Here is a 57,671-nt window from a genome sequence, read left to right on the forward strand (position 1 = left end):
CGAGCGCAGATACGGCTGCGTCGTCGACGTCATTTCATAGCCCTTCGGCACGCCGATGATCAGGTCGCACCGATAGCGCTCGCTGCCGTCCTCCTTCTCGCGCAGCGTGTGGCGCACGAAGCCCATGCGCTGCGGAAAGTACGTGTATTCGAGCTTGTAGCCGAAGTCGCTCGCCATCTGGGCCGCGATGCGGTTCTCGTAGCCCTCGCCCTTGTCGTTCGACAACGGCATGTTGTTCGGGTCCGCGCACACCCTGAGCACGCCGTCCGCGCCGTCGTTGTTCGGCAGCGCGGGGCCGTCCGCCCGGACCGCGGCGCTCGCGAGCGCCGCGCCGCACAACGCGGCCGCGATCACGCTGACATGCACGGACATGCTTCTCTTATCACGCATCGTGAGCCTCCGGAAGAATGACGACACGGCGTTATTTGGCGTCGATGGCCTTCAGATCGCCCGGCTTGATCTGTCCATCGGAGCGCCCTTTCAGGTACGCGTAGAGGTTTTCCCAGTTCTTCTGCATCATCTGGCTCGTGCTGAAATCGGGCATGCCCTTGTCCACCCGGCCGCCGAACACCGTGCGATGAAACTCGGTCTTGTCCAGCGTCTTGAACGCGTCGATCAGCGACGGCCCGACCATGCCCTGCTGCTGCGCGCCGTGGCAGCGTTCGCAAGCGAGCGCGCGCCACGTCTTCCAGCCAAGCAGCGTATTACTGTCCACCTTGGTGCCGTCAACCACCTTGTACGCGACCTGCGCAATCGAAGGATTGTTCTGCGCGTATCCGACGGGCAGCACGACGAGCGCTGCGGGCAACACCGTGAGCAACAGGATAGATCGGCCTTTCATGCACATGTCTCCATCTGGGAATAAGCCGCGCCCCGATGCGTTTCATCGACGCATCCACCAACGGGCGCGATCTGGGGGTGATTCAATGCTTGCGCGAGGCTGACGGGGCGGCCGTGCCTGTTCAAGCCGCCCCGCTGGTTCAGCCTTTCATTTCAGCCGTTCGTTCAGCTCTTCTCGCCAGGAATCGCGAACACGAACAGCGTGCCGCCGAGCGCGGTGTACTTCGCGAGATCTTTGTAGCCGCCGACCGCACCCAGACCTTCGGTCGGCTTCTCCAGACCTGCCGCCATGCCGATGCCGGCCCAGCCGCCGATGCCCGAATACACGCCGACGTACTGCTTGCCCTGATACTCATACGTGAAGACGTTGCCGATGATTCCCGACGGCGTCTTGAAGCGCCACAGTTCCTTGCCGTCCTTGATGCGCACCGCCTTCAGGTAGCCTTCCAGCGTGCCGTAGAACGCGATGCCGCCCGCGGTCGCCAGCACACCCGACCACACCGAGAACCTCTCCGGCTTCGAGTAGACGATCTTGCCCTTGCTCGCATCCCACGCGATGAAGTTGCCCATCGCGTTGCCCTCGTTCGGGCCCGGATACATCGACAGCGTGGCGCCGACATACGGCTGTCCCGACACGTAGTCGACATCGAACGGCTCGTAGTCCATACAGACGTGGTTGGTCGGCACGAGGAACAGGTGCGAGTTCGGATCGTATGCCGCCGGTTGCTGGTCCTTCGAACCGAGTGCCGCCGGGCAGATGCCCTTCACGTTGTGATCGGAGCCGGCCGCCTGCGTCGAGTACGCCGCATTGCGGATCGGCAGGCCGCTTTTCAGATCGACACGGTCGGCCCAGTTCACCGCCGGGTCGTACTTCTGCGCGACCAGCAGCTGTCCGGTGACGCGATTGAGCGTATAGCCGAAGCCGTTCCGGTCGAAGTGCACGATCGCGGGCACCTGCTTGCCGTTGATCGTCAGATCGGACAGGATCATTTCGTTGACGCCGTCATAGTCCCATTCGTCGTGCGGCGTCATCTGGTAGACCCATTTGGCCATGCCGGTATTCAGGTCGCGCGCGAAGATCGACATCGACCATTTGTTGTCGCCCGGACGTTGCGTCGGGTTCCATGTGCCCGGATTGCCGGTACCGTAGTACACAAGGTTGAGTTTCGGATCCCACGCATACCAGCCCCACGTGGTGCCGCCGCCGAGCTTCCACTGATCGCCCTTCCATGACTTCAGCGACGAATCCGCGCCCACCGGCACCATCTGGCCGTTGGAATACGTCATCGTCTTTTGCGGGTCGAGCAGCATATCGTTGTCGGGGCCCGTGCTGTACGCGGTCCAGGCCGGTTTGCCGGTCTTGATGTCGTACGCGATCAGACGCCCGCGCACGCCGAACTCGCCGCCCGAGATCCCGGTCAGCACCTTGTCGCCGAATACGTGCGGCGCGTTGGTGTTGGTTTCGCCGGCTTTCGGATTGCCGTTCTGCGCGGTCCACACCACGTCGCCCGTCTTCGCGTTCAGCGCGACGAGCTTGGTGTCGGCCTGCTGCAGGAAGATCTTGCCGTCGCCGTACGCGAGACCGCGATTGACGGTGTCGCAGCACATCACGGAGACGACCTGCTCGTCCTGTTTCGGCTGATACTGCCAGAGGAACGTCTGATCCTTCAGGTTGACCGCAATGACCTTGTTCGGAAACGGGGAGTGGACATACATCGTGTCGCCGATCACGAGCGGCGCGCCTTCATGGCCGCGTAGCACGCCGGTCGACATGGTCCATGCGACCTGAAGTTTGCCGACGTTGTTCTCGTTGATCTGCTTGAGCGGGCTGTAGCGGTGATTCGCATAATCGCCCGCCTGGGCCGCCCAGTTGGCTGGATTTTTCATCAGCCCGTCGAGCTGCGAATCGGCCTGCGCAGCCAGAGAGCCAAAGGCTGCGGATGCGAGGATCGCGAGCCCAAGAACTACAGTGCGTAAGTTCATGTCTCCTCCAGAATTGTCCTGCTGTTCAACTCACGAATGACCCACGCTACCTCATCGCATCGTGCGCGCCTTCTCGAGTGCAGGTAACGATTAACGCGCTATCCCGATTCGATGTCGGGCTTCGCGACGCATGAACGGCCGACGCATATTCCATGCCGGAATAGCGGCAACGTTTGCCGCTATTGGCTGCGCTGGCCCGGCGACTCGGCACGCGCGAGGTGTCGCGGCACTCGGGCGTTGCACGCCGATGCTTGCATGGCGGTAAGCTGAAGGGCCTGCATCACGCGATGCGGCACATACTGTGTCACTTGCGTGATACGAATCGTGTCCTTTGCGAATCACACGCCGCGGCACGGGCCTGTCACTTGCAACGATGCTTCGTTCGGCGATCGATTCGCGCATTCGAGGAGCAACAGCCATGGCAAACACCGAGCACGTCTATACCGACGAAGAGATCCAGCAGCGCCTCGTCGGTCCGCTGCAGCACTGGTATCTGGAAGATGGCTGGCTGCGGCGCAAATACCGCACCGAGGGCTGGAAGGGAACGCTGATGGTGGTCAACACCGTCGGCCACCTCGCGGAAGCCGCCTGGCACCACCCCGATCTGACGGTCTCGTACGCCTTCGTGACCGTGAAGCTGAAGACGCACAGCGCCAAGGGCATCACCGACAAGGACTTCGCGCTCGCGACGAAGATCGAATCGGTGGTCCACTGGCAGCCCGGCCTCGAGGACGGCCCGCTCGAAGGCACGCCCGCCGACGATCAGCGCTTCCGCTATATCAAGTACGACGCACCCAAACCCGCGCAAGGCAGTTGACACGCGTTCCTGTCGCCGGATGAAACAGCGCGTGACACAGTGCGCCTTCGGCGTCACACAGCGTCCATGCGGCGGCGAAACCGCGTGGGGCGCGGCGTGCCGTTGAGAGGTTCCAGTGGGCCGAACCCGCGGCGGCGGCCGTTGCGCGTGCCTGGTACGGCTTTCGCTTGACGTCGCCGGGCGCACTATCGCTGGAACCCGCGACGCGTTGCGGACGCCCCGCGGCCGAACCCGGTCTTGCGCACCCGCAAGGACACCTGAGGACACTCGAGATGCCGCTTCAGCTCCGCCGCCTGCCGCCACGCGCCCCCATCACGATCGATGCGCCCGCGCGGCTGCATCTGGGCTTTCTCGATCCGAACGCGTCGCTCGGGCGTGCGTTCGGCAGCCTGGGGCTCGTCATCGATACGCACGGCACGCGGATCGAAGCGCGGCTCGCCGAACGCGAGCAGATCGGCGGCGTGGTCAGCGAGGCCGAGCGCGAGCGCATCGCGCTGAGTCTCGCGCGGCTGCAGGCTGCCTATGGACCGGCGACACTCGCGATCGACGTGCTGGAGGCACCGCGCGCGCACACCGGCCTCGGCTCCGGCACGCAGCTGGCGCTGGCGGTCGGCACCGCGTTCGCGCGCCTCGTCGGCCAGCCGGCGAGGAGCGCCGAGCTCGCCAGTCTGCTCGGGCGCGGCGCCCGCTCCGGCATCGGCATACTCGGCTTCGAGTGCGGCGGCCTGCTGCTCGATGGCGGCCCGCCCGGCGATCTGCGCCAGAGCATGCCGCCGCTGCTGTCGCGCCAGCCGTTTCCGCAGCCGTGGCGCGTGCTGCTCGTCAGCGACAACAGCCGCGAGGGCTTGCACGGTACCGAGGAACGCAGCGCGCTCGCATCGCTCGCACCGTTTCCGCGGCGGCTCGCCGCGCATCTGTGCCATCTGGTGCTGATGCAGATCCTGCCCGGCGCCGCCGAACATAACTTCGCGCCGTTCGCGCACGGCCTCACCGAGCTGCAGCAGACCATCGGCGAATATTTCGCGAGCGCGCAAGGCGGCGTGTTCGCGAGTGCCGACGTCGAGCGCGTACTGCGCGCGGTCGCCGCCGAACGCACCGCCGGCATCGGCCAGACCTCGTGGGGCCCGACTGGCTTCGCGGTGCTCGCGAGCGCGCGCGAGGCCGACCGCGCGCTCGCGACCGCGCGCGCCGTCGCGAGCGCGCTGCCGCATATCGAATGCAGCGTCGTCGCGGGCCGCAACAGCGGCGCGGCGATCAGCGGCGCCGAGGCGCGCGCGCCGCATATCGACGCCGCATGATGCGCTGCACCGCTCAGGCCGCCGCTTACCGCCGCTTACATAAGGCGCTGCCACGCGCGGCGCGGCCTTGCCTTGCGCCGTCCCCGAGATTGCCACTAAAACGAGCCCCGCCATGTCAGAAACCCTTGAAAGGCCCTACATCCTGCACATGTTCACGGCCACGCCGCAGATGAGTCCGTTCGACGTCAACATGGCCGCCGACGCCGGCTATCAGGTCATCGTGCCGTATTGCAACGTCGAAGCGGGCATGGTCGCGAATCTGACGCAGGACGCGATCTTCTCGCGCGGCCCGAAAGGGGTGTCGCGCACCGGCATCTTCATCGGCGGACGGGACGTGATGCAGGCCGCCGACATGCTCGACACCGCGCGCCGCGCGATGGTCCCGCCGTTCGAGGTCTCGGTGTTCGCCGATCCGAGCGGTTCGTACACGACCGCGGCCGCGCTCGTCGCGCTGGTCGAGCGGCATCTGGGCAAACAGCACGGCGTGGAGCTGGGCGGCAAGCGCGTGCTGATTCTCGGCGGAACGGGCGCGGTCGGGCGCATCGCGGCGGCGATCGCCGCGTCGCGCGGCGCCGACGTGACGATCGCGAGCCACCACGACCGCAATCGCGCGCTCGGGGCCTCGGCCGAAGTCAACGAGCGCTTCGGCATCTTCACGAACGGCATCAGCGCCACGACGCCCGCCGAACTGCGCGGCGCGCTCGCCGACGCGGAAATCGTGCTCGCCACCGCCGTAGCGGGGGCGCAAGTGGTCGGCAGGGACGACCTCGTGCATGCGAAGCGCCTGCTCGTCGCCGCCGACGTCAACGCGGTGCCGCCCGAAGGGATCGCCGGCGTGAATGTGATGAACGACGGCAAGCCGATCGACGGCGTGCCGAACGCGGGCGCGGTCGGCATCGGCGCGCTGGCGATCGGCAACGTCAAATATCAGGTCGAGCATCGCCTCTTCGTGCGCATGCGCACGGGTGGTAAGCCGGTCTACCTGGGCTTCCCGGAAGCCTACGACGAGGCCCGCGCGGTCGCGGCCGGTCTCGGCTGAGCGCGGTCGTCATGAAGTCGCACCGCCCGCTCATGCATGCGCCGTTGGTCGCGGTCGTCGGGCAGTCCGCGCGCTTGCTCGCGCAGTCCGCGGCGCGCGCCGGCCTGCATGTCGCCGCGCTCGATGTCTTCGGCGACCGCGACACGCGCGAGGCCGCCGAGCTATGGTTCGACATCGGCCGTGGTGATGGCGCGCTCGGGATCGACCGGGCGCGGCTCGTCGATGCGCTTGCGCGTGTCGCGCGCTTGCCGGGTTTGCTTGGCTGGATCGGCGGCAGCGGGCTCGAACCTTTGATGCCTCAGTTGTGCCGCGAATCCGGCTTGCCGCGCTTTCTCGGCAACGCTGCCGAGGCGATCGCGGCCGTGCGCGAGCCGCGGCGTTTTTTCGCGCTGCTCGACGCGTTGCGGATTGCGCATCCGGCTGTGTCGTTCGAGCGGCCCGCGACGGCCGAGGGCTGGCTGTTCAAGCAGGCGGATGGTTGTGGCGGTACGCATATCGAGGCGGCCGACCCGTTCCATTTAACGACCGACTCCGCGCACGGCTACTTCCAGCGCATTGGCCAAGGCCGCTCGCTGTCGGCGCTTTTCATCGGCGCGCACGACAGCGCGCATCTGATCGGTTTCGCCGAGCAATTCACCTGCGCGATCGGCGATCTGCGCTTCGTGCATGCGGGCTCGATCGGGCCGATCGACTTGCCGCCAGCGTTCATCGCGCGCGTGCAGCAAGCGCTCGAGGCGCTGTGCGCAAACACCGGCCTCGTCGGCATCAACAGCTGCGACTTCCTGTCGGACGGCGCCTCGTTCGACGTGCTCGAAATCAACCCGCGCCCTTCGTCGACGATGGCGCTCTACGAAACCGCGTCGCCCGATGCATGGCCGGCCGGCCTGCTCGCCTGCCACCTCGACGCGTGCCGCCACGGCCGCGCGCCGTCGGCCGCGAGCCTCGCGCTCGCCCGCGCGCCGCGCTGGCGTGCCGGTCAGCGCGTGCTGTTCGCGCAGCGGCCGTTCAGCGTCCCGGCCGCGTTCTCGGACGCCTGCCTGCGCGATCCGCAATGCCGCGACGTACCGATGCCGGGCACCCGCATCGACGCAGGGCAGCCGGTCTGCACGCTGCAAGTGCGAGCGGCATCGGTGGACGCGGTGCTCACCGCGCTCGACGCGCAGCACGAACGCGTCGTCCAACGAATCGAAACCTGCGATGAACCCGACCATGCCTGCCTCCACGCCCACAGCTGAGACTTCCGCGCCCGCCGCGTTGCCGAGCGTGAACGCGCTTTCAGAGCGCCTCGTAGCACGGCTCGTCGATCAGGCGGCACAGCTCGGCGTCGCACTGACGCGCACGCGCGATGGCACCGTGATCGCGGACGCCGGCGTCGACGCGCGCGGCGGCCTCGACGCCGGCGTGCTGATCGCGCGCATCTGCATGGGCGGTCTCGGCCGCGTCGCGGTACGCGCGAACTTCGACGCCGCGCCGCTGTGGCCGACGATGCTCGAAGTCAGCACATCGTCGCCGGTGCTCGCCTGTCTCGGCAGCCAGTACGCGGGCTGGAGCCTGTCGGCGACCAGGGAGCAGACCGGCGGCAAGAAATTCTTTTCGCTCGGCTCGGGGCCCGCGCGCGCGCTCGCGGTCAAGGAGCCGCTATTCGACGAACTCGGCTATCGCGACCGCCACGAGCGCGGCGCGCTGGTGCTCGAAGTGGACCGCCTGCCGCCGCAGGTCGTGATCGACAAGGTGCTGCACGATTGCGGCCTCGCGCCCGAACACCTGACGCTGATCGTCACGCCGACACACTCTGTCGCGGGAACAGTACAGGTCGTCGCCCGCGTGGTCGAAGTTGCGCTGCACAAGGTGCATGTGCTCGGCGTACCGCTCGATGAGATCGTCGCGGGGACGGGCTCGGCGCCGCTGCCGCCGCCCGCGCCCGACGGCATTCAGGCGATGGGCCGCACCAACGACGCGATCCTGTACGGCGGCCGCGTGCACCTGAGCGTCCAGCACGACGAGATCGCGCAACGTCTCGCCGACACCCTCCCCTCCGCCCAATTCGCGCGACTACGGCCGGCCGTTCGCGGACGTCTTCACGGCCGTGAACTTCGACTTCTATCAGATCGATCCCGCGCTGTTCGCGCCCGCCGAGGTGTGGGTCAGCAGCCTCGAAAGCGGCGCGACCTATCATGGCGGCCGGCTCGACGGCGGCCTGCTGCGCAAACAGTGGGGCGGCGAGTCCGTCGCGCGATGATGATCACATCAGGCGTGCGCATCGCGATCATGACCGACGAAACCGGCTGGCACACCGGCCGGCTGAAAAAGGCGTTCCGCGCGCGCGGCGCCGAGGCGCGTTGCGTCGATCTCGCGGATTGCCGCATCGACACCACGTGGCTGCCGCACGGCCTCGCGATCCCGGGCTTCGGCCGCACGCTGCCGGACGCGGTGTTCGTACGCGGCATCGCCGGCGGCAGCTTCGAGCAGGTGACGCTGCGGCTCGGCATCCTGCACGCGCTGCGTGAATCGGGCGTGCCGGTGTACAACGACGCGCGCGCGATCGAGCGCAGCGTCGACAAGTCGATGACGAGCTTCCTGCTGCATCGCGCGGGCGTGCCGACACCGGCCACCTGGGCCGGCGAATCCGCCGCGTTCGCGCAACGCGTATTGATGCGCGAAGCGGCCGCCGGCCGTCAGGTCGTGCTCAAGCCGCTGTTCGGCTCGCAAGGCCACGGGCTCAAACGGCTCGGCGCGCGCGGCGGACTGCTCGCGCCATTGCCCTCGCTCGCCCGTTATCGGCAGGTCGCTTATCTGCAGCGCTTCGTCGCGAGCGACCGGCCGGGTTTCGACTGGCGCGTGCTCGTGATCGGCGGCAAGGCGGTTGCGGCGATGCGGCGCAGCGGCGGCAAAGGCTGGATTCACAACGTCGCGCAAGGCGCGCGCTGCGAGCCCGCCGAGCTGACGATCCCGCTCGCACAGACGGCAGTGCGCGCAACCGCCGCGCTCGGGCTCGACTACGCGGGCGTGGACCTGATCCCGAATGCCGACGACGCCGCGCTGCCCCTCGTGCTCGAAGTCAACGGCGTGGCCGCGTGGCGCGGTTTGCAGTCGGTCGTGCCGCTCGATGTCGCGGCGGCGCTCGTCGACGATCTGCTCGATCGCAGGCTGGCCGAGCAAGCCGCTAGCGCCGGGTTGCCCGAGCAGCCTCCGCAGCGCCGGGCTTGAGCGCGATGCCCGACACTCATGCGATTCCCGTCGAGCACGCGCGCGCGGCCTTCCTCGAAGCCTGCGCGCTCGACGTCACCACGCCGAAACCCGGCAACGTCAGCACCCAAAGCCCCGGCCACGGCATGCACGCGGCCCAGTTCCTCGCCAGCGCGGACGCGTCGCTCGACGCGCTATTCGCGCGCGGCGAGCGCGTCGGACAGCGCATTCTCGACGCGGTCACGCGCACGCGCGCGGCCGTCGGCTGCAATACGAATCTCGGCATCGTGCTGCTGGTCGCGCCGCTCGCCGCGGCCCTCGACGAAACCGGCGAAGCGCCGGTGTCGGCGCAAGCGTGGCGCGCGGCCGTCGGCGACGTGCTGAGCCGGCTCGACGTCGAAGACGCTCGGCTTGCTTACCGCGCGATCGCGCTCGCCAATCCCGGCGGCCTCGGCGACGCGCCCGAGCAATCGGTCCACGCACCGCCGACGATCGGCCTGCGCGACGCGATGCGGCTTGCCAGCGAGCGCGACAGCATCGCGCGGCAGTACGCGAACGGTTTCGCCGACCTGTTCGACACCGGCCTCGCCGCCTACTTCGAAGCCTCGAGACCAACGCCCGAACCCGCGCCCGCCGATCCAGGCGAAATCGCGATGCTCAACGTGTTTCTCGCGTTCCTCGGCGGCTGGCCCGACTCTCACATTGTGCGCAAGCACGGCCGCGCGCTGGCGCAGAGTGTCACGCTCGTGGCACGCGAACAGCGCGCGCGCTGGCGCCAGGCGCGATCCGCCGCGCGCCGCTCGGCAAGCGATCCGCAACTCGACGCCTGGGATGCCGAATTGAAGGCCGGCGCGATCAATCCCGGCACCAGCGCGGACCTCGCGGTGGCCACACTGTTTCTTGCGCGCTGCGTCGAAGGGCGCGGTTAACCCTGAATCGTCTGGACTGAAGAAGACCCGAACAGCCGCGTCAGCAGGCCCTTAGCGACAACTGGCACGGAACCTGTTAGTTAGTACCGCCGTGCATTCCCGCACCGCTCTCGCGATGCTGATCCGGACGATCGCGGGCGGCGCCTCGTCAGCAGGTCCATACCTACTCTTTTGGAGGAACAGAATGGCCAAGATCAACCGCGTCATGATCGGTGAGTCGCTCGTCGGCGACGGCAACGAGGTCGCGCACATCGACTTGCTGATCGGACCGCGAGGTTCGGCTGCGGAAACCGCGTTCTGCAACGCCCTCACCAACAACAAGGACGGCTTCACGTCGCTGCTCGCCGTCGTCGCGCCCAATCTCATCACGAAGCCCAATACGATCCTGTTCAACAAGGTGACGATCAAAGGCGCCAAGCAGGCCGTGCAGATGTTCGGCCCGGCGCAGCACGCGGTCGCGCTCGCGGTGGCCGACAGTGTCGAGGACGGCACGATCCCGCAGGAAGAAGCCGACGATCTGTTCCTCTGCGTCGGCGTGTTCATTCACTGGCAGGCCGAGGACGACAAGAAGATCCAGCAGTTCAACTATCAGGCGACGCGCGAGGCCATCAAGCGCGCGGTCAGCGGCGACCCGAGCGCGGCTGAAGTGATGGCGAAGAAGAGCAGCGTCGCGCATCCGTTCGCGCCGAACTGACGGCGCATGCAAGCGCAGGAGACGCGGCGCCGTTGCCGGCCCCGCCTCCTCGCGCATCCCGTCGCCTCGCGGCCGCAAGGCACGCATCTCGCGCAGCGGTTCGCGAAGCAGGCTCAATGCTTTCGCAGAGGCATTCAATGACCAACAGATGTCGCGCGCTTCTCGCCTTTACCTCGCTCCTGCTCGCCGCGCCGCTCGCGTGGGCGGGCGGCTACAACTATCCGACCGAGGGTCGCGTCGAATACGTGCTCAGTTGCATGGACGATAACGGCCACGAGTTCGCGAACGTCTACAAGTGCTCGTGCGTGATCGACAAGATGGCCGCGTCGTTGCCGTACGACGAATTCGTCGACCAGTCGACCTTCTCGAAGTACGCGACGCTAGGCGGCGAAGGCGGCGCGGAATTCCGCGTCGACCACGCCAAGGCGCAAACCAAGCGCTTCCGCGCGCTGCAAACCAGCGCATATCAGGCGTGCGGACTCGGTCCGCAGAAGACGTCGACCGTGGCGAAATGACCACGACCTGAAACGCGCCGGGCGTTCTGCGCGTCCCGCTCGGCGCGTCCGGCTCGGCGCCCCCGGCTGGGCGCTCCCCTCAACTCGGCACCAGCCCCTCGCCCAGCGACGCGTACCGCGCGAGACCCACGGCCGCCGCCGAGCCATCGCCGCGACGCCGCTCGATCTGCACGCCGACGGCCGCGAGGTCGGCGAACTTGGCCGGCTTCGCGAGCGACACGCGCACCCAGTGCGCGCCGAAGTCGGCGATCAGCAGTTGCGCGATCGTCTCGGCAAGCGCCTCCAGCAGCCGCACGCGATGCGACGCGAACAGCTCGAGCAACGCCCCGCGCACGGCCGCGTAGTTGACCGTATCTTCGATCCGGTCCGTCGTGCAGGCGCGGATCGCTGGCACGCCGATAGCCAGGTTCACACGCACCGGTTGCGCAACATGCAACTCACTGCTATCGATACCGATGACCGTCTGGCCGATGAAATTCTCGATGAATACGATGTCCAGGCGCTCGGGCAACGCGCCGACTTGCGGGCCGGGATTGGCGCCGAGGCTGGAAAATGCGGCAAGGCGAATAGTATCGAAACGATCCATGATTTGATCTCCGCCGCGGCGCGGCCCAGGATTGAACAGCCAGTGATGACGAGCGAAACGATGCAACAGTAGAACAGTAGAACAGTAGAACTGAACGACGCGCGGCACACTCTGTGCCGAAGCCGCGACAGGCATGCAACCTGCAACCCGTTTAACGCGTCACGCATCGAGAAAAGCAAATTCCGGGCACAGTGAGGTAAACCCAGTGTGACTTTCTGTTGAACCAATCCTGCATCGGGCGTACAGTTTTCAACACCCGCCTCGTAGTAGGGCCGGTCGGGAGGGCGCAGGCGAACCGAGATTGCGCCGCGCCAGGGGCAGGCAGGCTTGATAAAGCGGCATTCGCGGCGTGCGAAGCAGTCACGCTTGCGAAATGACGCAACGGAGGCAAATCCCATGTCGTTGCTCGCTGACAGCAGTACTCACGTCCGGGAAGTTCTGAACGTGGTCAACCATCAGTTGACCACGCGCCCGACAAGCGAACCCGTAGCTCAGTCGTGGACGCGCTGCATCAACGAATTCCAGCTGGACCCCGCGCGTTTCGTGCCGCCGCCGGTGCTCACCGAGTACGAACTCAGCGCGCGCCGTGAGGCGCTCGGCGATCTGATCGCGTGTTCGAAGCTCGAGATGACGACGCTCTATCAGCAACTCGCCGATCCCGAGCTCGCGGTCGTGCTCGTCGATTCTGGCGGCGTGATCGTGCATCAGGTGTCGTCCGTGCCGTTCGCCGAGGCGGTCGCCGTCGACGGCTTTCGCGTCGGCGCGCTGTGGAGCGAACGCGAAGCCGGCACCAACGGCATGGGCACCTGCCTCGCGGAGCGCGACTGCATCGCCGTCTGTCAGCACGAGCATTTCTATCCGCGCTATACGTCGCTGACGTGCTCGGCCGCGCCGATCTTCGACGACGGCGGCGAAATCGCCGGCGTGCTCGACGTCACGAGCCGCTCGAAGCTGCTGCAGCAGCACTCGCTGGTGCTGGTCGGCATGTCGCGTCAGATGATCGAAAACCGTCTGCTCGATGCGCGCTACCGGCACGCCAACATGATCCATTTCCACAGCCGCCCGGAATTCGTCGGCACGCTGCACGGCGGCAAGCTCGCGGTCGGCGACGACAGCACCGTGCTCGCCGCGAATCGCAGCGCGCTGTTCCAGCTGGGCTTCCGTTCGCTGAGCGAGCTGCGCGGCCGGCGCATCGAGGAAGCATTCAACGCGTCGCTCGAAGACATGATCGCGCGCAGCATTCGCGGCTCGTTCCATCCGGTCACCGTCTACAGCGCAAACGCGACGAACCGCTTTTTCCTCGTCGCGCAGACGCCGCAAAACGCCACAGGGCGCGTGACGCGCGTGCTCGTCCCCGACTCCGCCATGCGCGCCAACGCCGCCGAAAAACACGAGAAACATCCGCCGGTGCCGAAGCTCGACGAGATCGCGCACCTCGAATTCGGCGACCCGCGCATGGCCTCGCAGATCCAGTTGGCCGCGCGCGTGATCCAGCGCAAGATTCCGATCGTGCTGCGCGGCCAGACCGGCACCGGCAAGGAAGTCTTCGCGCAGGCCTTGCATAGCATCAGCCCGCACGCCGCCGGTCTGTTCGTGCCGGTCAACTGCGCGTCGCTGCCGGAGAACCTGATCGAGAGCGAGCTGTTCGGCTATCGCGCGGGCGCGTTTACCGGCGCGCAGCGCGAAGGACGGCGCGGCAAGATCGTGCAGGCCAACGGCGGCACGCTGTTTCTCGACGAGATCGGCGACATGCCGCTCGTGTTGCAGGCACGCCTGCTGCGCGTGATCGAGGAACACGAGGTCACGCCGCTCGGCGCCGAGACCACCGTCAAGGTCAATTTCCAGCTGATCAGCGCGAGCCACCGCAATCTGCTCGAACTCGTGCAAAGCGGGCAATTCCGCGAGGATCTGTACTACCGGCTCAAGGGCGTCGAGCTGAATCTGCCGGCGCTGCGCGAGCGCGTCGACAAGCTGCCGCTGATCCATCATCTGCTCGCGAACGAAACCGACGATCCGCCCGATCTGACGCCAGAAGCCGAACACGCGCTGCTCACCTACGCGTGGCCCGGCAACATCCGTCAGCTGCGTCACGTGTTGCAGATGGCCATCGCGCTGTCCGACGGCGAGCCGATCCGCTGCGAGCATCTGCCGCCCGAGGTCACGCAACGCACGTCGGCGGTCGACCTGCCGATCGCGCTGCGCCTCGCGAACGCGGACATGGACGGGCATCTCGCCGACGAAGCGGACATTTCTTCGCTGAACGCGATCCAGCTGAACGAGCGCGAAACGGTGCTGTCGCTGCTCGACGAGCACCGCTGGAACGTCAGCAACGTCGCGAAGGCGCTCGGCATCAGCCGCAATACGCTGTATCGCAAGATGCGCCGGCTGCACATCCGGCTGTCGCATGAAGGCTCGCCGACCGACGGCATGCCGTTCGATCTCGACGCATGACCGGGTCGTCCCTCAAGTCCCCTAGCGAGTCTGCTCGCAAGGGCACCCGCGATCTCGCCGACTTCAAGCCGGATGCGCACTTCGCGTGGTGCGTGACCGGCTCCGGTCATATGCTCGAAGAATCGATCGCGCTCGCGCGGCGCTTGCCGCGCGTCGATCTCTTTCTGTCCGCGGCGGCCGAGGAAGTGCTGCCGCTCTATGGCTGGTCGCTCGACAAGCTGCGCGAACACTTTCGCGTACTGCGCGACAACAGCGCGAGCGGCGTGCCGGTCGGCATGCTGTATCACGGCGTGTATCACACGGTCGTGATCGCACCCGCCACCAGCAACACGGTCGCCAAATGTGCTTACGGCATCTCGGATACGCTGCCGACCAATATGTATGCGCAGGCCGGCAAGCAATGCATCCCCGGCATCGTCTTTGCGTGCGACACCGAACCGAGCGTGATCACGCATAGCCCGGACGAATGGGTCGAACTGCGGCCACGGGCGATCGAACTCGACAACGTCGAGCGTCTGGCGCGCTTCGAATACACGACGCTCGCGCGCTCGCTCGACGAACTCGAAGCGGCGCTCACCCAACGCCTCGCGACCCTCGACCTCGCATGGACCACCTCCTCTTCCTGACCGGCCGGCTTGCCGAACCGAGCCTGCGGCGCGTGCTCGACGGCATGGCGCCGACGCCGTTCAGTTGGGAGGTGCGCGAAATCGGCCTGCAAGTGGCCGGGTTGATGACCGCAGACCTGATCCAGCGCCGCGTGAGCGCGCCGCTCGCCGCGCAGCGCGTGATCGTGCCGGGCCGCTGCCGTGGCGATCTCGACGCGCTGGGCGCGCACTACGGCGTACCGTTCGAACGCGGTCCCGAGGAGGTCAAGGACTTGCCGCAATTTTTCGGCCGCAAGGCGAAGCCGTTCGATCTGAGCCGCTACGACACGGAGATTTTCGCGGAGATCGTCGATGCGCCGCGCCTCGACCTCGACGGCATCGCGGCAAGGGCGCGCGAGTATGCGGCCCAAGGCGCGGACGTGATCGACATCGGCTGTCTGCCGGACACGCCGTTTCCGCTTCTCGAAGACGCGGTGCGGCGGCTGAAGGCCGAAGGCTATCGCGTCAGCGTCGATTCGATGCGCAACGACGAACTGCTGCGCGGCGGCCGCGCGGGCGCCGACTATCTGATGAGCCTGAACCTCGACACGCTATGGATCGCCGACGAAGTGCCGTCGACGCCGATCCTCGTCGCGCGCGAACCGGCCGACCCCGCTTCGCTCGACGCCGCGATCGACGCGCTGTCCGCGCGCGGCCGCGCGTTTCTCGCCGATCCGATTCTCGATCCGATTCCGTTCGGGCTGGCCGCGTCGATTGCGCGCTATGTGCGTTTGCGCGAGCGCTATCCCGACATCGCGATCATGATGGGCATCGGCAACGTGACCGAACTGACCGAGGCCGACACGAGCGGCATCAACGCGGTGCTGCTCGGCATGGCGGCTGAATTGCGCGTTGGCGCGGTGCTGGCGACGTCGGTGAGCCAGCATGCGCGGCGCGCGTTGCGCGAAGCCGATGTCGCGCGCCGCGTGATGCATGCCGCGCGCGATGCGCAGGTGCTGCCCAAGGGCATCAGCACCGAACTCGCGACGGTCCATGCGAAACGGCCGTTTCCGTACAGCGCCGAAGAAATCGACGAATTCGCGCGCGGCGTGCGCGACCCGAATTTCCGCGTGCAGATCAGCGCCGACGGCATTCACGTGTACAACCGCGACGGCCATCGTCGCGGCGACGATCCGTTCGCGCTGTACCCGCAGTTGAACCTCGAAACAGACGGCGGCCACGCGTTCTATATGGGCGTGCAGCTTGCGCGCGCCGAGATTGCATGGCGGCTCGGCAAGCGCTTCGATCAGGACCAGCCGCTCGACTGGGGCTGCGCGGTCGACCGGCCTGAAGAAGATCTCAGCGCATGGTGCGCGCCGGGCGAGACGCTGAAAAAGCGCTGAAACAGCAGCGCCATCACTGCATGGCGGCCACCCCCGCGGGTTCGTCGACAGTAGCCAGTTCGCCGCGCATGCCGCGGATCGCCTGCGCGCGATCGCCCGCACCGAACACGGCCGACCCGGCAACGAACACGTCCGCGCCCGCCGTGGCGACACGCGCGATGTTCGACGCCTTCACGCCGCCGTCCACTTCGATCAGCAAGGGCCGCCCGGTGCGCTGCATCGTCGTGTCGACGCGCTCGCGCAGCAGCCGCAGCTTGTCGAGCGTTTCGGCGATGAATGCCTGGCCGCCGAAGCCCGGATTCACCGACATCACCAGCACGACGTCGAGCATCTCCAGCACGTGATCGAGCGCCGCGAGCGGCGTCGCCGGATTCAGCGCCAGCCCCGCGCGCGCACCGTGCGAGCGGATCAGATCGATGGTCCGATGCACGTGCAGCGTCGCCTCCGGATGAAAACTGATCAGGTTCGCGCCGGCCTCGGCAAACGCCGACACCAGCGGATCGACGGGCGCGGTCATCAGATGCACGTCGAACGGCAGAGTCGTGTACGGCCGGATCGCCGAGCACACGAGTGGGCCGACCGTCAGGTTCGGCACGTAGTGGTTGTCCATCACGTCCAGATGAATCCAGTCCGCGCCGGCCGCCGTCACGTCGCGAATCTCGTCGGCGAGCCGGGCAAAATCCGCCGACAACAGCGACGGCGCAATCAGGAATTCGCGCATTGCATTCTCCGTGGCAGTGGCGTTAGTGGTAGCGGCTCGCCATCGTGTCGAGCGGCAGCGGCTTGATGCGCGCCGCCTGACCCGCGCAACCGAACGCCTCGAATCGCTCGACGCAGATCGCGCTCGCCGCGGCGGTGGCGGCCTTCAATGCCGCGCGCGGATCGAACTCCGCGCGCGCATTGGCGAGCGACTTGCGCATCGCGCCGCTCATCGCGAGACGGATGTCGGTGTCGATGTTGACCTTACGCACGCCCTGGGCGATGCCGCGGCGGATTTCGTCGACGGGCACGCCGTAGGTGGTCGGAATCTCGCCGCCATATTCGCGGATCACCGCGAGCCATTCCTGCGGCACCGACGACGAACCGTGCATCACCAGATGCGTGTTCGGAATGCGCGCATGGATATCGGCGATCCGGTCGATCGCGAGGATGTCGCCGGTCGGCTCGCGGCTGAACTTGTACGCGCCGTGCGACGTGCCGATCGCGATCGCGAGCGCATCGACGCCGGTCGCGTCGATGAAGCGCCGCGCTTCGTCCGGATCGGTCAGCAGGTGCTCGCGTGTGAGCTTGCCTTGTGCGCCGACGCCGTCCTCTTCGCCTGCCGTGCCGGTTTCGAGCGAACCGAGACAGCCGAGTTCGCCTTCCACCGACACGCCGACCGCATGCGCGGCGTCCACCACGCGTCGGCTCACCTCGACGTTGTAGTCGTACGCGGCGGGGGTTTTCTGATCGGGCAGCAGCGAGCCGTCCATCATCACCGACGTGAAGCCCGAGCGGATCGCCTGCTGACACACCGCGGGGCTCGCGCCGTGATCCTGATGCAGCACGAGCGGAATGTCCGGGTGCGCTTCGAGCGCGGCGAGCACCAGATGGCGCAGATACGGCTCGCCGGCGTACTTGCGCGCACCGGCCGACGCCTGCAGGATCACCGGGCTAGCGGTGGCCTCGGCCGCGCGCATGATCGCGTGAATTTGCTCCATGTTGTTGACGTTGAACGCGGGCACGCCGTAGTCGTGTTCGGCCGCGTGATCCAGCAGTTGCCGCAGGGTGATGAAGGCCATTGCGTGCTCCTCGATATGAAATGAAATCTTGGCGAGCGGCGGGCTCAACGCGCGCGGTCCGCGACGCGCCGCGCTTCGTCGAGCGCGAGCATGCGCAGCGCGTCGGCCATCGAGCGCGTGGCGGGTGCGTCAAGCGGTTGCGCGACTGCACTCATCGAATCTCTCCTTGCGAAATGAACCTCGATATCCGTCTGGTACCGCTCAGGCGCGCGAGCGTCGGTCGATCAGTTGCAGGATCATCGGCGTGAAGATCAGCTGCATCGCGAGTCCCATCTTGCCGCCCGGCACGACGATCACGTTCGGGCGCGACATGAACGAGTCGTGCAGCATCGTCAGCAGATACTGGAAATCGATACCCTTCGGCCGCGCGAAGCGGATCACGACGAAGCTCTCGTCCGGTTGCGGAATCTCGCGGGCGGTAAACGGATTCGACGTGTCCACGGTCGGCACGCGCTGGAAGTTCACATGCGTGCGCGAGAACTGCGGGCAGATGTAGTTCACGTAGTCGGGCATGCGCCGCAGGATCGTGTCAACCACCGCTTCGTGCGTGTAGCCGCGCATCGTCTGATCGCGGTGCAGCTTCTGGATCCATTCGAGGTTGATGATCGGCACGACGCCGATCAGCAGATCCGCATGCCGCGCGATATCGACCTTGTCGGTCACCGCCGCGCCATGCAGCCCTTCGTAGAACATCAGGTCGGTATTGGGTGCGACCTCCTCCCACAGCGTGAAGGTGCCGCCGTCCTGCTTGTACAGTTGCGCTTCGCCCGCGTCGTGCACGTAGTGGCGAAACTGCCCGCTGCCGTTTTCGCCGTAGCGCGTGAACAGCGTTTCGAGTTCTTCGAGCAGATTCGCTTCCGGCCCGAAGTGGCTGAAATTCGGCACACCGTCGCGTTCGCGCTCCTGCATCGCCGCGCGCATGCCGTTGCGGTCGTAGCGATGGAACGCGTCGCCTTCGACGATCTGCGCATTGATGTGCTCGCGTCTGAAGATATGCGTGAAACTCTTCATGACGGTGGTGGTGCCGGCGCCGCTCGAGCCGGTCACCGCGATGATCGGATGTTTGACTGACATGCGTTTGTCTCCGGATGACTGTGTTCTGTGCGCTGAGTGCGCCGTCAGTCGCTGATCACGCCGTGAAATCCGGCAGGAACAACGAGCGCGTGCCGAACAGCGGCGACGTGAACGGCTTGTCCTCGCCGCGGTCGTATTCGCCGTGATAGCGCGCAATACGCTCGACCTCGTTCTTCGAGCCGAGAATCACCGGCACGCGGCCATGCAGCGCGCGCGGCGCGACGTCGAGAATGCGTTCCCGGCCGGTGATCGCGAGGCCGCCCGCCTGCTCGACCAGGAAGCTCATCGGGTTCGCTTCGTAGAGCAGGCGCAGGCGTCCTTCCATTGCCGGCGTTTTCGAGTCGCGCGGATACATGAACACGCCGCCGCGCATCAGGATGCGATGCACCTCCGCGACCATCGACGCGATCCAGCGCATGTTGAAGTCGCGCGCGCGGCAACCGCTGCGGCCGTCCTTGCACTCCTGCACGTAGCGGCGCACGGGCGGCTCCCAGAAGCGCTCGTTCGATGCGTTGATCGCGAACTCGCCGGTTTCCTGCGGAATCCGGATGTTCGAATGCGTGAGCACGAAGTTGCCGATGTCGCGCTCCAGTGTGAAGCCATGCGTGCCATTGCCGACCGACAGCACCAGCATCGTCGACGGTCCATACACGGCATAGCCAGCCGCGACCTGTTCGCAGCCCGGCCGCAGGAACGCGGCTTCGCTGGTTGCATCCTCTGCCGGGTCGCGCGTGCGCAGCACCGAGAAGATCGAGCCGACCACGCCGTTGATGTCGATATTCGACGAGCCGTCGAGCGGATCGAACGCGAGCAGATACTCGCCGCGCGGATAGTCCAGCGGAATCGCGTAGACGTGCTCCATTTCCTCGGACACCATCGCGGCCAGCAAGCCGTCCCACTCGCATTGCTGCACGAAGATCTCGTTGCTCGAGACGTCGAGCTTCTTCTGTTGCTCGCCGTGCGTGTTGAGCGTTTGCGCGGAACCGTAGTTGCCGCCTAGCGCGCCCTTGGTCAGCATCGCCGAGATCGACTTGATGGCCGCCGCTACGTCGATGAGCAGCGCGGAGAGTCCTGCAGTGTCGCGCGTGTCGTCCGTACACGGCGGGCGATCGAGCGTGTCGATCAGGAACTTCGAAAGTGTCGTGCGTCCATCCTGCATGGCGTTCTCCGTCGATGGTGTCGTGATTCAGCCCGGCGGCGCCGTGACGGCGCGCGCGGTGGAAGGCGAATGCGAGGACTGCGGCGGCGCGTCGAACACGCGGCTCGCGCGCACGTCGGCGGCATCGATCAGCGTCAGCGTGGCGGCGTCGATCGGCTCGCCGCCTTGCAAGGCGCTCGCGAACAGGCGGTTCGCCTGGCGCAGCCGCGCGCGGTCGAGCGCGTTGCGCACCGAGCGCGCGTTGGCGAAATTCGGCTGGCGGATGCGGCGCGCCAGATAGTCGGCGAACGCGCGGCGCGACGCGGCATCGAAGCGGTAATGCATGGCGCCGAGCATCCGCTCGGCGATTTCGAGCAACTCCGTTTCCTCGTAATCGGGAAACGTAATGTGATGCGCGATGCGCGAGCGGAAACCCGGATTGCTCTCGAAGAACACTTCCATTCGCGACGCGTAGCCGGCCAGAATCACGACCAGGTCGCTACGCTGGTTCTCCATCGTCTGCAACAGGATTTCGATCGCTTCCTGCCCGTAGTCGCGCTCGTTCTCCGGGCGATACAGGTAATACGCTTCGTCGATGAACAGCACGCCGCCCATCGCGCGCTTGAGCACGTCGCGCGTTTTCGGCGCGGTGTGGCCGATGTACTGGCCGACCAGATCGTCGCGTGTGACCGACACCAGATGATTGCGGCGAATGTAGCCGAGCCGGTGCAACACTTCCGCCATGCGCAGCGCAACCGTCGTCTTGCCGGTGCCGGGGTTGCCGGAGAAGCACATATGCAAGGTCGGCGCGCCGCCCGCGAGACCCAGCGAAGCCCGCGCGCGCTCGACCAGCAGATGCGCGGCGACCTCGCGAATGCGCGTTTTCACGGGCGCGAGCCCGACCAGATCGCGATCGAGTTCGCCGAGCACGTCGCCGATCCCGGAGTCGCGGTACAGCGCCGCGAGGTCGATGTGGGGCGCGGCGGCGTCGCTGTGCGCGGTGGACGCGGGCAGTGCGTCCACGGTGGCGGCGTCTGTCATGGTTCCTCCTCGCTGCGGGTCGTCGTGTGCGTTGTTGCGCGATCAGCGGCGTCAGCCCGCCGCGCCGTAACGCTCGCCCGCTGGCCGGTCGCCCGCGTAGCCCGTCATGCTGTAGCGCTGCGTGCGCCCCTGCGTGTCCTGCCGCAACAGCCGGAAGCCCGGCTCCACGTCCGGCCGGTTGACGATGAACGACAGGCGCATCGTCTCGAAGGTGCGCACCGAGTCGAACGCGTTGACCTTGATGTAGTGCTGCGGCCGCGCCTCGCGGCAAGCCCTGACCTCCTGCAACACGCCGGCTGCGTCGTGCAGGTCGAACATCGGCAGACCCCACATTTCCCAGTAGGTGTTGCGCGGATGCGGGTCGTCGGTGAATTCGACCGAACAGGCCCAGCCCTCGCGCAGCGCGTAGTCGATCTGCAGGCCGATTTCCTCGTCGGTCAGCTCGGGCAGAAAAGAAAACGTTCCCTGAGTAATACGCATGACGAACCTCGTGGATGGATGTCGCGTTCGGAACGGCGTCAACGGTGCCCCGCGCGGTGCCGTTGCACCGCGTTGCGGATGCGCTCGTGAGGCGCTCGCGGGAAAAGCTCGGCGTGGCTAGGCCGCCGTCGGCGTGGCGGCGAAATCGGGCGTATCGGTCGATGCGTAGTTGAAGCTCACGTCGCGCCACGTATCGAGCGCCTGCTTGAGCGGCGTGCACCAGCGCGCGGCGGCTTCGAGCACGTCGGGCCCTTCGCGCAGAATGTCGCGGCCCTCGTTGCGCGCCTTCACCATCGCTTCGAGTGCGACGCGGTTCGCGGTCGCGCCGGCCTGGATGCCGGCCGGATGGCCGATCGTGCCGCCGCCGAACTGCAGGATCGCGTCGTCGCCGAACAGCTCGAGCAGCTGATGCATCTGCCCCGCGTGAATCCCGCCCGAGGCGACCGGCATCACCTTGCGCACGCCGGCCCACGGCTGGTCGAAGAAAATGCCGCGCGACAGATCGACCGCGTTGTGCGCGTCGCGGCACACGTTGTAGTAGCCCTGCACCGACAGCGGATCGCCTTCGAGCTTGCCGACCGCGGTGCCCGCATGCGCATGATCGACTCCCGCCATGCGCAGCCATTTGGCGATCACGCGAAACGAGATGCCGTGGTTGCGTTGCCGCGTGTAGGTGCCATGCCCCGCGCGATGCAGATGCAGGATCATGTCGTGCCTGCGGGCCCAGCGCGACATCGACTGGATCGCGGTCCAGCCGATCACGAGGTCGATCATCACGATGCACGAGCCGAGCTCCTTCGCGAATTCGGCGCGCTCGTACATGTCCTCCATCGTGCCGGCCGTCACGTTCAAGTAGTGCCCTTTGAGCTCGCCAGTCTCCGCCTGGGCGCGGTTCACCGCCTCCATCGCGAACAGGAAGCGGTCGCGCCAGTGCATGAACGCCTGCGAGTTGATGTTCTCGTCGTCCTTCAGAAAATCGAGGCCGCCGCGCAGGCCTTCGTAGACCACCCGTCCATAGTTTTTGCCCGACAGACCGAGCTTCGGCTTGACCGTGGCGCCGAGCAGCGGCCGACCATACTTGTCGAGCCGTTCGCGCTCGACGACGATGCCGGTCGGCGGCCCCTGAAACGTCTTCAGATACGCGACGGGAATGCGCATGTCTTCGAGCCGCAAGGCCTTAAGCGGCTTGAAGCCGAACACGTTGCCGATGATCGACGCGGTCAGGTTCGCGACCGAGCCCTCTTCGAACAGATCGAGTTCATAAGCGATATACGCGAAGTACTGCGGCTCGTCGGCGCGAGACACCGGCACCGGCTCGACGCGATACGCCTTCGCGCGATACATGTCGCAGGCGGTCAGGCGGTCGGTCCACACCACCGTCCACGTCGCGGTCGACGATTCGCCGGCCACCGCGGCCGCCGCTTCCTCGGGTTCGACACCGGGTTGCGGCGTGATGCGAAACAGCGCGATCACGTCGGTGTCTTTCGGTTCGTAGTCCGGTTGCCAGTACCCCATCTCGCGGTATTTCATCACGCCCGCCGCGTACCGCTCGCGCGGATTGTGCGGATCGCGCGCTTGAGGTTCGGACTGGATCGGCGGTTGACTGAAATCGTTCATGACGTGTCCTCGAAGGTGGCAAGCGCACTGCCGGAAGAACGAAGCGCTTGAGTTGCACTGTAGGCACGGACACGCCCAAGGTGAATTCACGATTTTATTTGGCAGACTTAACGGATCGGTTATCGCTATCACATCGTGAGGTTCTTTTTCGAGCCGTGCGACGCGAATCAGAGCAGAATGTGTTGGTGAGCGAGGCGGGCGCGGCGTGACAGCGCAATCGGATTAGCGAATCGCGATGGCACACTTTGCTTCGTTTTCGCCACACCGCGCGGCTCTTTGCGTCTGGCAACCCGCGCGAGCGCCACGGCGTGGCGCAATTCGCCGGGTGCTGTATTGGCCGTCGAATGCACGCACGCCTGGCCGGCCGGAACGCGCATGGGCACGGAGCTTGCATGATGCCGGCTGCCGTCGACACCGGGCATCACGCCGGGCCGGCGGCGCAACGCTGTTCCACCCGCTGTTTCAACCGAAGGAGAAAGCACGTATGCAATGGACGACTCCGAGCTACACCGACGTACGCCTCGGTTTTGAAATCGTGATGTATGTCGCTACGCGTTAAGCCCGCAACCGGGCCGCACGCCGCGGCCCCCTTGCGGTTCCCGTTTGTGTTTGACCTCTGCTGACGGCCGGCCTTCCGGCGCTGTCGGGACACGCGTTCCCAGCCATGATCCACGAAACGATCGTCACCACGGCAGCGTGCGATGGCCGTCCTCATATCGCGCCAATGGGCGCGCGCTACGAGGGTGAGCGCATCATCCTCGCGCCGTTCCGTCCGTCGGTCACGCTCGACAACGTGATCGCGACGCGCGCGGCGGTGCTGAACTTCACCACCGACGTGCGGATCTTCGCGGGCTGCGTCACGCACTGCGCAACCGATTGGCCGACCGTGGCCACGAACCGCGTGCCGAGCGTACGTCTGGCCGAGTCGCTGGCCCACGCCGAGCTCGAACTCGACGAGCTGCGCGACGACGCCGAGCGCCCGGTGCTGGTGATGAAGTGCGTGCACCGTGAAAACCACGCGCCGTTCGCGGGCTTCAATCGCGCGCAGTCGGCGGTCGTGGAAGGCGCGATTCTGGTGAGCCGGCTCTTCATGCTGCCGGCCGACAAGGTCGATCGAGAAATGGCGTATCTGCAGATCGCGATCGACAAAACCGCCGGCGACAACGAGCGCACCGCATGGAGCTGGCTCGTCGCCGCGATCGCGCGATATCGCGCGAGCCTCGCAGACGCGGCGCATCAGGCCGCCGCTTCGGCCCATCACTGAAACCCTTCCTTCCGCGGAGAACCCCGATGACCGCATTGCTCGCGAGCGTCCGCTCGGCTGACGAAGCATTCGACGCCGCCCGCGCCGGCGCCGAGCTGATCGACCTGAAAGAGCCGGACGACGGCGCGCTCGGCGGCCTGTCGATCGGCGCCATCACGACCATCGCGCAACAACTTCGCGCGCGCTACCCGGTCAAGCCGATCAGCGCGGCGATCGGCGACGTGCCGGCCGATGCGTTCGACGAGATCGCCGCGCGCGTGATCGACGTCAGCGATGCCGGCGTCGACTATGTGAAGGTCGGCGTCGCGCGCGGACCGGCCGCGCGCCGCTGCATCGAGCAGCTCGCGAATCTGCCGGCCAGCGTCGTGCCGGTGCTGCTATGCGACGGCGGCATGGACGACGAACTGGTCAGCCACACCGCGGCGCTCGGCTTCGCCGGCCTGATGTTCGATACCGCGAGCAAGGACGGCGGCACGCTGTTCGATCACGTCGATGTCGACTCGCTCGCGCGCTGGTTGCGGCTCGCGCGTCAGCGCGGCGCGATGGCGGGCATCGCCGGTGCGCTCGGCTGGGCGCAACTGCCGCAGATCCGCGCGCTGGCGCCCGACGTGGCCGGTTTTCGCACCGCGCTGTGCGCCGACGGGCGCCGCTCGCGGCTCGACCCCGAGCGCGTCGCGCAATGGGCGAGCGCGTTGCATCGGCCGGCTGGAGAGATTCGCGTCGATGGCGCGGCGCCGTTGCCGGGCTCGACGAACGCGACGCGGCTGTAGCAGCCGATCACATCACCGGAATATTCAGCAAACGGTCGCGCATCAGCGCGACGTTGCTCTTGTCGAGCAATTCGACCACATAGTTCGCATCGTTCACGTAGTCGACGAACTTGCGGTCGATCACCCCCGACGCGGCCAGCGTTTCGAGCGGATCGTCGACGGCGATCGGACAGGATTTGACGACGATCAGCCGCTCCGCGTTGAGCATCGTCGATAGCCAGGCGGCGAGGCTGTCCGAGGTCGTGTCCCAGTTGCTCATCGCGTCGGGCGTGTCGCGCATCAGCGCGGTCGGCGCCCACACGGCGACATGACCGTCACGCAGGGTGCGGCGAATCTTCGCCTCGCTCGACGCGATCACCAGTTCGGGCGAAACGCCCTGCATCAGCAGCGCATATTGCGTCATCGCGAGCAGACACATGTTGTGCGCGGCCAGATCGTCGAAGTTCCACTCGCCCTGGTACTGGCGGACCTTGTCCGCGAAATCGCCGCCGCCGGGCACGATCACGACCCGTCCGCCGCCGACTTCGCATAGCTCACTGAGCCAGTGGCGCAGTGCCGGGTCGTGACTCAGGCTGCCTCCGATCTTGACCACCCACATGACTGTTGCCCTCGTGTCCAGTTGAGTGCCCGGCCGGGTCGCGTCGTTTCGCAACCTCGTTCATCACCGAACTTGTCCCGCTCGCCATATCGTGTCCCCTGCCCCTCTTTGCGCTACTCGTGCGCCGGCGCGCCGCGTCCGCGGATTGCGCGCCGCGCCTCTCAACTCATGCCGCGCGCGCCGCGATACCACGCGCGCCGCGCCGTTGCGCGCCAGGCTCGCGCGCCGCGAGCAGCGCGACCGCCACGCTCGGCGCGCAGGTCGCCGCCCATGCCGCGCAAGCATCGGGCACGCCCGCCAACGCGCCGAAATCGATATAGCCGCGCGCCTCGTCGCGCGCCAATGCGGCGACGAGGAAGCGGCCGCAGCCGGCGCCCACCAGCGGCGCGGCCGCGAGCACTGGCTGCGCGGCAACCACGCGCATCAGGTTCGCGCCGATTTCGCGCACCTGCAGCGCGCGCCAGCGCCGCGCAAAGTGCAGCCATTCGACGTCCGACGCGTCGTGCGCGTCGTGCCCGATCATGCGCGCGAGCCGCGCGCGGCTCGCCGCCTGCGTCTTCGGCCCCTGGTCGGCGCTCGGCTGCACGTCGTGCAGCGGGTCCAGTTCGCCGGTCAGCCGGTAGACGTCGGCGCTCGTCGCAAACCATTCGTTCATCACGTTCAGCATGGCGCCGCCGAATTCGATCCGCTGCGCGACGCCGCACAACGGCGTGCGCACGACGCCGTGATACACGAGTTCGCCGGTCGCGAGCCGGCCCGCATCGGTCGCGGCACGCGCGACGACGCGGCCGTCGACGATCGGAATGATGTCGGTGGTGGTGCTGCCGATGTCGATCAGCAGCGCGTTCGCCATGCAGGTAGCGACCCAGCTCGCGGTCGCGAGCCAGTTCGCCGACGCTACGTGACGCCAGCCGGCCGCGCAGTCGGCGGCGGCGAGCCAGCCGGCGTCGCCGGCGTAGAAACGCAGTGATGGACCGAGCCGCTGCGCGAGCGTGGCCACGATCGCGCGCACGCCTTCGGCGCGATCCGCGAACAGGTCGACCATCTCGCCGGTCATCGTCACCGCATGCTGCGCGGCGTCCGTGCGGGCCTGCGGCCAGCGCTCGAAGACGAGGTCGATCGCGCGGTGCAGATGGTCGAGCCCCTGCCAAAGCGGACACGGCCATTGCACGACGTCCAGCACGGCGTCGCCGCCGTCGACGAGCGACACCTTCACGTGCGCGCCGCCGACGTCCCAGCCGAACCGCGCCGCCGGGTTCGAACGGGCGGGGCTCAAGGGCGCACCTCGTACGTCGCCGAATTGGCGCGCGCCGCGCCGCAGCGCTCGATGCGCACGCCATGCGCGGCCAGCAGCGCGCGCGTCAGGCCGCTGCCGCGCGCCGCCGACAACCCCGCATAAGCGACCGTCAAACGCGGATTCACTTCGATCAGGACCGGCCCGAGTTGCGGGTGCCACACGACATCGATGCCGACGAAGCCGCGCAAACCCGGGATGGCCCGCGCGACGCGATGCGCGAGCGTGTCGAGCGCGCGGCCCATGTCGCTGTGCTGGTCGATCTGATCGACCAGCACGCCGTCGAACTCGACGATCCGCGCAACATCACCCGACGCGTCTCCGCCGCTCAGCCCGATCTGCTGACGGTTGATGCTGAGGAGCTTGGTGGCGTCGCCGCGGCAGATCAGCGACAGGCTCAACGGCTCGCCATCGACCCACGCCTGCAGCACCGGATTGCGCGCCCCCGCCGCGCGCGCCTCGTACTCGGCGCAGGCATCGGCGAAGCGCTCGTACACGATGGTGTCGAGGCCGCCCGCGCCGTCGTCCGGTTTGACCACCCACCGGCCGTCGTGCTGCGCGGCTGGGTCGCCGGGTTCGAGCGCCGGCGTCGTGGCAATGCCATGCGCGGCAAGACACGCCGCCGTCGCGCTCTTGCTCGACGCGACGCGGATCGCTTCCTTCGCGCAGCCGAGCCAGCGCGCAGTGCCGACCGCATCGTGAAAGCGCAGCAGCAGCCCGTCGCATTCCGGCGCGACGACCCACGCGTAATCGTGCTCACGCGCCGCGCGCGCGACGAACGCCGTCATCGATTCGCCGGGCGCGGCCATACAATGGGCCTCGCCCGCCCCTGGCGTTTCGAAGCGCGAGGTCGCGAACGTGACCTGCACGCCGTCGAGTTCACGCAGAGCGTCGACCAGCGCGTCGCGCATCACGCGTCCTTCGACGATCAGCGCGCTCAAATCGGCGAGACTGCCCGGACCGGCGAGCTGGGGGTCGATGCCGCCGCCGGTGAGATACTCGTAGACAAAGATTCTGGTCAAAGGAAAGCCCCCTATGCAGGTGATACCTGTTCTCGATCTGCTCGACGGCCAGGTCGTACGCGCGGTGCGCGGCGAGCGGAGCGCCTATCGGCCGATCCAGTCCCGCCTCGTCGCGACGAGCGACCCACTTGCCACCGCCCGCGCGCTGCTCGAAGCCAGCGGCGCGCGCACGCTCTATATCGCCGATCTCGGCGCCATCCTGCAGCGCGGCGCGCATGCTTCGACGCTCGCCGCATTGCGGGCCGCGCTGCCCGGCATCGAACTGTGGCTCGACGCGGGTTTCGCGGACTACCCGTCGATGCGCGCGCTATTCGAGCGCATCGACGACGCCATCGATCAACACGACAGCCCTGCTGCCGCTTCCCACCTCGCGACTCTCGTGCCTGTGTTCGGCTCGGAGACGCTGCGCGATATCCACGCACTGCACGCGGCTCAGCGCGCCGGCCTTGCGCCGATCCTGTCGCTCGATCAGCGGGCGGGCGAACTGCTCGCCGCGGCCGCGCTCGACCGCTCGTCGGCGTGGTGGCCGCCGCGCGTGATCGCGATGACGCTCGACCAGGTCGGCAGCTACGCCGGCCCCGATCTCGCGACGTTCGAGCGCGTGCGCGCGCAAGCCGCCGCGCACACCACGCTGATCGGCGCGGGCGGCATCCGCAATCGCGACGATCTGGCCGCCGCGGCCGGCACCGGCGCAAGCGCCTGGCTGGTGGCGTCCGCGCTGCACGATCGACAGATCGACTGCGCGCATTCCGATTCCGCGTAGGCCTTCCATACAATTTCCATGCCACGCGTTCTGACAGCGCTGTCGGTAAACGCAACGCAAGCCGGACTGTTCGCGCGTGACACTCTGCTTGACACTCTGCTCCAGAACGGCACACATTTTGTATGGCGCGGTGGGCCTTTGACGCGCGCGCCGACGCAGGATCAGGCACGCTTACCGCAGGGTCGAAAGGTCGGCATGGAGCTTGCTAAACCTGCCCCATGCATAGCCCCTCCATCGATCCATCGCCCCCCAGCCCGAGCGCAACGCGCGCCGCGGCGCTCACACGCGACTGGATCTGTCCGTTCTGCCCTTTGCTGTGCGACGACCTGGCCGCCGCTGCCCACGACGACGGCACGCTCGATGTGCCGGACACCGAATGTCCGCGGCTCGCTCACGCGCTCGCGCAGTACGGCGCGACGGACGCGCAATGCGCTTACACCGTCGATGGCAACGAAGTGGACAAGGATGCCGCGCTGGCGAGCGCCGCGCAGTTGCTCGCGAACGCGCGCCGCCCGCTATTCGGCGGCCTCGCCACCGACGTCGCCGGCATCCGCGCGCTGTATCCGCTTGCCGCCGCCTGCGGCGCGATCCTCGATCATCTGCACGGCGATGCGCTGACGCCCGCGACGCTCGCTTTGCAAGACCGTGGCTCGTTCTTTACGACGCTCTCCGAAGTGCGCGCGCGCGCCGACCTGCTGGTGTTCTTCGGCTGTCAGCCGTCGCGGCGCTATCCGCGCTTTTTCACGCGCGCCCTGGCGGGCACCGAACTCGCGCGCGAGCTGGTCTTCGTCGGCTGCGAAGCGGACCCGGCCGCAGCCGGCTTCGCGCAAACGCGCATCGACACGCTGCTGCCGGACACCGATCCGTACGACACGCTCGCGCTGTGGTCAGCGCTCGCGGAAGGACGCGACGCCGCCGCGCTCAGCCACGGCGATGGCAGCGCAGCCAACGTGGCAACCGCGCTCGCGTCGTTGCACGCACGCATCGCCGGCGCGCGCTATACGGTGGTCGTCTACGAACCGGCCGCACTGCCCGCGCCGCACGCGGCGCTGCTGATCGAAGCGCTGAACCGGATCGTGAAGGCCGTGAATCGCACGACGCGCGCGGCATGTCTCGCGCTCGGCGGCGACGACGGCGCGTTGACGGTCAATCAGACCGTCACGTGGCTGTCCGGCTTGCCGCTGCGCACGCGCGTGGCGATGCCGGCGCACGCCGCGGGCACCGCGCCGCTCGATCACGATCCGTACCGCTATCGGACGGCTCGGCTGCTCGCCGAACGCGAAGTCGATGCGCTGCTGTGGATCGCGGGCTTCGCGCCGCACGCGTGGCCGGCGTCGCTCGATCCCGCGCTTGCCCTGATCGTGCTCGGTCATCCGGCGCTCGCCGATGCCGCGAGGGCACGCGGCGCGAACACCGTGTTCGTGCCGGTCGCGACACCGGGCGTCGATAGCGGCGGACATCTGTTTCGCATCGACGGCACGGTCGTGATGCCGCTCACCGCCGCGCGTGGTGCCGCGCTGGAGTCGGTGGCGTCGATTGCCGCGAAGTTGAGCGGGCGATTGAGCGGGCAACTGAGCGAACGCTCGAGTACGCGCGAGGATCAGCCATGACTCTCGTCCGGCTCAAGGGCGGCACGTTGTTCGACCCGATCCACAACGTCAACGGCGAGCGCCGCGACCTGACGTTCCGCGACGGCCGCATCGTCGACGTGCCCGCCGCCACGCCCGTCGATCGTGAATACGACGCGACCGGCATGATCGTGATGGCGGGCGGCATCGACCTGCATTCGCATATCGGCGGCGGCAAGACCAATCTGTCGCGCCTGCTGCTGCCCGAGGACCATCGCGCCGATGCGCGGGGCGCCCATGCGCCGCGCGAGGCCGCCTACGAAGCCGCGCGCGACGACAACGGCCGCTACCTGCGCCTGCCGTCGTGCGGCGTCTGCACGCCGGGCACGCTCGCGACCGGCTACCGCTACGCCGAAATGGGCTACACGGCCGCGTTCGAGCCGGCGATGATGCCGTCCAACGCGCGCCACACGCACCTCGAAATGGGCGACACGCCGATCATCGATCATGGCGCGTACGTGATGCTCGGCAACGACGAGCTGTTCCTGCGGATGCTCGCCGCGCGCGACGACTTCGAACGTCTGCGCGATTACGTCGGCTGGACGATCGACGCGAGCAAGGCGCTCGGCGTCAAGGTGGTGAACCCCGGCGGCATCTCGGCGTTCAAGTTCAACCAGCGCTCGCTAAACGTCGACGAGCCGCACGCGCACTACGGCATCACGCCGCGCGACGTGCTGCGCACGCTGACGCGCGCGCTGACCGAGCTGCGCGTGCCGCATCCGCTGCACGTGCACACGAGCAATCTCGGCGTGCCCGGCAACCTCGCCTCGACCATCGCGACGATGGACGCCGCCGACGGCCTGCCGATCCATCTGACGCATATCCAGTTTCACAGCTATGGCACCGAGGGTTCACGCAAGTTTTCGTCGGGCGCGCGGCAGATTGCCGAGGCCGTGAACGCGCGGCCGAACGTGTCGATCGACGTCGGCCAGATCATCTTCGGACAGACCGTCACGGCCTCCGGCGACACGATGATGCAGTTCCGCAACGCGCCGCTCGCGCGGCCGCACAAGTGGGTGGTGGGCGATATCGAGTGCGACGCGGGTTGCGGCGTGCTGCCGTTCCGTTATCGCGAACAGAGCTACGTGAACGCGCTGCAATGGATCATCGGCCTCGAAATCTTCCTGCTCGTCGACGACCCGTGGCGCGTCGCGATGACCACCGATCATCCGAACGGCGGACCGTTCACGAGCTATCCGCATCTGATTCGCCTGCTGATGGACAAGCCGTTTCGCGATGAGCAACTGGCGAAGCTGCATCCCGAGGCGCAGGTCGCCAGCGCGCTGCCGGAGTTCAAACGCGAATTCTCGCTGTACGAGATCGCGATCATCACGCGCGCCGGTCCCGCGCGGCTGCTCGGTCTGCGCGATCGCGGCCATCTCGGCGCGGGCGCGGCGGCGGACATCGCCGTCTATCGCGACGAGCCGGACCGCGAGCGCATGTTCACGTCGCCGGCCTATGTGTTCAAGGACGGCGAGCTGGTCGCGCGCGACGGCACGCTGGTCGCGACGCCGAAGGGCGGCATCCATTTCGTCGCGCCGCAATTCGATCGCGGCATCGAGACAACGCTGCGCGCGTATAGCGACGCGAACCTCGCGAGCAACTTCGCGCACGCCGCGATCAGCGACGACGAAGCCTGCCGCTGCTGCCGCGGCGGACGGCTATTGCCCGTCGAATGTCTAACCTGACGCGTCCACGATGAACGCTCCCGCCCCGCTCGACATCAACGGCACCGCGATCGACGCGACCTTCGCCGAAGCCTTTCCGATGAAGGCGACCCGGCTCGTGATCACCGCGCACACGCCGACGTGGGCGATGCACGCGGCGAACTCGCTGGCGGGCTTCGCGACCTCGGTGATCGGTTGCGGCTGCGAGGCGGGCGTCGAGCGTGCGCTCGCGCCCGCTGCCACGCCCGACGGCCGGCCCGGCGTCGCGGTGCTGTTGTTCGCGGTGTCGTCGAAGGAGCTCGCCAAGCAGATCGGGCGGCGCGTCGGCCAGTGCGTGCTCACCTGTCCGAGCACGGCCGTCTACGGCGGCATCGATCCGGCCACGAGCCGCGCGCCGCTGTCGGACCCGGCGCCGCTTGGCAGCGGGCTGCGCTTTTTCGGCGACGGCTGGCAGATCGCGAAGATGATCGACGCGGGGAACGGACCCACGCGTTACTGGCGCGTGCCGGTGATGGACGGCGAGTTCGTCTGCGAAGACACGGCGGCGACGGTCAAGGCCGTCGGCGGCGGCAACCTGCTGCTGCTCGCGCGCGACCTGGGCGCCGCGCTCGCGGCGGCCGAAGCCGCGGTCGCCGCGATGCGCCGGCTGCCGAACGTGATCATGCCGTTTCCCGGCGGCATCGTGCGCTCGGGCTCGAAGATCGGCTCGAAGTACGCGGGCGCGACCGCGTCGACCAACGACGCGTTCTGCCCGAGCCTGATCGGCCTCGCGCGGCGCAGCGAGTTGAGCGCGGACGTTGGCTGCGTGCTGGAAATCGTCATCGACGGTCTGACCGACGCCGACGTCGGCGCGGCGATGACGGCCGGGATCGGCGCGGCCGCCGGACTCGGCCGCGCGGCCGGCGTGCTGCGCATTTCCGCGGGCAACTACGGCGGCAAGCTCGGGCCGTACCACTTTCATCTGCACGAACTGGCGGCGGGGCTCAACGGGAGTCACGCATGAGCACGACCACGTTGCGCGTGAAGACACCACCCGGCTTTCGCGTCGATGCCGCAGCGCTGTCACCCTCGGCGCTGGCCAGCATGAGCGTGGCCGAGATCGAGCGCATCGTGCTGCCGGCCGGCAACGAGCGCTGCGTGGTCGGCGACGTCTTCGAGGTTTCGCGCGACGACGCGCCTGCGTCCGGCGACGACATGGCCACGCTGCTGATCGAGGGCGCCGCGCGGTGGCTGGACCGGCTCGGCGCGCAGATGGACGGCGGACGGCTCGTCGCGCGCGGCTCGGTCGGCGACTACAGCGGCTTCAGAATGAGCGGCGGCTTGCTTGAAATCGACGTCGACGCGGGGCACTTCACCGGCTGCGAAATGCGCGGCGGACGCGTGACGGTGCGCGGCGACAGCGGCGACTTCGCCGCCGGCGCACTGACGGGCGATATGGAAGGCATGAGCGGCGGCACGCTGACGATCCACGGCAACGCCGGCGCGCGGCTCGCCGACCGGATGCGCCGCGGCCTCGTGCTGGTCGGCGGCAACGCGGGCGACTTCGCGGCGTCGCGGCTGGTGGCGGGAACCGTCGGCGTGGCGGGGCAACTGGGCGCGCATTATGCCTATGCAATGAGGCGTGGCACGCTCCTGCTCGCGCAACGGCCCGAGCCACTGCCGCCCCCTACTTTCACCGGCGGCGGACACGGTTTCGACGTATTCTGGTCATTGCTCATACGCAGTCTCGCGGCCGAAATCGCGCCGTTTTCGCAGTGGCGCGCGGACCGTCTGCCGGTCCGTTTCACGGGCGACCTCGCGGTCGACGGCCGCGGTGAAATACTGATCGTCGGCTGAACCAGCTATGTCAGCCGCGACTGAAACGGTGTTCGGCAAAAAAGAAAACGTCCCGCAACGATGTTGCAAGGAGACAGGGCATGAGGACAGCGGATTCTGCAAACGCGAAGCCTGATATCGACGTCAACGCAAATGCCAGCGCCGGCGGCCCGCGCTATGCCGGGCTGCTGATCGCGCTGCACTGGCTGATCGCGCTCGGCATCGTCGGGCTGCTCGCACTCGGGCTTTATATGGTCGGCTTGCCGAAGGGCTTGCCCGTCAAGGCGACGCTGATCAATCTGCACAAGTCGCTCGGACTGACGGTTTTCCTGCTGGTGCTTTTGCGCATCGTCGCGCGGCTGGTCCTTCACCGGCCTCCGCTGCCGCCGATGCCACCGTGGCAACGCGCCGCCGCGCGCACTACGCAGGGTCTTTTATATGTCGGCATGGTGGCGATGCCGCTTGCCGGGTATCTCGGCTCGTCGTTCAACACCTACGGCACGCGCTTCTGGGGCATCCTGCTGCCGAAGTGGGGCTGGGACGACGCGCATCTGCGCGCGCTGTTCTTCGGCCTTCACCACGCCATCGGCTTCGCGCTGATCGCACTGATCGTGCTGCACGTGGCGGGCGCGTTCAAGCATCAGTGGATCGATCGCGACAACCTGCTCGCGAGGATGCTGCCATGACGATGCGAGGCTTATCGGGCCACACGCAGGCGGCCGCCCTGCTCGAAGTCCATACGCTGCGCACGCGCGATGGCCATCGCGTTTGGTATGCGCTGGCCGGCGCGCGCGACGGCGTGCCGGTCGCGGTGCTGCACGGCGGCCCGGGCAGCGGCAGTCAGCCCGGCGTGCTGCGGCTGTTCGATCTGCAGCGCTTTCGCGTCGTGCTGATCGACCAGCGCGGCACCGGTGCCTCGACGCCGCACGGCAGCGTGCGCCACAACCGCACCGACTATCTGATCGCCGATCTCGAAGCGATTCGCGCGCGGCTCGGCTTCGCGCGCTGGGGCGTACTCGGCGGATCGTGGGGCGCGGCCCTCGCGCTCGCGTATGCGGGGCGGTGTCCGCGGTCGGTGACGGGCGTCGTGCTGCGCGGCCTGTTCCTGACCTCCGCGCGCGAAGTGCGCGGTTTGTTCATCGCGTCACGCAAGCGCGCGCCGCGTGCGTGGTCGAGACTGCGTGCCGCTGCTCGCTGCGAGCAGCCCGCGACACTGGCCGCGCGTTGCGGCGACACCTTGCAATACGGCGCGAATGAAGCGCGGCAACGCGCGCTCGCGCTGGCCTGGCGCGGCTATGAAAACGCGGTGCTCGCGAGCGCATCGCCACGAGGCGCCGCACAACGAGGTGCGAACCTGCGAAACCCACGCGAATCCCAACGCCAAGCGCGCAAGCTGATCGGCAAATACCGGATTCAGGCGCACTACCTCGCGCATCGCTGCTGGCTCGGCGAGACGCGTTTGCTGTCGCTCGCGCGCCGCGCGGCGGCGGCCGGGGTATCGATTGCGGCCGTGCATGGTGGGCGCGATCCGGTGTGTCCGCGCGGCAATCTGCGACGTCTGTCGCGCGTGGTTCCGTCGGCGCGCGTCGAGTCTGTGAGCGCGGCGGGTCATCTGGCGAGCGACCCCGCGCTGCATGCATGCGTCGCGCAGGCGCTCACCGCGATGTTCACTCCCACCGTCGAAGAGGGGCGCAGCAGCATGCGTCGCGCGGCATGAAGATCAAGGTACTCGGCTCGTCGGCGGGCGGCGGCTTTCCGCAGTGGAACTGCAATTGCCGCAATTGCGACGGAGTGCGTCGCGGCACGGTGAAGGCGACGCGCCGCACGCAGTCGTCGATCGCGGTCAGCGCGAACGGCGAGGACTGGCTGCTCGTCAATGCATCGCCCGATCTGCTCGCGCAGATCGCCGCGCATCCCGAACTTCAACCCGCGCGGCGCGCGCGCGACAGCGGCATCGCCGCGGTGCTCGTGATCGACGCGCAGATCGACCACGTGACCGGCCTCTTGATGCTGCGCGAACGCGACACCCCGCTGCCGCTATACGCGACCGATGCGGTCTGGCAAGACCTCCGCTCCGGCTTTCCGGTCGCGCCGATCCTGTCGCACTACTGCGGAGTCGAGCACCGCCGTATCGCGCTCGACGGCGCGCCGCTCGCCGTCGACGCGCTGCCCGGCATCCGCATCGACGCGCTGCCGCTGTCGAGCAAGGCGCCGCCGTACTCGCCGCATCGCGATGCGCCGGAGCGCGGCGACAACATCGGACTCGTGCTGACGAACCTGCAATCGGGCCGGCGCGTGTTCTACGCGCCGGGGCTCGGCGCGATCGAGCCGCACGTGCTGGCGGCGATGCGCGAGGCCGATCTGCTACTCGTCGACGGCACGCTGTGGACCGGCGACGAAATGATCCGCCTCGGCCTGTCGAACAAGACCTCGGCGGATATGGGCCATCTGCCGCAGAGCGGCGCGGGCGGCATGATCGAAACACTCGATGCGCTCGGCGCGAAACGCAAAGTGCTGATCCATATCAACAACACGAATCCGATCCTGATCGAAGACGGCCCCGAGCGGCGCATGCTAGGCGAGCATGGCATCGAGGTCGCGTACGACGCAATGAGCTTCGAGCTTTGAGGCGCGCAGTGAAGAGTACGGAGCGATGCGGTAACGAGGCGCGGCTGTAAACGACGATAAAACGGAGACGGCATGAACGCGAAAGACCTTCAGGACACGACACCAACAACACCAACACGCGACGTGAGTACCACGGGAACTCAAGGCATCGACCGACCCGCCTGGAGCCGTGAAGAATTCGAGGCGCAGTTGCGCGCGAAGGGCACCGCCTATCACATCCACCATCCGTTCAACGTGAAGATGAATAGCGGCGGCTGCTCGCGCGAACAGATTCGCGGCTGGGTCGCGAACCGCTTCTACTACCAGATCAACATTCCGCTGAAGGATGCGGCCGTGCTGTCGAACTGTCCGGACCGCGAGACGCGCCGCCGCTGGGTGCTGCGCATTCTCGATCACGACGGCTACGATGGCGCGGAAGGCGGCATCGAAACCTGGGCGCGTCTCGCGGATGCGGTCGGCCTCACACGCGACGAACTGTGGTCGCTCGAACACGTGACGCCGGGCGTGCGCTTCGCCGTCGATGCGTATGTGAATTTCGCGCGCCGCGCGCCGTGGCAGGAAGCGGTGTGCTCGTCGCTGACCGAAATGTTCGCGCCGCAGGTGCATCGCGACCGGCTCGCGAGCTGGCCCGAGCACTATCCGTGGATCGAAGCGGAGGGCCTCGCGTATTTCCGTTCGCGCATCTCACTGGCGCAGCGCGATGTGCAGCACGGACTCGAGGTCACGCTTGCCCATTTCACGCGACGCGATCAGCAGGAACGGGCGCTCGACATCCTGCAGTTCAAGCTCGACATTCTGTGGACCATGCTCGACGCGATCGAGAAGGCGTTTGCGCAATGAACGACTCGACACGCGCCGACCCCGCCACGCCGCTCGCGATCGCTAAGCCATTCCGCCTGCAATGGGAGCCCGCGCAGAACGCGCACGTGCTGCTGTACCCCGAGGGCATGGTGAAGCTCAATCAAAGCGCGGGAGAAATCCTCAAGCGCTGCGACGGCACACGCGACATCGATACGCTGATCGCCGACCTCGAACAGGCGTTCAACACGACCGGCATCGGCAGCGAGGTGCGGGCCTTCATCGCCGACGCGCATGGGCGCGGCTGGCTGGAGTAGCGCGATGACCGATCTTTCTCAACCTGCCTCTCAACCCGGCGCGCAAGTGCAAAGCGACGCGGCCGCCGTCGTGCCGCCGCCGCTGTGGCTGCTCGCGGAGCTGACCTATCGCTGTCCGCTGCATTGCGCGTTCTGCTACAACCCGCTCGACTACACCGATCACAACCGCGAACTGACCACCGCGCAATGGCTCGACGTGCTGCGCGAGGCGCGCGCGCTCGGCGCGGTGCAGCTCGGCTTTTCGGGCGGCGAGCCGCTGGTGCGCGACGACGTCGAAGTACTCGTCGAAGAAGCGCACAGGCTCGGCTTCTACACGAACCTGATCACGTCGGGCGTCGGTCTCACCGATCAGCGCCTCGGCGATCTGAAGGCCGCCGGGCTCGATCACATCCAGCTGTCCTTCCAGGATTCGACGCAGCAGTTGAACGACTTCCTGAGCAGCACGCGCACCTTCGAGCTGAAGCAGCGCGTCGCCGTCGCGCTCAAGCGGCACGGCTTTCCTATGGTAATGAACTGCGTGCTGCATCGCTACAACCTGCCGCATGTCGACAAGATCATCGAGATGGCATTGGCTCTAGGCGCCGAATATCTGGAGCTGGCGAACACGCAGTTCTACGGCTGGGCGCGCGAGAACCAGGCGCAACTGATGCCGACGCAACAGCAGCTCGAAGAAGCCGAAGCGGTGGTCGCGCGCTATCGCCGCACGCATGGCGAGCGCTGCAAGATCTTCTTCGTCGTGCCCGACTACTTCGAGCGCCGCCCGAAGCGCTGCATGAACGGCTGGGGCGCGGTGTTCCTCGGCGTCGCGCCCGACGGCGCCGCGCTGCCGTGTCACGCGGCGCGCGGCCTGCCCGGCCTGACGCTGCCGAACGTGAAGGACATGCCGTTGCGCGAGATCTGGTACGACAGCGACGCGTTCAACCGCTTTCGGGGTTTGCAGTGGATGAAGGAGCCGTGCCGCAGCTGCGATGAAAAGGACCTCGACCTCGGCGGCTGCCGCTGCCAGGCCTACCTGCTGACCGGCGACGCGGCCAACGCCGACCCCGTTTGCGACAAGTCGCCGTTTCACGACACCGTGGTCAAGATCGTGCGGCGTGCGGCATCGGGATCTGCATCCGAAACCGGGGCGACAGCAGCGGCCCGCGAACAGCCGATCCTGTTCCGCAATGACGCCAACTCACGCAAGTTCGCGGCCGCTGCCCGCGAGCCCGACGCCGGCGGCGATAACCGGGCGTCACCCGGAGTCCAATCATGAGTGCCGACACCATCTCCGTTCTGCTCGTCGACGACCATGCGGTCGTGCGCGAAGGCTACCGGCGTCTGCTCGAACTGAATGCCGACGTCGAGGTGTGCGGCGAAGCGGGCGACGCCGCGCAGGCCTACCAGCGTTTTTGCGCGCTGCGGCCCGACGTGGTCGTGATGGATGTGGCGCTGCCGGGCGCAAGCGGCATCGAAGCGATGCGGCGCATGCTCGCGCGCGAACCGGACGCGCGCGTGCTGATCTTCAGCGTGCACGAGGAATCGATCTTCGTGCGGCGCGCGCTCGACGCGGGCGCGCTCGGCTACGTGACCAAGGCAAGCGCGCCCGACGTGCTGGTCGAAGCGGTGCGCTCGATCGCGCGGCGTGCCCGCTACCTGAGCCCGGACATCTCGCAGGCGCTCGCGCTGCGCACCGCGTTCAACGAAGGGCCGCCGGGGCGTCAGTTGTCGGCGCGCGAGTTCGAGGTGCTGCGGCTGCTCGTGCAGGGCTATACGCTGCCGAGCATCGCCGAAAAGCTGGGCTTGAGTCAGAAAACGGTGGCCAACCACCAATCGGTGATCCGGCAGAAGTTCGGCGCCGACAACGGCGTACAACTTGCGCAGATGGCAAGCCGCCTCGGGCTTCAGTTCACGGGCTCGGCCAGCCCCGCCTGAGCGGGCACGCGTGCGCAGAACAGAAAACCGCGCTGCGGCTCGCTCGCGATGTGAAATTCGCCGCCGAGCGCCTCGACGCGTTCGCGCATGCCGATCAGCCCGAGCCCGCTGCGCGGCCTGGTCAGATCGGTGCCGGGGCCGTCGTCGGCCATCGTCACGACGATCTCGTCGATCTGCGCGCCGTTGTGTTCGCGCGGCGCGCGCACCATGAACAGTTCGACGCGCGAGCGGCGCGCGAACTTCGACACATTCGTCAGTCCTTCCTGCACGAGCCGGTACAGCGTGATCGTCAACGCATCGCTGAGGCCGCTGAAATCCCCTTCGATCGTCATCGAGAACGACGCCTCGGGCATGCGCTCGCGCCAGCCGTCGACGCAATGTTCGAGCGCGGTCGGCAAGCCGAATTCGTCGAGACCGATCGGCCGCAGGCGGCGGATCATGCCGCCGATCTCGCGGTACACATGCGTCGCGCTCTGCATCAGCCCGAGCGCGATGCGATGAATTTCTGGCTCGCGCTCGCCCGATAGATCGCGGATGCGCGCCGCGTCGAGCGAGATCGCGTTCAGGTATTGACCCAGCTCGTCGTGCAGCTCGCGCGCCAGATGGCGGCGCTCCAGTTCCTGCGCCTGCAGCGCCTGACTGGCAAGGCGCCGGTTGTCGGCGAGCAGTCGTTCGGCCTGTTCCTCGAGCATGCGGCGATGGCGCAGTTCGCGGCGCGCATCGCGATAGCGGCGCCACGCGAACCACGCGAGCGCGATCGACAGCACGAACAGCGCGCCCGGCAACTCGTCGAGCTGGAAGCGCTCCATGCCACGCGTGAACCGGTAGACCTTCTCGCTGAGATCGAAGGCGGCGCCGAGCACCGCCGCGAGCACGGTCACGGCGACGACCCAGCCGAGGTCGCGCCATATCGGCGACGATGGCGGCGCTCGGTCAGCGGAAGAGGAATGGATCGGTTCGCTTGACATGACGCTTGCATTCTACTCAGCGCCGGCACGCGCAGCGGGTTTTGCGCGAGTTTGGGAACGCTTCCCCGGCAGATCGGGAAAAGCTCCCGCGCGTCTTACAGACGCGTATGCGAAGCTTTACACCAACGTCAAACAACGCGCGACACGCGTACAAATCAAGCCGGCAGGAGACAATAACGATGAGCATGCGATCACAAGCACGCCGCAAACGCCGGCTTCAGCGGCGTGCCGGCATCACCTTCTGCGTCGGCGGCGCGCTCGCCGGTCTGTCCACGAGCGTATGGGCGCAGGCGGAGCCGCCAGTCGCGGCGTCGGCGCCGGCCTCGGCGCCGGCCTTGGCGTCTTCCGCTGCCTCTTCCGGCACAGCCGACGGCAACGCCAACAGCGACACGACACCGACCACGACCCTCGCGCCGATCGTCGTCGTAGGCACCACGCCGCTGCTCGGCATCGGCACACCGCTCACGCTGGTGCCGGCCAACGTGCAGACGGTCCACGCGGCCGATATCCAACGGCAGGGCCGCCAGACACTCAGCGACTACCTCGCGGCGAATCTGCCTAGCGTCACGATCTCCGACGCGCAGGGCAACCCGTATCAGATGAACCTGTTCTATCGCGGCTTCACCGCGTCGCCGCTGCTGGGCACGCCGCAAGGTTTGTCGGTATTCGTCGACGGCGTGCGCGTGAACGAACCGTTCGGCGACGTCGTGAACTGGGACCTGCTGCCGCAACAGGCGATCGACACGATGCAGCTGATCCCCGGCTCCAATCCGACTTTCGGCTTCAATACGCTCGGCGGCGCGCTGTCGATCACGACGAAAAACGGCAAGGACAACCCGGTCGGCGAGGCCGAAATTCAGGGCGGCTCGTGGGGACGCAAGGCCGCGCAGATCGAACAGGGCGGCACGATCGGCCAGAACCTCGACTACTACTTCACCGCCAACGCCGCGAACGACAACGGCTGGGCCGAGCAGAACGAGAGCCGCATCCGCCAGGCGTTCGGCAAGCTGCGCTATACCGACGCCGACACGACGCTGTCGTTATCGGCCGGCGGCGCGGACAACGATCTGCACGGCGCGCAAACCATTCCGCGCTCGTTCCTCGGTAACCCCAGGCAACCGTACACGTATCCCGATCAGAATCAGAACAGCGCCGGCTATCTGACGCTGTCGGGCGATCATTACTTCAACGACAACGTCGAACTGAGCGGCAACGCGTACTACCGGCACTTTCGCAATGCCAACACCAGCAGCAACGTCAACAACGACTACGGCACGATCAATCCCGACGGCACCGTCGATACGTTGCAGGCGACCAACGTACAGTCCACCGTGACGACCGACAGCTACGGCGCGAGCCTGCAACTGACGCTGCTCGGCAAGCTCGGCGGCATGCAGAACCAGTTCATCGCGGGCATGGCCGTCGATGCCGCCGACTCGCGCTTCACGCAGTCGTCGCAGGACGCGACGTTTACCGATTCGCGCGCGACGGTCGGCATCGGGAATTTCGCTCAGCAGACCAACGCGAACACGCACAACACGAACTACGGCATCTACCTGACGGACACGCTTTCGCTGACGCCGCAGTGGTCGCTGACGCTGTCGGGCCGCTACAACTGGGCCGATGCGACTATCGGCGACGAATCCGGCACGCAGCCGCAGCTCGACGGCCACCATACGTTCTCGCGCTTCAATCCGGCGGTCGGCATCAACTGGAATCCGACGCCGGCGCTCACCGCCTACGCGACCTACAACGAGGGCATGCGCTCGCCGACCGCGATCGAGCTGGCCTGCGCCGATCCGAACGCGCCGTGTTCGCTGCCGAACGACTTCATCTCCGATCCGTCGTTGCAGCCGGTCATTTCGAAGACCTATGAAGTCGGCGCGCGCGGCAGGATCGGCGGCAACACGACATGGAGCGCGGCTGCCTACAGCACGACGCTCGACAACGACATCGAGTTCATCAGCAGCAACGGCGCGGGCAGTTCGCAGGGGTTTTTCCAGAACGTCGGGCGCACGCGCCGGCAAGGCGTCGAACTGGCTGGGCAGACGAAGTACGGTCCGTTCACGGTGACCGGCAGCTATAGCTACGTCAATGCGACCTACCAGTCGACATGGGTCGAAAGCAGCCCCAGCAACTCGAGCGCCGACGCGAACGGCAACATCACCGTGCATCCCGGCGATCACATCCCGAGCATTCCGGCGACGACCGTCAAGCTGCGGCTCGATTACGCGGCCACCGCGAAATGGCGAATCGGCACGAATCTGACGTGGCGCGGCAGCATCTACGCGCAGGGCGACGAGAACAACCAGGACGTGAACGGCAAGATCTCCGGCTATCTGTTGATCGATATGGACACCAGCTACCAGGTGACGAAACAGTTGCAGGTGTTCGCGTCGGTGTCGAACCTGCTCGACAAGCGCTATGCGAGCTTCGGCGCGCTCGGGGAGAACTTCTTTACCGGACCGGGCAATACGTTCAACGGCACGGCGCCGGTCAACGAGCAGTTCGTCGGGCCGGGTGCGCCGAGGGGGTTCTGGGTGGGGATGAGGTATGCGTGGAAGTAGTGGTGCTTGGCGGGGGCGGATCGCATGGCTTCGCTCCTTCCGCAGCCTGAGGCTTCGTCACGAGCGCAATGCCGGGGAACGCGGCGCGGATTTTGAGGAATATGTACGCCTCGTCGCGGCACCCGTAAGCCCGACGTCTGATGCCTAACGACTTCGTGCTCGCGGGATCGAGTTGATAAGCGACGTGGCCGATGCTCAGTCGTGGTGGTGCCGCTTGCCTGCGTGACCCGCCTTTAAATGGCCCCGCCGAAACGGGTCGTTCAACCCGTTTTTATCGAATAGAGGTCGCGCAGGATTTCGTTTTGCTGCTTGCGAATTGAATAATGGCAACGCGCTCCCGTGACATCGTACATATCCACGTGTGTTTTTGGCGGTTCTTCAATATTCCAATCATAAGCTAGTTTAGGGGCTAGATCGCAAGCCTTTGCCGATTCATCTTGTGCGCGCATGTACCGATCGAGCTCAGCCTTGCTCGCGCCTTTGATGCCTCGTGCGGATTTAATTGAATTCGCCAGTTTCTTGTTGTCGACTTCAAGGGATCTTGCATGATGCTCATAGCAATCAAAATCTCCAAATCCGCCACCGCCCAGGTACTGCATGCAATTCGAATCGTTGATCACCTCATCGGCAAATATCGGCCGAAAGCTGCAAAGCGCCATGACTAGCAAGAAGCACCTCAAAAATTTATTCAATGTCGATACCTCTGCCATGTCGAGCATCACCTGACGATTACCAGGAATACCGGTAATGAGGGGACGCTCAATGTCCAGTCTCTCCTTACGACAAGGACCAGGGATCGACCTTGCCACCCTCGATCACGAAATGCTTCGCGTCGGGATTCGAGGGGAATAGGCGCCAGTCCTCATCATCAGGTATCGCATCCGCAAGAATGACTAGTCGCATATCTCTCGCCAGCAAAATGACGGCATCACCGTTCTCGCCCGCCTCGATATTCAAAACAGCCGTTGGGCCATGTGTCACAAGGAGATCACGGACTCGTTCCGTTGTCACTCTCGTTCTCTCTTCAGACGCTGCGAAGTCCGAATAAGACGCAACGATCACGTGTCCCTGCTCGATGCGCCAGTCGCACTGAATATGGAGCGCCCAATCGCCCAGATACTTGATGGTTCCTCTGCCGGTCTTTACCTCCCGAAGCGGACCGAACTGTAACGTAAGCATGTCGGCCGCGTGCGCCACTCCGCTAACGTTAAGCCCGATCAAGGCGGAAAGGTGAAGTCCTACCTGCTCTTTCGTATCGATCATTCCAATTTGTCTCCAAACAGGTCCAGGGCGCGCTCCATCATGCCGTGATACTCAAGATCGTCCATCTGAATATCGTAGTGAAGGCGGCGTGCTTGATTCTTGCTTAGTCCAAGTGCTTTGACCACCGCCTTAAATTGCTTGTTCTGCGCCTGATTGTTACCGGGCCGACCATCGGCGCCGGCGAGCTGCACAGCGTCGCCGTCCGGCATGTCGGGCTGATAGACGAACGACTGAGCATTGCCGAGATTCTCCGGCACGCGCGGGCTGCTGCCATAGAGCGAGCTTGCCATGCTCGCGTCGTCCGCTTGTCGTGAGCGCCCGCGACAATCGCACGCCCATGCGGTGCCCAGGGCTACGGCCATCTCGTAACCGTTTGAATACGACTTCAGCCTATCGAACGGAAACCATTCGCCGGTTTCGATGTTCAGCGCCATTGCGGATGGCATTGGCGGAAAGTTTGAGTAGATCGAATAGGTGATACGGCAAAGCAGGCATTCTTCCTCGTCCCCAGTGCCGTCCTGTTTCTGTTGTTCCATTTGAACTCTTCTGATTTTCCAGAAAACACCCGACGAATTAACCATCTAAATGAATCGCAGTCAACAGTTTTAATTTAGGATAGACCCGTTTTGACAAACATTGACAATAAACGTCAAAAAAACGGCAGACCTGTGACTCCTGGCTTTACCACGATAAAACACTAACCGGTTCTGTCGGCATTCCAATGAAAGTGGCTTGATGGCGCCTTTTTCAACTACACGGCGAGAAGCAGACGTTTATTCGTTTGCATATCTCTTCTGCGCATATTGGCGCTTTGCGTCGATCAGACAATTCCTGTTTTTGATTTCTGTTGTTGCTTCGCACTGCATTGACAATATTTAACTTACCCGAGCAGTGGTATGAGGTATTTTTCGGCAGGTTAAAAAAAATACGCTATGCAGAATGAACAAGAACATGTTCAGGCTGGTTTTCAGCCGGTGCCGGAGTATGCTCGTCGCCGTTGCGGAAACCGCCATTGCCCACGGCAACGCAAGTCAGGGCGAGACCCATTCATCGGCCTCACGGCGCCCGATCACACTGTTCGCCATGCGTCACGCAGCTTTCGCCGCGCTGGTGCTGTGCGGACTCGCACCTGTTCTCGCGGATGCGCAGATCGTGCCCTCGGGCGCGCACGCGCCGAATGTCATCCAGACGCGCAATGGCCTGCCGCAGGTCGATATCAACAAGGCGTCGAATGCGGGTGTTTCGGTCAATACGTATTCGCAGTTCGATGTGCAGAAAAACGGCGCGATCCTGAACAACTCACCCGTTATCACGAACACGCAACTCGCAGGACAGGTGAGTGGTAACCCGAATCTTTCGCCAGGCCAGTCCGCGCGGATCATTCTCAACCAGGTCAACAGCAATTCGCCCAGCCAGTTGCGCGGCTATCTCGAAGTGGCGGGCAACAGGGCCGAAGTCGTCGTGGCAAACGGTTCGGGGATCGTGGTCGATGGCGGCGGCTTCATCAATACCACGCGCGGCATTCTCACCACCGGTACGCCGATGCTCGATGCGGGCGGCAACCTGAGCGGTTTTAACGTAACTGGCGGCATGATTACCGTCAAGGGCGCGGGCCTGGATGCGACCAATATTGATCAGGTGGACCTGATCTCCCGCGCGGTGGAGGCTAACGCGGCCATCCGTGCCAACGGCCTGAATGTTATCGCCGGCGCGAATCGGGTCAATCACGACACGCTGGCCGCGACGCCCATCGCAGGCAGCGGCGCAGCGCCAGGTGTGTCCATCGACGTGAGCCAGCTTGGCGGAATGTACGCCAATCGTATCGTTCTGGTCAGCAATGAATACGGTGTCGGGGTGTCCAATGCGGGCGTGATCGCCGCCCAGGCGGGCGACCTGACGCTCACGACGCAGGGCAAGCTGGTTCTCACCGGCAAGACAACCGCGAGCGGCAATCTTGCGGTGTCAGCGGCGGGCGATGTGGAGAACAGCGGGTCGATCTACGCGCAGCAGAACCTGACCATCAGTGCGGGGAACGTCACGTCAAGCGGCACCTTCGGTGCGGGCATCAATGCGGATGGCAGCGTTGGCCAGAGCGGCGATCTGAATCTCAGCGCAGCGGGCGTGCTGTCGGCCACCGGCACGAACCTCGCTGGCGGCAATGCGACCCTGCGCGGTGCGTCGGTGAACCTCGCAGAAAGCACGACAGCAGCGAATGGCAATCTTGCGCTGAGTGCGACGGGTGGCGATCTGAACACGTCAGGCGCGAGCGCGACCGCAGGCGGCGCGCTGACGGCGAGCGCAACCGGCACGCTTGACACCAGCGGCGCAACGCTCGCGAGTGCCGCAAACATGCAACTGGCAGGCAGCCAGATCACGAACACAGCCGGTCGGGCGCTCTCGGGCGGCGCGCTGGCCGTGCAGACGGCGGGCTCGCTCGCCAACCGGCAGGGCGTATTGCAGGCCGCCGGAAAAGAAAGCATCGTCGCCGGGTCCATCGACAACACGGCGGGCCGCATCGTGTCGCTCAACGGCGACGGCTTGACAGTGAATACGGCGGGCGCGCTTGTGAATGCGTCGGGTACGGCGGTGGACGGCGAACAGGGCGGCGTCATCGGCAGCAACGGCGATGTGGGCCTGACGGCGGACACGTTGACCAATCAGGGCACGGTGTCGGCGCTTGGCAATGCCACGCTCGCCGCGTGGGCAATCACCAACGACGGCGGCATGGTGACGGCAGGCGGCTCGCTCAATGCCACGGCGACGGGCGCGCTCTCCAACGTGCAGGGTCGGCTTTCCGCGACGGATACCACCGTGTCCGGGGCATTCATCGACAATACCTCGGGCCTGATTGACGGCGACCAGTTGCGCGTATCGAGCACAGGTGCGCTGATAAACCGTCACGGCACGATCCAGCAGACCAGTGCAGCGGCCCAGACGATCAGCGCGGGCGGCGCGCTGGACAACACACACGGCACGATTGCCTCCAACGCGCAGGACCTCACGGTAAGCGCGCAGTCGATCACGAACGACAGCGGCAAGATCGGGCACGCGGGCACAGGCACGCTGGCCGTAAGCTCGGCCGGGGCACTCTCTAACGTTGGCGGCCAGATCGGGACGAACGGCGCGCTGCAAACTGCCGCAGCCTCGCTCGACAATGCGGGGGGCAAGCTCGCCGCGCAGCAGGCCGCGAGCATCGCCGCCGCCAGCGGCATCGTTAACCGCGACGCCGGGCAGATTTACGGCGACGCGGGCCTCACGGTTTCCACCCAGGGCGATTTCGACAACTCGGGCGGCTCGGCACAGAGCGGCGCAGACCTGACGCTCGACGCGTCCGGCAGGGTCATCAACGCGGGCGGTGTGATTGCCGTGAACGGCGCGGCCGGGACGCTTGCCGTAGCGGGTTCGGGCATTGACAACACATCCGGCTCGATCACCAACGCGGGAACGGGACAGACCACGCTCAGCGCTGCCGGCACGATCACGAACACGGCTGGCGTGCTGGGCGGCAACGGCGATGTACAGGTCAACGCGCAGAACCTGGCGAACCGGTCCGGAGGCCAGGTGGTGGCGGGTGGCACCGCCACCCTTGCCATCACGGATACGGTCGATAACACGGATGGCAGGCTGTATGGCGGCACGGCGCTGAACCTGAACCAGCCCGCCGCGACGCTCAATAATGACGACGGCTCCATCGAGAGCGCGCAGGACGTATCCCTGCGGGTGGCGTCCATGTCGAACGCAGGCGGCGCGGTGCGCGCCAACCGCGACATCGGCATGAGCGGTACGCTCGCGGGCGACGGCGGGATCACGGCGGGTCGCGACCTCACGCTGGCGCTCCAAGGCGACTTCGCCAGCAACGCAGCGACCGCCCTGCATGCGGACAACAACCTGACGCTCGGTGTTGGCGGCACGTTCACGAACACCGCTGCACTGGAAGCAGGCAACGCGTTGACGGTGAACGCGGCCAATGTCGTCAACGCGACCGGCGCGGACATGAATTCGGCGGCGACCACCGTCAATGCCACGGGCGATATCACGAACGCGGGCGAGATCGAGGGCGATGCGGTCACGACGCACAGCGCGAGCCTGAACAACACGGGCGCGGTGATTGGCAACAACGTCATCGTGAACGCCACGGACGTGACTAATGAGGGCGCGCAGGCGGTCATCGCCGGGGCATCGTTCCTTGGTATCTACGCGGGCAGTTCGCTGACGAACGCGGACGGCGCCCTGATCTACAGCGGGGGGAACATGGAACTGGCGCGCGACGATGCGCGCGACTCCACGGGCCTGCTCGCGAACCAGACGGGCATCATCACGAACAGCGCGGCCAGCATCCAGGCGGCGGGCGATATCGACGTGGCCGCGCGGACGCTGACCAACCAGCGCACGGGCGTTCAGACCGAAGCCGGAACGCCTGTCACGACCGTGGGGCCGACGCTGACGCTGTGGACGGGGGGCATTCCGGTTGACGAAGTCGCCAGCTACCACAGCGCGATCTATGAGCAGTGGATTTTCAGCGGCGTGGGGGGCATCGGTGGTCAGGTAATCGGCAAACTGGCAAAGGCATTGGTCGTGACGTTGCCTGCTTCACAGGTGACCAACATCGACGCCACTAGCCAGACGTTCTCGCTCACTACGCCACTGACGGATACCTACAGGCTGTGCCCGACCACCTACTGTGTCGCGGACCCGCAGACCCGCACCATTACCAATAACGCGGTGCAGTATTACCAGAGTCTGGTCCAGAACAGCGACGGTACGGTCACGCTCACTTTCTATCCGGACTACGATCCGACGAAGAACATCGCGCCTGACCAGGTCAGGATCGATACGACGCTTGGCACGGACAGCCACGATTACGTTGAACTGAGCCGCACGTCTACCACCACGACCGTGACCGACCAGCTTCTGAACGCCGGCACAGCAGCAACGATCCAGGCGCAGGGCTCGATCCGCGTCAACGCAGACGGCGGCACGATCAGCAATGAATCGTCCACGATGGCCGCAGGCGGTGACCTCGTACGCCGCGCGACAGGCGGCTCGGTGAACGATACCGGCATCCTGTTGCAGCAGACCGGCACGCAAACAGATGTCTCGACCTTCTACTGGCACGCAAAGACCAGCGACAGCGACGACACGAGGCCGGATGTCAAAGACGACACTGTGCCGCTACCGTCCACGACGGTTGCCTCGCTGCCCGCGATTGCGACGGCCAACCAGACCGTTCAGACCGACGCACAGGACATTACCATCGGCTCGGTGGATCGCGTCGGCCAGACAGTCACGGGCGCAGGCGTATCCGGTGGTGACGCAACCGGCACCCAGCTGGGTAGCACCAGTACCTCGGGTAACCGGCCGCAGACGCTCGGCGGCGCAGCAGGCGGTATTCCAGGCCTGAAGCTTCCGGCCAGCGCGCTGTACACGTATCAGAGCGCGCCCGGCGCGCCCTATCTCGTCGTCACCGATCCGCGCCTGACGAGCTATACGAAGTTCATTTCAAGCGACTACATGCTCGCCCAGCTCGGCCTGAATCCCCAGGTAACCGAGAAGCGTCTCGGTGACGGCATGTATGAGCAGCAACTGGTGATGGAACAGGTCACGCAACTGACCGGGCGGACGTTCCTCGGGCCTTACACCAGCAACCTGGACGAATACACGGCGCTGATGAACAACGGCGTGTCGTATGCGAAGGCGTTTGACCTCACGGTGGGCGTTGGGCTGACCGATGCACAGATGGCGCAACTGACGACCGACATGGTGTGGCTGGTGAGCCAGACCGTCACACTGCCGGACGGTACGCAGCAGACGGTGCTGGTGCCCCAGGTTTATCTCGCGCAGTCCAGCACCGTTGACCTTCAGGACAGCGGCGCGCTGGTGGCCGGTAACCGCGTGAACCTGAACGCGACAGGCGATGTGACGAGCAGCGGCCACGTCGCAAGCGACGTGGCGACCACGGTCATCGGCAACAACGTCGTGAACCGGGGCGTGATCGGTAGCGGCGGCGCGACGACGGTAGCCGCCGTGCAGGATGTGACGAACATCGGCGGACGCATTGGCGGCGTCGATACGGTGGTTAGCGCAGGCCGCGATCTCGTCGACCAGAGCACAACCGCCCAGGCAGCGGTGACGGGTGGCAACGCCGGCTTCACGTCCAGCGCAACTGGCATGGCGGTCCAGTCGGTCGGCACGATCTCCGCGAGCAACAGCGCGACGCTGCTCGCAGGCCATGACGTGAACATGATTGGGGGGGCGCTCCAGAGCGGCGGCGATACGACCATCGGCGCGGGCCACGACATCAACCTCGGCACGACGACGCTCACGGCCACCCAGGACGCGGGAACCACCGATGGCCTGAACGGCCACCACAGCATCACCACAACCAGCATTGGCAGCACGATCACGACCGGCGGTAACCTTACCACTGTCTCGGGCAACGATACGACGCTGACCGGAGCGCAGGTTCAGGCGGGCGGCAATGCGACGATGGTGGCGGGCGGCGACCTGACGGTGACAGCGGCGAAGGACACAGCAACGTATAGCGGCCAGTCGATGGGCGGCGATCTCGCGCATCATAAGGATTCGACCTACGACGAAACCGCCCATGGCAGCAGCATCAACGCGGGTGGGAACGTCACGCTCGCGGCGGGCCAGTCCGGGACGGGCAACCTCTCGATTCTCGGCTCATCGGTGGGCACGGGCGGTGTGAGCGGCGCAACCGGTGGCGGCGTCATCCTGCAATCGACTGGCGATATCACGGTCGGCGCGGTGACCGAAACGCACGACGCGGACCACTGGTCGCAGAACAGCCACGCCAGCGTCCTGTCGAGCAACAGGATCACCGACACGTCCACCTCGCATGCGGTGCTATCGGTCGGCTCGACCGTATCGGGCGATACCGTAGCGGCCAGTGCGGCGCACGATCTGAATATCAACGGGTCCACCGTCGCTTCGACGAACGACATGACGCTCGCGGCGGGTCATGACCTCGACATCACGACCGCTCAGAATACGAGCCAGAGCAGCACGCTTCATGAGGAGCAGGCTTCCGGCTTTGGTGCGATGAGCGGTGGCGGCGCGAGCATCAACTATGGCACGCGCGAGGAGAAGGACACGACGCGCGACAGCAGCGTCACCAGCAACGGCAGTCTGGTGGGCAGCACGAACGGCAGCGTGACGATGACGGCGGGCAACGACCTGCATATCACCGGCAGCGACGTCATTGCCGCGCAGAACGTGACCGGCACGGCGGCCAACGTCATCATCGATGCGGCGACGAATACGTCACACCACGACGAAACGCAGGAGATGAAACAGAGTGGCTTTACGCTCGGTCTCGCGGGAAGCGTGGGCGATGCGATCAACGGTGCTGTCCAGCAGGGGCAGAGCCTTGCGAGCGGCAACAGCGATGACCGCGCAACGGCGCTGCATGCGATCGCGGCAGGCGGTAACGCTGGCATGGCCGCACTGGGGGCCAAGGCACTGGCCGATGGCGCCAAGGGTCCGAACGCGCCGAGCATCGGCGCACAACTGAGCTTCGGCAGCAGTCAGAGCAAAAGCACGTCCAGCGAGGACCAGACCACGCATACCGGCTCGACAGTCCAGGCGGGCGGCACGACCACGTTTATCGCAACGGGTAACGGGACGGCGGGCTCGGGCAACATCACGGTCGCGGGTTCGAACGTGAGCGCGAATGACGTGGTGCTGGCCGCAAAGAATCAGGTCAATCTGCTCAATACGACCGATACCGATACCACCGCCAGCACCAACAAGTCGAGCAGCGCGAGCGTCGGCGTGTCCTACGGCACACAGGGCTTCGGCGTGTCGGCGTCGATATCGAATGCGCACGGCGATGCGAACAGCGACGCGGCCATGCGGAACAACGCGCACGTCACGGGTGCGAACAGCGTGACCATTCTGAGCGGCGGCGATACGAACATCATCGGATCGAACGTGAACGGCGGCACGGTCACGGCAAACGTGGGCGGCAACCTGAACGTTGAAAGCGTGCAGGATACGACCGTCAGCACCGTGCATCAGAGCGGTGTGAGCGGCGGCTTCAGCGTCAGCCAGGGCGGTGGCAGCGCGAGTTTCAGCGCACAGAACGGTCATGCGGATTCGAACTATGCCCAGGTCAAGGAGCAGGCGGGTATCCAGGCGGGTGACGGCGGTTTCAACATCAACGTCAACGGCAACACGGACCTCAAGGGCGCAGTGATTGCGAGCTATGCCGATGCGTCGAAGAACAGCCTGACGACCGGCACGCTGACGTTCAGCGATATCGAGAACCGGTCGCACTACAGCGCGACGAGTACAGGGGTCAGTGCGGGCGTCGGTGTCGGGAGTACCGGCAAGGCGGTTGGGCCGGGATCGGTGAGCGGCGCGGGCGGTGCGGTACCAATGGTCCTGAACGAGAACGGTGACGACAGCGCCACCACGCGCAGCGCGATCGGTGCCGGGGCGATCATTATCACGGACGGCGCGCACCAGACGCAGGATGCGGCCGCCCTGAGTCGCGATACCACAAACACGAACGGCACGGTCTCGAACACACCGGACGTGAACCATATCCTGAACCAGCAGGCGGACACGATGGCGGCGGCGCAGGCGGCGGGCCAGGTGGTGGCGCAGGGGATTGCGGCGTACGCGAATGCAAAGCAGGAGACTGCCCAGAAGGCGGCGGATGCGGCAAAGGCCTCCGGTGACATGGATACTTACGCGAAGTACCAGGCCGAGGCGAATTCGTGGGCGGAAGGCGGGACGAACCGCGTGGGGCTGCACGTTGCGGGCGGAGCGCTGCTTGGAGGTCTTGCCGGAGGCGGGATTGGCTCGGCGGCGGCCGGCGCGGCGGGCGCCGGGGTGTCGTCGGCGCTGGCTGGAAAGCTGAATGGTCTGGCCGATGAGATTGGCGGCGCGACGGGATCGATGACGCTGGGCAATGTGACGTCGAACGTGCTGGCCGGGTTGAGTGGTGCGCTGGTGGGCGGTAGCGCGGGCGCGTTCACGGCATCGAATGCGGACCTGTACAACCGCAGCACTGGTAATAGCGATGGCACGGGCGGCACGGGCAATCCGTTCGGGATGCGCAAAGACTTTCTAACCCAGGTATGCGGTGCGGGCGCGCAGTGTAGCGATGCAACGCTGAATGCGGCAATTCAGGCTCTGGGGGCGAATGCAGATGCTGCCGCTGGTACTCTCCAGCCCAACTACGCGACCGCCAACGGGGGCGTACTATCGGCTAATGGGACGCTTGCGGTGAACCTGTATGACGGCCACCGGTATGTTGGTAGTGGAGTATCAATGACTAATCCATCGGCCGTTTCGTGGATGCCGAGCGGCACCGCAACGCTGGGATGGATATTTGGCGCGCAAGACGCAGATGCAACCAATTCATTTCTGAATGGTGATGGTAGTCAATATTTTGTTTCAGTACCAACACCCTTTGGTGTCAATGTGTTCGGCGCGGTCACCCATGCGTATGGCGGTAGTACGGCCGTCGAAATTGGGTTTGGGTCACCTGGTGGAAAAACCATCGGGGTAATGCCTTGGGGTCATTCCTCCCCTGTGGGCGCCAAGTAAAGGAGATTGATATGGCAACTGGCGGAGGGCCAACGCCCGAACAGTGGGCACGTATGAGCAAAAAGCAAAAGACTTTTTACTGGGTATTTATCGCTGTAATCGCGGCAGTGATAGGGAGCGCGGTAATTGAAAAACTATTTGGATGAAGGCGGCGATAATCGCGTGCTGCTGCATCTTGCGGGCGGCGCGCTGATTGGTGCCTCGGTGGGGGCAGCGCATTCGGGGCGATCGGTGGTGCGGCTGGTGCGGGCCTGTCTTCGAAGCTCACGGGGCAGCTTGAGAGCCTGTCCAAGGGTGTCGCAGCAGATACGGGCTCGGAACTGCTCGGCAACACCTCGCTGCGAATGTGGCGGCGGGCGTAGGTGGCACGCTTGTGGGCGGCACGGCGGGCGCGGCTACTGGATCGGCGGTCGAGTTGTACAACCAGATGCTCCACCAGAAAAAGAATAGTCTGCTGCCCTCGGCATGTACGGCGTTCTCACCGTGCAACGAGTCGGTAGCAATGGCGCAGGTTAATGCGATCGCTGCAAACGCTAATGCTTCTCCAATCAATGCAATGATGCCATCCGCTGCCACTATCACGGACCAGGACTCGACCGCGTTGGCGCTTGCATCTCCGTGGCTACCGCCTCCGTATGACGTTGCCGCTGCCGTTGCCTCAGCGGGCCTGCAGTCCTTAAGCAATTTTAACAATCCGCCAAGTCAAGCATCGGTCCTATACAACACGGTGAGTACAATCGGCGGTGCATTGCTTCCGCAAGGAAAATGGACGCAGACTCTGTTCACTGTGGGTACGACGGCGGCGCAACCTTATGTCGTTCCGCAGAATTGAAGTATTACTAGCGATAGTTACCAAGAGATACTATGGATAGCAATAAATGGAAGGATGAGCTGACGCCGATAGAACGAACGGTCTACCGTTGTATCTCCTATTTGGCGCTAGCGGTCGTCTTTTGTTGCATTTACTTGCTGCGCAAGCATTCGCCATCAACCGTTATTTTTGCGATTGGGATATTCGCATTACTAATAGCATTGATCTTTGGAGCGGGATACAGCAAGAGCGTCAGGGTGCTAGACCTAAGACGTTTTGATAAACAATCAGATAAACGAGACTCTAGCAAACGATAGAAGATGTCGATGTTTGGCGGTTCCTATCGTATCCTAATGAAGATACGCTGGCAAAGAAGGAGGCCAAGCTGGCTGCACAGCCGCTTGACATTTCTACGAGGCCGCATTATTGCGGAAATATCACGCATCCAGAATTTCGCCGTCCCCCGGTAGGGCCGCGCCGTTCCGCTTGGCCCTACCGCTTCGCCGAATTGTTCTTCGGTACGATCGCGAAGGCGACAATGGTCATCGCCGTTTTGCTTCTTGCTGTTCTCGAAATTTTCAGTGGGGGCGCAGGTGGGAGCTTAAGCGACCTTCCAACAACTCGCAGAGGTTGGCGAAATCTATTGCTCGTTATGCTGACGATTCTCATCGTTGTTGCGCTTGGTATTTATTTCTTTGCCCCAAAGGCGAGTCACCCACATCGCTGAGACGATCGAGCAGCACGGTGGGCATGTTCGAAGGCGCGAACGCGTATCGCTTCAACCGGCAACTGCCCGCTGATTGGCGAACGTCCGCTTCGCCCGCATAATTATCAGAATCAGGAATTGAAGAACAATGAAAGTCAGCAAGCGGCTATCGCTTCTGCCGTTGATAGCCTCTGCCTCGCTCGCGGGACAGGCTGTCCACGCACAGCAGGCCCCGACCCCAGCCGACACGGCGGCAGCGGCACGCGCGAACGCCGAACAGAACCAGCAGGTCAAGGAACAGCACGAAGCTCAGCAACGCGACGCGACAGTCAAAGCGCCGGCCGTGCGCTCGACTGTCGAACGCGCATCGAACTGGCCTGAACTGCCAGTCGAAACGCCGTGCTTCCGCATCGACTCGTTCGTGCTCGACGTGCCCGCGACGCTGCCGGATGCAGTACGCAAACAGGGCGCATCTGCGTTGCCGCTCGACCGCTTCGCCTTCGCCCGCGAATGGCTCGACCATTACCGGGGGCAATGCATCGGCAAGGCGGGACTCGACACGCTCACCAAGGGATTGCAGCAGGCTATTCTCGGTCGCGGCTACATCACCACACGCGTACTGCTGCCTGAGCAGGACCTGTCAAGCGGCGTGCTGAAGTTCGCACTGGTGCCGGGTGTCGTGCGGACGATCCGCTTCGCCGACCCCGCCACGCGCGGCACATGGAAAACCGCCTTCCCGGCGCGCGATGGCGACATGCTGAACCTGCGCGATCTCGAACAGGGACTCGAACAGATGAAGCGCGTCAGCAGTCAGGACGTGGACATGAAAATCGAGCCTACCGACGTACCGGGCGAAAGCGATGTGGTCGTGACGGTAAAGCGCGCGAAGCCCTGGACGGTGGTCGCCTCGGTGGACAACTCAGGCACGCGGGCCACCGGCAAGCTGCAAGGCAACCTGAGCCTCGGCATCGACAACCCGCTTGGCCTGAACGACATTTTCAACGTCGGTGTGAGCCAGGACCTCGAATTCGGTGACAAAGGTCTCGGTTCGCACGGCTGGAACGGCTTCTATTCGGTTCCGTGGGGCTACTGGACCGGCACGCTATCGGCCTACACGAACACGTATTACCAGCAGATCGCGGGCGCGAACGCGACTTTCGTTTCGAGCGGCAATGCGCAGACGGTGGACTTCAGGCTACAGCGCGTGCTCATGCGCAGCCAGAATAACGTACTTGGCGCGCAGTTCCGCCTGACGAAGCGCTTCGGTGAAAGCTTCATTGAAGACACCGACATCCCGCAGCAGCGGCGCAACAACACGTTCATCGAGGCCGGCCTTACCGATCGCCACTACTTCGGCAGCTCGCAGTTCGACGGCAGCCTCGGGTACCGTCAGGGTGTGGGCGGACTCGGGGCGACACCAGACTTCTACGAGAATGGCCCGACTTACCGCTTCCGCATGGCCATCCTCGACGCGAACCTGTCAATGCCGTTCAGGATAGCAAGCCGGCCATTGCGTTACGTGACGAGCGTGCATGGGCAGTTCACGAACAACACGCTGAACTATATCGATGACCTGACCATCGGCAGCCGCTACACGGTGCGCGGCTTCGACGGCGAAACGATGCTCGCGGCCGAACGCGGCTTCTTCTGGCGCAACGAGTTGCAGGTTCCGATTGGATCGACGGGGCAGTCACTTTACGCAGGCATCGACTACGGGCACGTATTCGGACCGAACGCCGCATATCTCGCCGGTACACAGCTGGCAGGTGCGGTGATCGGTGTGCGCGGTAGTGCGTCAGCAAAGGCTGGCGCGCTCGCCTATGACCTGTTCGCCGGGACGCCG

Annotated in this window: 49 protein-coding genes and 1 pseudogene (2 of these 50 cut by a window edge); 32 read left to right on the top strand and 18 right to left on the bottom strand. The window is 65.7% G+C overall.

What is annotated here, in order from left to right; genetic code table 11:
- From OKW37_RS34640 to OKW37_RS34650, 3 genes are all read right to left on the bottom strand, one after another.
- Positions 1 to 390, bottom strand: partial view of a substrate-binding domain-containing protein gene (locus OKW37_RS34640; protein WP_184067360.1) — the 5' portion only. It extends 522 nt beyond the left edge of the window; 390 of the gene's 912 nt are visible here — the first part of the coding sequence; it begins with the start codon at positions 388 to 390; its stop codon lies off the left edge, out of view.
- 31 nt (positions 391 to 421) lie between these two features.
- A complete protein-coding gene (locus OKW37_RS34645; RefSeq protein WP_090810412.1) occupies positions 422 to 841 on the bottom strand; it encodes a c-type cytochrome in 420 nt (139 codons plus the stop codon).
- A gap of 164 nt (positions 842 to 1,005) precedes the next feature.
- Positions 1,006 to 2,823: a methanol/ethanol family PQQ-dependent dehydrogenase gene (locus tag OKW37_RS34650; RefSeq protein ID WP_429403620.1), complete on the bottom strand. Its 1,818-nt coding sequence runs from the start codon at positions 2,821 to 2,823 to the stop codon at positions 1,006 to 1,008.
- 418 nt (positions 2,824 to 3,241) lie between these two features.
- Here OKW37_RS34650 and OKW37_RS34655 point away from each other — a divergent pair, with 418 nt between their 5' ends.
- From OKW37_RS34655 to OKW37_RS34695, 9 genes and pseudogenes are all read left to right on the top strand, one after another.
- A complete protein-coding gene (locus tag OKW37_RS34655) occupies positions 3,242 to 3,640 on the top strand; it encodes a 4a-hydroxytetrahydrobiopterin dehydratase (protein ID WP_090809095.1) in 399 nt (132 codons plus the stop codon).
- A 272-nt stretch (positions 3,641 to 3,912) separates the two neighbouring features.
- Complete coding sequence (locus tag OKW37_RS34660; RefSeq protein ID WP_429403621.1) at positions 3,913 to 4,938, top strand: beta-ribofuranosylaminobenzene 5'-phosphate synthase family protein; 1,026 nt, start codon at positions 3,913 to 3,915, stop codon at positions 4,936 to 4,938.
- A gap of 112 nt (positions 4,939 to 5,050) precedes the next feature.
- On the top strand, positions 5,051 to 5,977 hold the full coding sequence (locus tag OKW37_RS34665) for an NAD(P)-dependent methylenetetrahydromethanopterin dehydrogenase (RefSeq protein ID WP_184051994.1): 927 nt from the start codon (positions 5,051 to 5,053) through the stop codon (positions 5,975 to 5,977).
- 11 nt (positions 5,978 to 5,988) lie between these two features.
- A complete protein-coding gene (locus OKW37_RS34670; protein ID WP_429403622.1) occupies positions 5,989 to 7,212 on the top strand; it encodes an ATP-grasp domain-containing protein in 1,224 nt (407 codons plus the stop codon).
- Positions 7,187 to 8,216 (top strand): annotated as a pseudogene (gene mch, locus OKW37_RS34675) (methenyltetrahydromethanopterin cyclohydrolase). The gene OKW37_RS34670 and the pseudogene mch overlap by 26 nt, the downstream one beginning before the upstream one ends.
- The gene (locus tag OKW37_RS34680; RefSeq protein ID WP_429403624.1) at positions 8,213 to 9,184 is read left to right on the top strand and encodes an ATP-grasp domain-containing protein; all 972 of its coding nucleotides are present in this window, start codon (positions 8,213 to 8,215) and stop codon (positions 9,182 to 9,184) included. Before mch ends, OKW37_RS34680 begins: the two are co-directional and overlap by 4 nt.
- Before the next feature lie 5 nt (positions 9,185 to 9,189).
- Complete coding sequence (locus OKW37_RS34685) at positions 9,190 to 10,092, top strand: triphosphoribosyl-dephospho-CoA synthase (RefSeq protein WP_429403625.1); 903 nt, start codon at positions 9,190 to 9,192, stop codon at positions 10,090 to 10,092.
- A 184-nt stretch (positions 10,093 to 10,276) separates the two neighbouring features.
- Positions 10,277 to 10,786: a formaldehyde-activating enzyme gene (gene fae / locus OKW37_RS34690; protein ID WP_429403626.1), complete on the top strand. Its 510-nt coding sequence runs from the start codon at positions 10,277 to 10,279 to the stop codon at positions 10,784 to 10,786.
- Between the two features lie 137 nt (positions 10,787 to 10,923).
- Positions 10,924 to 11,301: a hypothetical protein gene (locus tag OKW37_RS34695; RefSeq protein WP_184067339.1), complete on the top strand. Its 378-nt coding sequence runs from the start codon at positions 10,924 to 10,926 to the stop codon at positions 11,299 to 11,301.
- Between the two features lie 79 nt (positions 11,302 to 11,380).
- On the opposite strand, the gene OKW37_RS34700 is transcribed toward OKW37_RS34695, so the two are convergent.
- Positions 11,381 to 11,887, bottom strand: a complete 507-nt coding sequence (locus OKW37_RS34700; RefSeq protein WP_429403627.1) for a dihydroneopterin aldolase — start codon at positions 11,885 to 11,887, stop codon at positions 11,381 to 11,383.
- Positions 11,888 to 12,283: 396 nt separating this feature from the next.
- Here OKW37_RS34700 and OKW37_RS34705 point away from each other — a divergent pair, with 396 nt between their 5' ends.
- The 3 genes from OKW37_RS34705 to OKW37_RS34715 are packed head-to-tail and all read left to right on the top strand — an operon-like array spanning position 12,284 to position 16,325.
- Entirely contained in the window at positions 12,284 to 14,338 is a 2,055-nt protein-coding gene (locus OKW37_RS34705; RefSeq protein ID WP_184067333.1) for a sigma-54-dependent Fis family transcriptional regulator, read from the top strand.
- Positions 14,335 to 14,964 carry a flavoprotein gene (locus tag OKW37_RS34710; RefSeq protein ID WP_429403628.1) on the top strand — a complete coding sequence of 210 codons (630 nt, stop codon included), beginning with the start codon at positions 14,335 to 14,337 and terminating at the stop codon, positions 14,962 to 14,964. The genes OKW37_RS34705 and OKW37_RS34710 overlap by 4 nt, the downstream gene beginning before the upstream one ends.
- A complete protein-coding gene (locus OKW37_RS34715) occupies positions 14,943 to 16,325 on the top strand; it encodes a DUF6513 domain-containing protein (RefSeq protein ID WP_184052010.1) in 1,383 nt (460 codons plus the stop codon). Before OKW37_RS34710 ends, OKW37_RS34715 begins: the two co-directional genes overlap by 22 nt.
- A gap of 13 nt (positions 16,326 to 16,338) precedes the next feature.
- Here the strand turns inward: OKW37_RS34715 and rpe are convergent, their stop codons facing one another.
- The 7 genes from rpe to OKW37_RS34750 form a co-directional block, all read right to left on the bottom strand.
- Positions 16,339 to 17,046 carry a ribulose-phosphate 3-epimerase gene (gene rpe, locus OKW37_RS34720; protein ID WP_429403629.1) on the bottom strand — a complete coding sequence of 236 codons (708 nt, stop codon included), beginning with the start codon at positions 17,044 to 17,046 and terminating at the stop codon, positions 16,339 to 16,341.
- A 22-nt stretch (positions 17,047 to 17,068) separates the two neighbouring features.
- Positions 17,069 to 18,106 carry a class II fructose-bisphosphate aldolase gene (gene fba, locus OKW37_RS34725; RefSeq protein WP_184067324.1) on the bottom strand — a complete coding sequence of 346 codons (1,038 nt, stop codon included), beginning with the start codon at positions 18,104 to 18,106 and terminating at the stop codon, positions 17,069 to 17,071.
- A gap of 201 nt (positions 18,107 to 18,307) precedes the next feature.
- Positions 18,308 to 19,180 (bottom strand): phosphoribulokinase, encoded by an 873-nt coding sequence (locus OKW37_RS34730; RefSeq protein ID WP_429403630.1) that lies wholly within the window; start codon positions 19,178 to 19,180, stop codon positions 18,308 to 18,310.
- A 55-nt stretch (positions 19,181 to 19,235) separates the two neighbouring features.
- Complete coding sequence (locus OKW37_RS34735; protein ID WP_429403631.1) at positions 19,236 to 20,339, bottom strand: class 1 fructose-bisphosphatase; 1,104 nt, start codon at positions 20,337 to 20,339, stop codon at positions 19,236 to 19,238.
- Between the two features lie 27 nt (positions 20,340 to 20,366).
- Positions 20,367 to 21,359: a CbbX protein gene (gene cbbX / locus OKW37_RS34740; protein ID WP_090809065.1), complete on the bottom strand. Its 993-nt coding sequence runs from the start codon at positions 21,357 to 21,359 to the stop codon at positions 20,367 to 20,369.
- Between the two features lie 51 nt (positions 21,360 to 21,410).
- On the bottom strand, positions 21,411 to 21,839 hold the full coding sequence (locus OKW37_RS34745; protein WP_429403632.1) for a ribulose bisphosphate carboxylase small subunit: 429 nt from the start codon (positions 21,837 to 21,839) through the stop codon (positions 21,411 to 21,413).
- Positions 21,840 to 21,956: 117 nt separating this feature from the next.
- On the bottom strand, positions 21,957 to 23,456 hold the full coding sequence (locus tag OKW37_RS34750; protein WP_429403633.1) for a form I ribulose bisphosphate carboxylase large subunit: 1,500 nt from the start codon (positions 23,454 to 23,456) through the stop codon (positions 21,957 to 21,959).
- A gap of 484 nt (positions 23,457 to 23,940) precedes the next feature.
- Here OKW37_RS34750 and pqqA point away from each other — a divergent pair, with 484 nt between their 5' ends.
- The 3 genes from pqqA (at position 23,941) to OKW37_RS34765 (ending at position 25,490) form a co-directional block, all read left to right on the top strand.
- Positions 23,941 to 24,015 (top strand): pyrroloquinoline quinone precursor peptide PqqA, encoded by a 75-nt coding sequence (pqqA, locus tag OKW37_RS34755; protein WP_113062024.1) that lies wholly within the window; start codon positions 23,941 to 23,943, stop codon positions 24,013 to 24,015.
- 105 nt (positions 24,016 to 24,120) lie between these two features.
- Entirely contained in the window at positions 24,121 to 24,720 is a 600-nt protein-coding gene (locus OKW37_RS34760; RefSeq protein ID WP_429403634.1) for a DUF447 domain-containing protein, read from the top strand.
- Between the two features lie 26 nt (positions 24,721 to 24,746).
- On the top strand, positions 24,747 to 25,490 hold the full coding sequence (locus tag OKW37_RS34765; protein WP_184052026.1) for a (5-formylfuran-3-yl)methyl phosphate synthase: 744 nt from the start codon (positions 24,747 to 24,749) through the stop codon (positions 25,488 to 25,490).
- Between the two features lie 7 nt (positions 25,491 to 25,497).
- On the opposite strand, the gene OKW37_RS34770 is transcribed toward OKW37_RS34765, so the two are convergent.
- The 3 genes from OKW37_RS34770 to OKW37_RS34780 all read right to left on the bottom strand — a co-directional run bounded on the left by OKW37_RS34770 (position 25,498) and on the right by OKW37_RS34780 (position 28,404).
- Positions 25,498 to 26,088, bottom strand: a complete 591-nt coding sequence (locus OKW37_RS34770) for an aspartate kinase (RefSeq protein ID WP_429352397.1) — start codon at positions 26,086 to 26,088, stop codon at positions 25,498 to 25,500.
- 166 nt (positions 26,089 to 26,254) lie between these two features.
- The gene (locus tag OKW37_RS34775; protein WP_429403635.1) at positions 26,255 to 27,364 is read right to left on the bottom strand and encodes a hydantoinase/oxoprolinase family protein; all 1,110 of its coding nucleotides are present in this window, start codon (positions 27,362 to 27,364) and stop codon (positions 26,255 to 26,257) included.
- The gene (locus OKW37_RS34780; protein WP_429403636.1) at positions 27,361 to 28,404 is read right to left on the bottom strand and encodes an ATP-grasp domain-containing protein; all 1,044 of its coding nucleotides are present in this window, start codon (positions 28,402 to 28,404) and stop codon (positions 27,361 to 27,363) included. Before OKW37_RS34780 ends, OKW37_RS34775 begins: the two co-directional genes overlap by 4 nt.
- 13 nt (positions 28,405 to 28,417) lie before the next feature.
- Here OKW37_RS34780 and OKW37_RS34785 point away from each other — a divergent pair, with 13 nt between their 5' ends.
- The 12 genes from OKW37_RS34785 to OKW37_RS34840 all read left to right on the top strand — a co-directional run bounded on the left by OKW37_RS34785 (position 28,418) and on the right by OKW37_RS34840 (position 39,934).
- The gene (locus tag OKW37_RS34785) at positions 28,418 to 29,167 is read left to right on the top strand and encodes a HisA/HisF-related TIM barrel protein (RefSeq protein WP_184067297.1); all 750 of its coding nucleotides are present in this window, start codon (positions 28,418 to 28,420) and stop codon (positions 29,165 to 29,167) included.
- Between the two features lie 218 nt (positions 29,168 to 29,385).
- Positions 29,386 to 30,777, top strand: coding sequence for a formylmethanofuran dehydrogenase (locus OKW37_RS34790; protein ID WP_429403637.1), 1,392 nt, complete (start codon positions 29,386 to 29,388; stop codon positions 30,775 to 30,777).
- Positions 30,774 to 32,483 (top strand): formylmethanofuran dehydrogenase subunit A, encoded by a 1,710-nt coding sequence (locus OKW37_RS34795; RefSeq protein WP_429403638.1) that lies wholly within the window; start codon positions 30,774 to 30,776, stop codon positions 32,481 to 32,483. Before OKW37_RS34790 ends, OKW37_RS34795 begins: the two co-directional genes overlap by 4 nt.
- A 10-nt stretch (positions 32,484 to 32,493) precedes the next feature.
- Complete coding sequence (fhcD, locus tag OKW37_RS34800) at positions 32,494 to 33,465, top strand: formylmethanofuran--tetrahydromethanopterin N-formyltransferase (RefSeq protein ID WP_429403639.1); 972 nt, start codon at positions 32,494 to 32,496, stop codon at positions 33,463 to 33,465.
- Positions 33,462 to 34,298, top strand: coding sequence for a formylmethanofuran dehydrogenase subunit C (locus OKW37_RS34805; protein WP_429403640.1), 837 nt, complete (start codon positions 33,462 to 33,464; stop codon positions 34,296 to 34,298). The genes fhcD and OKW37_RS34805 overlap by 4 nt, the downstream gene beginning before the upstream one ends.
- 80 nt (positions 34,299 to 34,378) lie before the next feature.
- The gene (locus tag OKW37_RS34810) at positions 34,379 to 34,963 is read left to right on the top strand and encodes a cytochrome b (RefSeq protein ID WP_409259691.1); all 585 of its coding nucleotides are present in this window, start codon (positions 34,379 to 34,381) and stop codon (positions 34,961 to 34,963) included.
- On the top strand, positions 34,960 to 35,994 hold the full coding sequence (locus OKW37_RS34815) for an alpha/beta fold hydrolase (RefSeq protein ID WP_429403641.1): 1,035 nt from the start codon (positions 34,960 to 34,962) through the stop codon (positions 35,992 to 35,994). The genes OKW37_RS34810 and OKW37_RS34815 overlap by 4 nt, the downstream gene beginning before the upstream one ends.
- On the top strand, positions 35,991 to 36,905 hold the full coding sequence (gene pqqB / locus OKW37_RS34820; RefSeq protein ID WP_429403642.1) for a pyrroloquinoline quinone biosynthesis protein PqqB: 915 nt from the start codon (positions 35,991 to 35,993) through the stop codon (positions 36,903 to 36,905). Before OKW37_RS34815 ends, pqqB begins: the two co-directional genes overlap by 4 nt.
- A 72-nt stretch (positions 36,906 to 36,977) precedes the next feature.
- A complete protein-coding gene (gene pqqC, locus OKW37_RS34825) occupies positions 36,978 to 37,745 on the top strand; it encodes a pyrroloquinoline-quinone synthase PqqC (protein ID WP_429403643.1) in 768 nt (255 codons plus the stop codon).
- Complete coding sequence (pqqD, locus tag OKW37_RS34830; protein WP_090809033.1) at positions 37,742 to 38,020, top strand: pyrroloquinoline quinone biosynthesis peptide chaperone PqqD; 279 nt, start codon at positions 37,742 to 37,744, stop codon at positions 38,018 to 38,020. The genes pqqC and pqqD overlap by 4 nt, the downstream gene beginning before the upstream one ends.
- A gap of 4 nt (positions 38,021 to 38,024) precedes the next feature.
- On the top strand, positions 38,025 to 39,275 hold the full coding sequence (gene pqqE, locus OKW37_RS34835; protein ID WP_429403644.1) for a pyrroloquinoline quinone biosynthesis protein PqqE: 1,251 nt from the start codon (positions 38,025 to 38,027) through the stop codon (positions 39,273 to 39,275).
- Positions 39,272 to 39,934: a response regulator gene (locus OKW37_RS34840; RefSeq protein ID WP_184064647.1), complete on the top strand. Its 663-nt coding sequence runs from the start codon at positions 39,272 to 39,274 to the stop codon at positions 39,932 to 39,934. Before pqqE ends, OKW37_RS34840 begins: the two co-directional genes overlap by 4 nt.
- On the opposite strand, the gene OKW37_RS34845 is transcribed toward OKW37_RS34840, so the two are convergent.
- Positions 39,904 to 40,902, bottom strand: coding sequence for a histidine kinase (locus OKW37_RS34845; protein WP_429403645.1), 999 nt, complete (start codon positions 40,900 to 40,902; stop codon positions 39,904 to 39,906). The genes OKW37_RS34840 and OKW37_RS34845 overlap by 31 nt on opposite strands.
- Before the next feature lie 179 nt (positions 40,903 to 41,081).
- Between OKW37_RS34845 and OKW37_RS34850 the strand changes: the two genes are divergently transcribed.
- Positions 41,082 to 43,469 (top strand): TonB-dependent receptor, encoded by a 2,388-nt coding sequence (locus OKW37_RS34850; RefSeq protein WP_429403646.1) that lies wholly within the window; start codon positions 41,082 to 41,084, stop codon positions 43,467 to 43,469.
- A gap of 260 nt (positions 43,470 to 43,729) precedes the next feature.
- Here the strand turns inward: OKW37_RS34850 and OKW37_RS34855 are convergent, their stop codons facing one another.
- The 3 genes from OKW37_RS34855 to OKW37_RS34865 are packed head-to-tail and all read right to left on the bottom strand — an operon-like array spanning position 43,730 to position 45,268.
- The gene (locus tag OKW37_RS34855) at positions 43,730 to 44,278 is read right to left on the bottom strand and encodes a hypothetical protein (RefSeq protein WP_429403647.1); all 549 of its coding nucleotides are present in this window, start codon (positions 44,276 to 44,278) and stop codon (positions 43,730 to 43,732) included.
- Positions 44,247 to 44,732 (bottom strand): hypothetical protein, encoded by a 486-nt coding sequence (locus OKW37_RS34860; RefSeq protein ID WP_184067261.1) that lies wholly within the window; start codon positions 44,730 to 44,732, stop codon positions 44,247 to 44,249. Before OKW37_RS34860 ends, OKW37_RS34855 begins: the two co-directional genes overlap by 32 nt.
- Positions 44,729 to 45,268 (bottom strand): hypothetical protein, encoded by a 540-nt coding sequence (locus OKW37_RS34865; RefSeq protein ID WP_311541563.1) that lies wholly within the window; start codon positions 45,266 to 45,268, stop codon positions 44,729 to 44,731. Before OKW37_RS34865 ends, OKW37_RS34860 begins: the two co-directional genes overlap by 4 nt.
- Positions 45,269 to 45,716: 448 nt before the next feature.
- On the opposite strand from OKW37_RS34865, the gene OKW37_RS34870 reads away from it, so the two are divergent.
- The 4 genes from OKW37_RS34870 to OKW37_RS34885 form a co-directional block, all read left to right on the top strand.
- Complete coding sequence (locus OKW37_RS34870) at positions 45,717 to 54,311, top strand: hemagglutinin repeat-containing protein (protein WP_429510046.1); 8,595 nt, start codon at positions 45,717 to 45,719, stop codon at positions 54,309 to 54,311.
- Between the two features lie 11 nt (positions 54,312 to 54,322).
- On the top strand, positions 54,323 to 54,457 hold the full coding sequence (locus tag OKW37_RS34875; RefSeq protein WP_429365046.1) for a hypothetical protein: 135 nt from the start codon (positions 54,323 to 54,325) through the stop codon (positions 54,455 to 54,457).
- A 356-nt stretch (positions 54,458 to 54,813) separates the two neighbouring features.
- Positions 54,814 to 55,143, top strand: coding sequence for a hypothetical protein (locus OKW37_RS34880; protein ID WP_429510048.1), 330 nt, complete (start codon positions 54,814 to 54,816; stop codon positions 55,141 to 55,143).
- Positions 55,144 to 55,976: 833 nt separating this feature from the next.
- Positions 55,977 to 57,671, top strand: the 5' portion of a protein-coding gene (locus tag OKW37_RS34885; protein WP_429403649.1) for a ShlB/FhaC/HecB family hemolysin secretion/activation protein. Its footprint extends 69 nt past the window's final position; the window shows 1,695 of its 1,764 coding nt (coding positions 1-1,695); its start codon is at positions 55,977 to 55,979; its stop codon lies beyond the right edge, outside the window.

The organism is Paraburkholderia sp. MM5482-R2, assembly GCF_050436125.1.
Lineage (GTDB): Bacteria > Pseudomonadota > Gammaproteobacteria > Burkholderiales > Burkholderiaceae > Paraburkholderia > Paraburkholderia tuberum.

Bases quoted from the DNA above. Each gene is read 5' to 3' on its own strand.
- pqqC (WP_429403643.1), top strand. From the start codon at position 36,978: ATGAACGCGAAAGACCTTCAGGACACGACACCAACAACACCAACACGC.
- pqqB (WP_429403642.1), top strand. From the start codon at position 35,991: ATGAAGATCAAGGTACTCGGCTCGTCGGCGGGCGGCGGCTTTCCGCAG.
- OKW37_RS34655 (WP_090809095.1), top strand. From the start codon at position 3,242: ATGGCAAACACCGAGCACGTCTATACCGACGAAGAGATCCAGCAGCGC.
- OKW37_RS34710 (WP_429403628.1), top strand. From the start codon at position 14,335: ATGACCGGGTCGTCCCTCAAGTCCCCTAGCGAGTCTGCTCGCAAGGGC.
- OKW37_RS34865 (WP_311541563.1), bottom strand. From the start codon at position 45,268: ATGGAACAACAGAAACAGGACGGCACTGGGGACGAGGAAGAATGCCTG.
- OKW37_RS34770 (WP_429352397.1), bottom strand. From the start codon at position 26,088: ATGTGGGTGGTCAAGATCGGAGGCAGCCTGAGTCACGACCCGGCACTG.
- OKW37_RS34685 (WP_429403625.1), top strand. From the start codon at position 9,190: ATGCCCGACACTCATGCGATTCCCGTCGAGCACGCGCGCGCGGCCTTC.
- OKW37_RS34730 (WP_429403630.1), bottom strand. From the start codon at position 19,180: ATGTCAGTCAAACATCCGATCATCGCGGTGACCGGCTCGAGCGGCGCC.
- OKW37_RS34645 (WP_090810412.1), bottom strand. From the start codon at position 841: ATGAAAGGCCGATCTATCCTGTTGCTCACGGTGTTGCCCGCAGCGCTC.
- OKW37_RS34790 (WP_429403637.1), top strand. From the start codon at position 29,386: ATGCATAGCCCCTCCATCGATCCATCGCCCCCCAGCCCGAGCGCAACG.
- pqqE (WP_429403644.1), top strand. From the start codon at position 38,025: ATGACCGATCTTTCTCAACCTGCCTCTCAACCCGGCGCGCAAGTGCAA.
- rpe (WP_429403629.1), bottom strand. From the start codon at position 17,046: ATGCGCGAATTCCTGATTGCGCCGTCGCTGTTGTCGGCGGATTTTGCC.
- OKW37_RS34810 (WP_409259691.1), top strand. From the start codon at position 34,379: ATGAGGACAGCGGATTCTGCAAACGCGAAGCCTGATATCGACGTCAAC.
- OKW37_RS34760 (WP_429403634.1), top strand. From the start codon at position 24,121: ATGATCCACGAAACGATCGTCACCACGGCAGCGTGCGATGGCCGTCCT.
- OKW37_RS34805 (WP_429403640.1), top strand. From the start codon at position 33,462: ATGAGCACGACCACGTTGCGCGTGAAGACACCACCCGGCTTTCGCGTC.
- OKW37_RS34695 (WP_184067339.1), top strand. From the start codon at position 10,924: ATGACCAACAGATGTCGCGCGCTTCTCGCCTTTACCTCGCTCCTGCTC.
- OKW37_RS34860 (WP_184067261.1), bottom strand. From the start codon at position 44,732: ATGATCGATACGAAAGAGCAGGTAGGACTTCACCTTTCCGCCTTGATC.
- OKW37_RS34700 (WP_429403627.1), bottom strand. From the start codon at position 11,887: ATGGATCGTTTCGATACTATTCGCCTTGCCGCATTTTCCAGCCTCGGC.
- OKW37_RS34880 (WP_429510048.1), top strand. From the start codon at position 54,814: ATGGCGCAGGTTAATGCGATCGCTGCAAACGCTAATGCTTCTCCAATC.
- OKW37_RS34795 (WP_429403638.1), top strand. From the start codon at position 30,774: ATGACTCTCGTCCGGCTCAAGGGCGGCACGTTGTTCGACCCGATCCAC.
- OKW37_RS34815 (WP_429403641.1), top strand. From the start codon at position 34,960: ATGACGATGCGAGGCTTATCGGGCCACACGCAGGCGGCCGCCCTGCTC.
- cbbX (WP_090809065.1), bottom strand. From the start codon at position 21,359: ATGACAGACGCCGCCACCGTGGACGCACTGCCCGCGTCCACCGCGCAC.
- pqqD (WP_090809033.1), top strand. From the start codon at position 37,742: ATGAACGACTCGACACGCGCCGACCCCGCCACGCCGCTCGCGATCGCT.
- OKW37_RS34785 (WP_184067297.1), top strand. From the start codon at position 28,418: ATGCAGGTGATACCTGTTCTCGATCTGCTCGACGGCCAGGTCGTACGC.
- OKW37_RS34665 (WP_184051994.1), top strand. From the start codon at position 5,051: ATGTCAGAAACCCTTGAAAGGCCCTACATCCTGCACATGTTCACGGCC.
- OKW37_RS34850 (WP_429403646.1), top strand. From the start codon at position 41,082: ATGAGCATGCGATCACAAGCACGCCGCAAACGCCGGCTTCAGCGGCGT.
- OKW37_RS34845 (WP_429403645.1), bottom strand. From the start codon at position 40,902: ATGTCAAGCGAACCGATCCATTCCTCTTCCGCTGACCGAGCGCCGCCA.
- OKW37_RS34840 (WP_184064647.1), top strand. From the start codon at position 39,272: ATGAGTGCCGACACCATCTCCGTTCTGCTCGTCGACGACCATGCGGTC.
- OKW37_RS34650 (WP_429403620.1), bottom strand. From the start codon at position 2,823: ATGAACTTACGCACTGTAGTTCTTGGGCTCGCGATCCTCGCATCCGCA.
- fba (WP_184067324.1), bottom strand. From the start codon at position 18,106: ATGGCCTTCATCACCCTGCGGCAACTGCTGGATCACGCGGCCGAACAC.
- OKW37_RS34875 (WP_429365046.1), top strand. From the start codon at position 54,323: ATGGCAACTGGCGGAGGGCCAACGCCCGAACAGTGGGCACGTATGAGC.
- OKW37_RS34715 (WP_184052010.1), top strand. From the start codon at position 14,943: ATGGACCACCTCCTCTTCCTGACCGGCCGGCTTGCCGAACCGAGCCTG.
- fhcD (WP_429403639.1), top strand. From the start codon at position 32,494: ATGAACGCTCCCGCCCCGCTCGACATCAACGGCACCGCGATCGACGCG.
- OKW37_RS34660 (WP_429403621.1), top strand. From the start codon at position 3,913: ATGCCGCTTCAGCTCCGCCGCCTGCCGCCACGCGCCCCCATCACGATC.
- OKW37_RS34745 (WP_429403632.1), bottom strand. From the start codon at position 21,839: ATGCGTATTACTCAGGGAACGTTTTCTTTTCTGCCCGAGCTGACCGAC.
- OKW37_RS34735 (WP_429403631.1), bottom strand. From the start codon at position 20,339: ATGCAGGATGGACGCACGACACTTTCGAAGTTCCTGATCGACACGCTC.
- OKW37_RS34765 (WP_184052026.1), top strand. From the start codon at position 24,747: ATGACCGCATTGCTCGCGAGCGTCCGCTCGGCTGACGAAGCATTCGAC.
- OKW37_RS34670 (WP_429403622.1), top strand. From the start codon at position 5,989: ATGAAGTCGCACCGCCCGCTCATGCATGCGCCGTTGGTCGCGGTCGTC.
- OKW37_RS34705 (WP_184067333.1), top strand. From the start codon at position 12,284: ATGTCGTTGCTCGCTGACAGCAGTACTCACGTCCGGGAAGTTCTGAAC.
- fae (WP_429403626.1), top strand. From the start codon at position 10,277: ATGGCCAAGATCAACCGCGTCATGATCGGTGAGTCGCTCGTCGGCGAC.
- OKW37_RS34680 (WP_429403624.1), top strand. From the start codon at position 8,213: ATGATGATCACATCAGGCGTGCGCATCGCGATCATGACCGACGAAACC.
- OKW37_RS34870 (WP_429510046.1), top strand. From the start codon at position 45,717: ATGCTCGTCGCCGTTGCGGAAACCGCCATTGCCCACGGCAACGCAAGT.
- OKW37_RS34750 (WP_429403633.1), bottom strand. From the start codon at position 23,456: ATGAACGATTTCAGTCAACCGCCGATCCAGTCCGAACCTCAAGCGCGC.